General features: G+C 74.2%; 55 protein-coding genes and 1 pseudogene (1 of these 56 only partly in view). 18 read left to right on the top strand and 38 right to left on the bottom strand.

The genetic code is table 11. The features are described 5' to 3' along the window. Positions 1–853, bottom strand: partial view of an iron-containing redox enzyme family protein gene (locus tag ACP7CD_RS15355; protein WP_426120568.1) — the 5' portion only. 209 nt of this gene lie to the left of the window's left edge; 853 of the gene's 1,062 nt are visible here — the first part of the coding sequence; its start codon is at positions 851–853; the stop codon falls past the left edge of the window. A 182-nt stretch (positions 854–1,035) separates the two neighbouring features. Between ACP7CD_RS15355 and ACP7CD_RS15350 the strand changes: the two genes are divergently transcribed. The 5 genes from ACP7CD_RS15350 to ACP7CD_RS15330 all read left to right on the top strand — a co-directional run bounded on the left by ACP7CD_RS15350 (position 1,036) and on the right by ACP7CD_RS15330 (position 7,713). Further along, the gene (locus tag ACP7CD_RS15350; protein ID WP_017832075.1) at positions 1,036–2,394 is read left to right on the top strand and encodes a uracil-xanthine permease family protein; all 1,359 of its coding nucleotides are present in this window, start codon (positions 1,036–1,038) and stop codon (positions 2,392–2,394) included. Positions 2,395–2,543: 149 nt separating this feature from the next. After that, complete coding sequence (locus ACP7CD_RS15345; protein WP_017832076.1) at positions 2,544–2,945, top strand: hypothetical protein; 402 nt, start codon at positions 2,544–2,546, stop codon at positions 2,943–2,945. Between the two features lie 37 nt (positions 2,946–2,982). Continuing rightward, positions 2,983–3,408, top strand: a complete 426-nt coding sequence (locus ACP7CD_RS15340; RefSeq protein WP_109222240.1) for a four-helix bundle copper-binding protein — start codon at positions 2,983–2,985, stop codon at positions 3,406–3,408. Position 3,409: 1 nt separating this feature from the next. Beyond that, complete coding sequence (gene ppsA, locus ACP7CD_RS15335; protein ID WP_426120567.1) at positions 3,410–5,827, top strand: phosphoenolpyruvate synthase; 2,418 nt, start codon at positions 3,410–3,412, stop codon at positions 5,825–5,827. After that, the gene (locus tag ACP7CD_RS15330) at positions 5,824–7,713 is read left to right on the top strand and encodes a heavy metal translocating P-type ATPase (RefSeq protein WP_109222242.1); all 1,890 of its coding nucleotides are present in this window, start codon (positions 5,824–5,826) and stop codon (positions 7,711–7,713) included. Before ppsA ends, ACP7CD_RS15330 begins: the two co-directional genes overlap by 4 nt. 9 nt (positions 7,714–7,722) lie before the next feature. On the opposite strand, the gene ACP7CD_RS15325 is transcribed toward ACP7CD_RS15330, so the two are convergent. The 4 genes from ACP7CD_RS15325 to ACP7CD_RS15310 form a co-directional block, all read right to left on the bottom strand. After that, positions 7,723–8,151 carry a universal stress protein gene (locus ACP7CD_RS15325; RefSeq protein ID WP_017832080.1) on the bottom strand — a complete coding sequence of 143 codons (429 nt, stop codon included), beginning with the start codon at positions 8,149–8,151 and terminating at the stop codon, positions 7,723–7,725. Positions 8,152–8,236: 85 nt separating this feature from the next. Next, the gene (locus ACP7CD_RS15320; RefSeq protein WP_426120565.1) at positions 8,237–8,665 is read right to left on the bottom strand and encodes a universal stress protein; all 429 of its coding nucleotides are present in this window, start codon (positions 8,663–8,665) and stop codon (positions 8,237–8,239) included. 76 nt (positions 8,666–8,741) lie between these two features. Further along, the gene (locus tag ACP7CD_RS15315; RefSeq protein ID WP_035925940.1) at positions 8,742–9,173 is read right to left on the bottom strand and encodes a universal stress protein; all 432 of its coding nucleotides are present in this window, start codon (positions 9,171–9,173) and stop codon (positions 8,742–8,744) included. Between the two features lie 163 nt (positions 9,174–9,336). Beyond that, a complete protein-coding gene (locus ACP7CD_RS15310) occupies positions 9,337–9,753 on the bottom strand; it encodes an Hsp20/alpha crystallin family protein (protein WP_031282283.1) in 417 nt (138 codons plus the stop codon). Positions 9,754–10,037: 284 nt separating this feature from the next. Between ACP7CD_RS15310 and ACP7CD_RS15305 the strand changes: the two genes are divergently transcribed. Then, entirely contained in the window at positions 10,038–10,556 is a 519-nt protein-coding gene (locus ACP7CD_RS15305; protein ID WP_229587239.1) for a hypothetical protein, read from the top strand. 20 nt (positions 10,557–10,576) lie between these two features. Here ACP7CD_RS15305 and ACP7CD_RS15300 read toward each other — a convergent pair whose 3' ends face one another. Continuing rightward, positions 10,577–11,902: an erythromycin esterase family protein gene (locus ACP7CD_RS15300; protein WP_426120564.1), complete on the bottom strand. Its 1,326-nt coding sequence runs from the start codon at positions 11,900–11,902 to the stop codon at positions 10,577–10,579. Further along, positions 11,899–13,254 (bottom strand): phosphoribosyltransferase family protein, encoded by a 1,356-nt coding sequence (locus tag ACP7CD_RS15295; protein WP_426120562.1) that lies wholly within the window; start codon positions 13,252–13,254, stop codon positions 11,899–11,901. Before ACP7CD_RS15295 ends, ACP7CD_RS15300 begins: the two co-directional genes overlap by 4 nt. 271 nt (positions 13,255–13,525) lie before the next feature. Between ACP7CD_RS15295 and ACP7CD_RS15290 the strand changes: the two genes are divergently transcribed. Then, positions 13,526–14,104 carry a hypothetical protein gene (locus ACP7CD_RS15290; RefSeq protein WP_035925937.1) on the top strand — a complete coding sequence of 193 codons (579 nt, stop codon included), beginning with the start codon at positions 13,526–13,528 and terminating at the stop codon, positions 14,102–14,104. Positions 14,105–14,128: 24 nt separating this feature from the next. Here the strand turns inward: ACP7CD_RS15290 and ACP7CD_RS15285 are convergent, their stop codons facing one another. Genes ACP7CD_RS15285 through ACP7CD_RS15265 form a run of 5 tightly spaced genes read right to left on the bottom strand, consistent with a single transcriptional unit; the run spans position 14,129 to position 18,435 of the window. After that, positions 14,129–15,175, bottom strand: a complete 1,047-nt coding sequence (locus tag ACP7CD_RS15285) for an enoyl-CoA hydratase/isomerase family protein (RefSeq protein WP_017832088.1) — start codon at positions 15,173–15,175, stop codon at positions 14,129–14,131. A gap of 40 nt (positions 15,176–15,215) precedes the next feature. After that, positions 15,216–16,040 (bottom strand): glycerophosphodiester phosphodiesterase family protein, encoded by an 825-nt coding sequence (locus ACP7CD_RS15280; protein WP_017832089.1) that lies wholly within the window; start codon positions 16,038–16,040, stop codon positions 15,216–15,218. A 10-nt stretch (positions 16,041–16,050) separates the two neighbouring features. Continuing rightward, on the bottom strand, positions 16,051–16,929 hold the full coding sequence (locus ACP7CD_RS15275) for an HAD family hydrolase (RefSeq protein ID WP_229587237.1): 879 nt from the start codon (positions 16,927–16,929) through the stop codon (positions 16,051–16,053). A gap of 14 nt (positions 16,930–16,943) precedes the next feature. Then, positions 16,944–17,462 (bottom strand): YbhB/YbcL family Raf kinase inhibitor-like protein, encoded by a 519-nt coding sequence (locus ACP7CD_RS15270; RefSeq protein ID WP_017832091.1) that lies wholly within the window; start codon positions 17,460–17,462, stop codon positions 16,944–16,946. A gap of 43 nt (positions 17,463–17,505) precedes the next feature. Next, positions 17,506–18,435 carry a carbohydrate kinase family protein gene (locus tag ACP7CD_RS15265; RefSeq protein WP_035925929.1) on the bottom strand — a complete coding sequence of 310 codons (930 nt, stop codon included), beginning with the start codon at positions 18,433–18,435 and terminating at the stop codon, positions 17,506–17,508. Positions 18,436–18,645: 210 nt separating this feature from the next. Here ACP7CD_RS15265 and ACP7CD_RS15260 point away from each other — a divergent pair, with 210 nt between their 5' ends. Beyond that, complete coding sequence (locus ACP7CD_RS15260) at positions 18,646–20,103, top strand: glyceraldehyde-3-phosphate dehydrogenase (protein ID WP_017832093.1); 1,458 nt, start codon at positions 18,646–18,648, stop codon at positions 20,101–20,103. Between the two features lie 136 nt (positions 20,104–20,239). On the opposite strand, the gene ACP7CD_RS15255 is transcribed toward ACP7CD_RS15260, so the two are convergent. From ACP7CD_RS15255 to fdhD, 10 genes are all read right to left on the bottom strand, one after another. Beyond that, positions 20,240–21,559, bottom strand: coding sequence for a M18 family aminopeptidase (locus ACP7CD_RS15255; RefSeq protein WP_035925927.1), 1,320 nt, complete (start codon positions 21,557–21,559; stop codon positions 20,240–20,242). A 9-nt stretch (positions 21,560–21,568) separates the two neighbouring features. Next, the gene (locus ACP7CD_RS15250) at positions 21,569–22,672 is read right to left on the bottom strand and encodes a CPBP family intramembrane glutamic endopeptidase (RefSeq protein WP_017832095.1); all 1,104 of its coding nucleotides are present in this window, start codon (positions 22,670–22,672) and stop codon (positions 21,569–21,571) included. 76 nt (positions 22,673–22,748) lie between these two features. After that, the gene (locus tag ACP7CD_RS15245) at positions 22,749–23,810 is read right to left on the bottom strand and encodes a Gfo/Idh/MocA family protein (protein ID WP_043738391.1); all 1,062 of its coding nucleotides are present in this window, start codon (positions 23,808–23,810) and stop codon (positions 22,749–22,751) included. Between the two features lie 73 nt (positions 23,811–23,883). Beyond that, positions 23,884–24,903, bottom strand: a complete 1,020-nt coding sequence (locus ACP7CD_RS15240) for a LacI family DNA-binding transcriptional regulator (protein WP_017832097.1) — start codon at positions 24,901–24,903, stop codon at positions 23,884–23,886. A gap of 41 nt (positions 24,904–24,944) precedes the next feature. Then, the gene (locus ACP7CD_RS15235; protein WP_017832098.1) at positions 24,945–26,399 is read right to left on the bottom strand and encodes a GH1 family beta-glucosidase; all 1,455 of its coding nucleotides are present in this window, start codon (positions 26,397–26,399) and stop codon (positions 24,945–24,947) included. Beyond that, positions 26,399–27,295 carry a carbohydrate ABC transporter permease gene (locus ACP7CD_RS15230; RefSeq protein WP_017832099.1) on the bottom strand — a complete coding sequence of 299 codons (897 nt, stop codon included), beginning with the start codon at positions 27,293–27,295 and terminating at the stop codon, positions 26,399–26,401. The genes ACP7CD_RS15235 and ACP7CD_RS15230 overlap by 1 nt, the downstream gene beginning before the upstream one ends. Then, positions 27,292–28,413 (bottom strand): carbohydrate ABC transporter permease, encoded by a 1,122-nt coding sequence (locus ACP7CD_RS15225; protein WP_035925905.1) that lies wholly within the window; start codon positions 28,411–28,413, stop codon positions 27,292–27,294. Before ACP7CD_RS15225 ends, ACP7CD_RS15230 begins: the two co-directional genes overlap by 4 nt. A 64-nt stretch (positions 28,414–28,477) precedes the next feature. Further along, positions 28,478–29,794 (bottom strand): ABC transporter substrate-binding protein, encoded by a 1,317-nt coding sequence (locus ACP7CD_RS15220; protein WP_017832101.1) that lies wholly within the window; start codon positions 29,792–29,794, stop codon positions 28,478–28,480. Between the two features lie 173 nt (positions 29,795–29,967). Further along, positions 29,968–30,702: a glutamine amidotransferase gene (locus ACP7CD_RS15215; protein ID WP_426120559.1), complete on the bottom strand. Its 735-nt coding sequence runs from the start codon at positions 30,700–30,702 to the stop codon at positions 29,968–29,970. Positions 30,703–30,742: 40 nt separating this feature from the next. Next, the gene (gene fdhD, locus ACP7CD_RS15210; protein ID WP_284562741.1) at positions 30,743–31,600 is read right to left on the bottom strand and encodes a formate dehydrogenase accessory sulfurtransferase FdhD; all 858 of its coding nucleotides are present in this window, start codon (positions 31,598–31,600) and stop codon (positions 30,743–30,745) included. 397 nt (positions 31,601–31,997) lie between these two features. Between fdhD and ACP7CD_RS15205 the strand changes: the two genes are divergently transcribed. The 5 genes from ACP7CD_RS15205 to ACP7CD_RS15185 all read left to right on the top strand — a co-directional run bounded on the left by ACP7CD_RS15205 (position 31,998) and on the right by ACP7CD_RS15185 (position 35,838). After that, the gene (locus ACP7CD_RS15205) at positions 31,998–32,603 is read left to right on the top strand and encodes an alternate-type signal peptide domain-containing protein (RefSeq protein ID WP_426120557.1); all 606 of its coding nucleotides are present in this window, start codon (positions 31,998–32,000) and stop codon (positions 32,601–32,603) included. A 98-nt stretch (positions 32,604–32,701) separates the two neighbouring features. Then, positions 32,702–33,289: a hypothetical protein gene (locus ACP7CD_RS15200; RefSeq protein ID WP_109222250.1), complete on the top strand. Its 588-nt coding sequence runs from the start codon at positions 32,702–32,704 to the stop codon at positions 33,287–33,289. Between the two features lie 22 nt (positions 33,290–33,311). Then, on the top strand, positions 33,312–34,295 hold the full coding sequence (locus ACP7CD_RS15195; protein WP_109222251.1) for a hypothetical protein: 984 nt from the start codon (positions 33,312–33,314) through the stop codon (positions 34,293–34,295). Then, positions 34,292–34,984 carry a signal peptidase I gene (locus ACP7CD_RS15190; protein WP_426120555.1) on the top strand — a complete coding sequence of 231 codons (693 nt, stop codon included), beginning with the start codon at positions 34,292–34,294 and terminating at the stop codon, positions 34,982–34,984. The genes ACP7CD_RS15195 and ACP7CD_RS15190 overlap by 4 nt, the downstream gene beginning before the upstream one ends. A 101-nt stretch (positions 34,985–35,085) precedes the next feature. Then, positions 35,086–35,838, top strand: coding sequence for a PIG-L deacetylase family protein (locus ACP7CD_RS15185; protein ID WP_017832108.1), 753 nt, complete (start codon positions 35,086–35,088; stop codon positions 35,836–35,838). 25 nt (positions 35,839–35,863) lie between these two features. On the opposite strand, the gene ACP7CD_RS15180 is transcribed toward ACP7CD_RS15185, so the two are convergent. Beyond that, positions 35,864–37,078 (bottom strand): MFS transporter, encoded by a 1,215-nt coding sequence (locus ACP7CD_RS15180; protein WP_109222253.1) that lies wholly within the window; start codon positions 37,076–37,078, stop codon positions 35,864–35,866. Then, positions 37,071–38,354 (bottom strand): glycosyltransferase 87 family protein, encoded by a 1,284-nt coding sequence (locus ACP7CD_RS15175; protein ID WP_272027118.1) that lies wholly within the window; start codon positions 38,352–38,354, stop codon positions 37,071–37,073. Before ACP7CD_RS15175 ends, ACP7CD_RS15180 begins: the two co-directional genes overlap by 8 nt. A gap of 227 nt (positions 38,355–38,581) precedes the next feature. On the opposite strand from ACP7CD_RS15175, the gene ACP7CD_RS15170 reads away from it, so the two are divergent. Then, entirely contained in the window at positions 38,582–39,316 is a 735-nt protein-coding gene (locus ACP7CD_RS15170) for a GAF and ANTAR domain-containing protein (protein ID WP_017832111.1), read from the top strand. Between the two features lie 66 nt (positions 39,317–39,382). Here ACP7CD_RS15170 and ACP7CD_RS15165 read toward each other — a convergent pair whose 3' ends face one another. After that, positions 39,383–40,192: an SDR family oxidoreductase gene (locus tag ACP7CD_RS15165; protein WP_017832112.1), complete on the bottom strand. Its 810-nt coding sequence runs from the start codon at positions 40,190–40,192 to the stop codon at positions 39,383–39,385. A 172-nt stretch (positions 40,193–40,364) separates the two neighbouring features. Between ACP7CD_RS15165 and ACP7CD_RS15160 the strand changes: the two genes are divergently transcribed. Continuing rightward, complete coding sequence (locus tag ACP7CD_RS15160) at positions 40,365–41,036, top strand: hypothetical protein (protein WP_336649970.1); 672 nt, start codon at positions 40,365–40,367, stop codon at positions 41,034–41,036. A 24-nt stretch (positions 41,037–41,060) separates the two neighbouring features. Here ACP7CD_RS15160 and ACP7CD_RS15155 read toward each other — a convergent pair whose 3' ends face one another. Continuing rightward, positions 41,061–41,990: an NADP-dependent oxidoreductase gene (locus ACP7CD_RS15155; protein ID WP_336649971.1), complete on the bottom strand. Its 930-nt coding sequence runs from the start codon at positions 41,988–41,990 to the stop codon at positions 41,061–41,063. Between the two features lie 173 nt (positions 41,991–42,163). On the opposite strand from ACP7CD_RS15155, the gene ACP7CD_RS15150 reads away from it, so the two are divergent. Beyond that, on the top strand, positions 42,164–42,583 hold the full coding sequence (locus ACP7CD_RS15150; protein ID WP_426120553.1) for a VOC family protein: 420 nt from the start codon (positions 42,164–42,166) through the stop codon (positions 42,581–42,583). A gap of 68 nt (positions 42,584–42,651) precedes the next feature. Here ACP7CD_RS15150 and ACP7CD_RS15145 read toward each other — a convergent pair whose 3' ends face one another. From ACP7CD_RS15145 to moaC, 8 genes are all read right to left on the bottom strand, one after another. Further along, on the bottom strand, positions 42,652–43,110 hold the full coding sequence (locus ACP7CD_RS15145; RefSeq protein WP_017832116.1) for an SRPBCC family protein: 459 nt from the start codon (positions 43,108–43,110) through the stop codon (positions 42,652–42,654). A gap of 107 nt (positions 43,111–43,217) precedes the next feature. Then, positions 43,218–43,931: a glycosyltransferase gene (locus tag ACP7CD_RS15140; protein ID WP_426120551.1), complete on the bottom strand. Its 714-nt coding sequence runs from the start codon at positions 43,929–43,931 to the stop codon at positions 43,218–43,220. Beyond that, positions 43,925–45,286 (bottom strand): PIG-L family deacetylase, encoded by a 1,362-nt coding sequence (locus tag ACP7CD_RS15135; protein WP_426120550.1) that lies wholly within the window; start codon positions 45,284–45,286, stop codon positions 43,925–43,927. The genes ACP7CD_RS15140 and ACP7CD_RS15135 overlap by 7 nt, the downstream gene beginning before the upstream one ends. Continuing rightward, complete coding sequence (locus tag ACP7CD_RS15130) at positions 45,280–46,341, bottom strand: acyl-CoA dehydrogenase family protein (RefSeq protein ID WP_095651031.1); 1,062 nt, start codon at positions 46,339–46,341, stop codon at positions 45,280–45,282. Before ACP7CD_RS15130 ends, ACP7CD_RS15135 begins: the two co-directional genes overlap by 7 nt. Positions 46,342–46,464: 123 nt before the next feature. Beyond that, on the bottom strand, positions 46,465–47,637 hold the full coding sequence (moeB, locus tag ACP7CD_RS15125; RefSeq protein ID WP_126349823.1) for a molybdopterin-synthase adenylyltransferase MoeB: 1,173 nt from the start codon (positions 47,635–47,637) through the stop codon (positions 46,465–46,467). A gap of 5 nt (positions 47,638–47,642) precedes the next feature. Further along, the gene (locus ACP7CD_RS15120) at positions 47,643–48,095 is read right to left on the bottom strand and encodes a molybdenum cofactor biosynthesis protein MoaE (RefSeq protein WP_035925876.1); all 453 of its coding nucleotides are present in this window, start codon (positions 48,093–48,095) and stop codon (positions 47,643–47,645) included. Continuing rightward, positions 48,092–48,631, bottom strand: a complete 540-nt coding sequence (locus ACP7CD_RS15115) for a MogA/MoaB family molybdenum cofactor biosynthesis protein (protein WP_035925874.1) — start codon at positions 48,629–48,631, stop codon at positions 48,092–48,094. The genes ACP7CD_RS15120 and ACP7CD_RS15115 overlap by 4 nt, the downstream gene beginning before the upstream one ends. Next, on the bottom strand, positions 48,628–49,125 hold the full coding sequence (moaC, locus tag ACP7CD_RS15110; protein WP_426120549.1) for a cyclic pyranopterin monophosphate synthase MoaC: 498 nt from the start codon (positions 49,123–49,125) through the stop codon (positions 48,628–48,630). The genes ACP7CD_RS15115 and moaC overlap by 4 nt, the downstream gene beginning before the upstream one ends. 170 nt (positions 49,126–49,295) lie before the next feature. On the opposite strand from moaC, the gene ACP7CD_RS15105 reads away from it, so the two are divergent. Together ACP7CD_RS15105 and ACP7CD_RS15100 are read left to right on the top strand one after the other, a co-directional pair. Beyond that, positions 49,296–50,504 carry a globin domain-containing protein gene (locus ACP7CD_RS15105; protein ID WP_035925871.1) on the top strand — a complete coding sequence of 403 codons (1,209 nt, stop codon included), beginning with the start codon at positions 49,296–49,298 and terminating at the stop codon, positions 50,502–50,504. A gap of 82 nt (positions 50,505–50,586) precedes the next feature. After that, entirely contained in the window at positions 50,587–51,054 is a 468-nt protein-coding gene (locus ACP7CD_RS15100; protein ID WP_017832125.1) for a pyridoxamine 5'-phosphate oxidase family protein, read from the top strand. 95 nt (positions 51,055–51,149) lie between these two features. Here ACP7CD_RS15100 and ACP7CD_RS15095 read toward each other — a convergent pair whose 3' ends face one another. The 4 genes and pseudogenes from ACP7CD_RS15095 to narY form a co-directional block, all read right to left on the bottom strand. Further along, entirely contained in the window at positions 51,150–52,397 is a 1,248-nt protein-coding gene (locus tag ACP7CD_RS15095; protein WP_426120547.1) for an MFS transporter, read from the bottom strand. A 24-nt stretch (positions 52,398–52,421) separates the two neighbouring features. Further along, complete coding sequence (narI, locus tag ACP7CD_RS15090; protein ID WP_017832127.1) at positions 52,422–53,282, bottom strand: respiratory nitrate reductase subunit gamma; 861 nt, start codon at positions 53,280–53,282, stop codon at positions 52,422–52,424. Next, positions 53,279–53,971, bottom strand: coding sequence for a nitrate reductase molybdenum cofactor assembly chaperone (gene narJ / locus ACP7CD_RS15085; RefSeq protein WP_095651028.1), 693 nt, complete (start codon positions 53,969–53,971; stop codon positions 53,279–53,281). The genes narI and narJ overlap by 4 nt, the downstream gene beginning before the upstream one ends. Next, a pseudogene (gene narY / locus ACP7CD_RS15080) lies at positions 53,968–54,645 on the bottom strand (nitrate reductase subunit beta); the annotation flags it as partial. The gene narJ and the pseudogene narY, both read right to left, overlap by 4 nt.

Here is a 54,645-nt window from a genome sequence, read left to right as displayed (position 1 = left end):
CGTGGGCGGCGTCGGCCTCGACGTGCTCGTCGTAGAACGCCGCCGCGGCGGGCAGTCCCAGGCGGTGGAAGCCGCGCGCCAGGAACTTGGAGGGCACCGACGACGTCATCTCGTACATCGCCAGGTGCCCCACCACCGCGCCGCGCAGCCGGCGGTGCAGACCGAACATCGTGACGGTGTTGACCCCGGCGAGCCACTCGGCGGGCACCCGGTCCACGGCGCTGCCGTAGGAGTCGTCGAGGCCGGCCTCGCGCATCCCGGCCGCGAACAGGGCCGAGTGCATGCGCGCGGCGTCGCCGCCGCCGTACTCGTCGACCTGGATCTCGATCAGTCCGGCCTTCGCCCGGCCGCTCAGCCGGGGGATGCCCCAGGTGTGCGGGTCGCCCTCCATGAGCTGGTAGACGGACTTCAGCTGCAGGAACTCCCGGGCCTGCCCGGCGTCCGCCCGGCCGGAGAGGTGGCGCGCGAGGCTCGGCCCGTCGTCGTCGGCGGCGATGGCGAACAGGGCGTCGGCGACCGCCTGCGGCGTGCCGGGCACGGTGTCGGCGGGCAGCTCCGCGCGCAGCTCGGCCTCGAGCGCGCCGGAGAGGACCTCCCGCGCGCGCAGCAGCTCGGGGTCGCTCTCCCAGCGGTCGTCGACCCCGTCGACGCCCTGGTAGTGCAGGGCGTGCAGGACGAACAGGCTGAGCTGGACGTCGTCGTCGGCGAGCACGCCGTCCGCGCGGGACACGGCGGCGCGGGCGGCCGCCGGCAGCGCCCCGGCCCGGGCCTCGGCCCCGGGGGTGCCGGGCTCCTCCCGGAGCACCGCGAGGAGGTCCTCGCCGAGCGGCCCTCGTGGCTGTGGCTGACGCATGTGTCGACTCCTGTCCGGACGCGGGGGGTGATCGCCCACCATCATAGTTTCCATCACCGTGCTGATCATATGGACGGCCTCCGACAGCGCCGGGTCCGGCCCCCCGCTCCGCCCGGCGGAGCACCGAGTACAGTGGTGGAGGCCCGGATCCGGGCTCCCACCCCGCCGTCGAGGAGACCCGCATGAGTTCCCCCGTGCCCGGACGCACCATCGCCACCCGCCTCGGCCTGGGCTGGCGCCTCCACGGCGACGGCCGCACCGTCACTGCCGGGGAGGTCGTCAGGCCGCGCGAGCGGCTCACCTGGCCCCGGACGGTCACCATCGGCGCGCAGCACGTGGTCGCCATGTTCGGCGCCACGTTCCTGGTGCCGCTGATCACGGGCTTCCCGCCGTCCACCACGCTGTTCTTCTCCGGCGTGGGCACGATCCTGTTCCTGGTGGTCACCGCCGGCCGGGTCCCCTCCTACCTCGGCTCGTCCTTCGCCTTCATCGCCCCCATCACCGCCTCGATGAACCAGTACGGTCCCGGCGGCGCGCTGGGCGGGGTCCTCATGGCCGGCGCGGCGCTGTTCCTCATCGGCCTGGTGGTGCAGTTCGCGGGCACCGCCTGGCTCCAGAAGCTCATGCCGCCGCTGGTCACGGGCACCATCGTGGCGCTCATCGGGTTCAACCTGGCGCCGTCCGCGAAGGACAACTTCATGGAGGCCCCCGTCACCGCACTGGTGACGCTGTCCTCCATCATCCTCGTCTCGGTGCTCTTCCGCGGCCTGCCCGGGCGCCTGTCGATCCTGCTGGGCGTGGCCATCGGCTACGTCACCGCGGTGCTGCGCGACGAGGTGGACTTCAGCCGGATCGACACCGCCTGGCAGCAGCAGGGCCTCTTCGGGCTGCCCCCGTTCCAGACCCCCGAGTTCCACCTGCCCCTGATGGGCCTGTTCGTCCCCGTCATCCTCGTGCTGGTCGCCGAGAACATCGGGCACGTGAAGTCCGTGGCGCTCATGACCGGCGACGACCTCGACCCGTACATGGGGCGGGCGATCATGTCCGACGGGCTCGCCACCATGATCGCCGGCTCGGGCGGCGGCTCGGGCACCACGACCTACGCCGAGAACATCGGCGTCATGGCGGCCACGCGCGTCTACTCGACGGCGGCCTACTGGGTCGCAGCCGTGGTGGCGATCCTGCTGAGCGTCTTCCCGGTCTTCGGCGCCGCGGTGGCCACGGTCCCCGCAGGGGTCCTGGGCGGCGCCGCCACGGTGCTGTACGGGATGATCGGCATGCTCGGCGTGCGGATCTGGGTGCAGAACCGCGTGGACTTCTCGAACCCGGTCAACCTCACCACCGCCGCGGTGGCCATGATCATCGGGATCGCCGACTACACGTGGGAGGCCTCCGGGCTGCAGTTCGCGGGCATCGCCCTCGGCACGGCGGCCACGCTCGTGGTCTACCACCTCATGTCGTTCCTGGCCCGCGTGCGGGGGACGGTGGGCAGCGACCCGCTCGCCCCCGACACCACGCGGCTGCCCTCCCCCCTGGGCTGAGCTGCGCCGAACACCCCTCTACTCGTCGGTAGACGAAATGTGCCGGTGAGGGGCCACCTTTCTTGGTGACCCAGGTCTCCTTTCCCCTAGCGTGGAGTGCGGGAGGGCCGAGCAGCCGGCCGCGCACCACGAGCTGCAGGGGAGAGACCATGCACCACAAACCGTCCGTTCTCGTCCAGGTCGACCTCGACGGCCGGCACATCCGGCTCGTCGTCAGCGGGTGCGTCACCGAGCTCAACCACCGGGCTCTGTGCCCCCTCGTCCGCCGTGCCCGCACCCTCGCCCCGGACATCGCCGTGGTCGTGGACCTCACCACCGCCCACCACGTCGAACCGGTCGCCGTGGACCTGCTGCGCTGGGCCGCGGAGCACGAGGACGCGGTGCGCGGCACGCCCGCCGTCGACTTCGTCCTCCCCGCCGAGCTCCCCGGCCACGGCACCGTGACCCGGCTCGCCGGGTGGGCGAACGCCCGCCGCCGCCCCGGGGCCCCCGAGCCCGCGCGCCGGGGGGCACGGAGCGGAGCCGCCCCGCGGTCCCGCCTCGCGGGCTGAACCGGCCCGTACCGTCCCACCAGAGGGAGGACACCCCGTGAGCACGATCAGCCGCGCCCTGATGGCGCACCCCGCCGCCCCCGAGCTCGCGCGCGAGGAGCGGGCGGCGGAGGTCCGGTGCATCGAGGCGTGCCTCGAGGCCGCCCAGATCTGCCGGATCGGCGCCGACGCCTGCGTGGAGGAGGACGCCGTCGCGGACCTCCGCGACTGCCTGCGCGCCGAGCAGGACTGCGCGGTGATCGGCTCGGCCACCGCCCAGGTGCTGGCCCGCCTCGGCTTCCCGGAGCCCGGGGACGGCCGGGCCGTGCTGGTGCCGCTGCTCGAGGCGTGCGGGGCCGCGGCCCGGGCGTGCCGGGACGTGTGCCGGCGGCACGCCGAGGTCTACGAGCACTGCGCCCTCGTGGCCGAGGCGTGCGAGCGGTGCGACGAGGCCTGCGCGGACCTGCTGAGCCGGAGGAGCTGACGTGGCCGCCCCCGAGGTCCACTGGTTCGAGGAGCTCGGGATCGCGGACGTCCCCCGGGTGGGCGGCAAGAACGCCTCCCTCGGGGAGATGGTCCGGGAGCTGGCCTCGCGGGGGGTGCGCGTGCCGGGGGGCTTCGCGACCACCGCGGACGCGTACCGGTCCTACGTGGAGGCCAACGGGATCGGGCCCGCCCTCCGGGACCGGCTCGAGGACCACCGCGCGGGCCGTGCCACGCTGCGGGAGACCGGCGCCGCCGTGCGCGAGCTGTTCCTGCGCGGCGAGTTCCCCGCGGGGACGGCACGGCAGATCCGGCAGTTCTACCGGGAGCTCTCCGCGCGCACGGGCCGCGCCGGGCTGTCCGTGGCCGTGCGCAGCAGCGCGACCGCCGAGGACCTCCCGGACGCGAGCTTCGCCGGCCAGCAGGAGACGTTCCTCAACGTGGTCGGCGAGGACGAGCTGCTGGAGGCGTGCCGGCGGTGCTACGCGTCCCTGTTCACGGACCGGGCCATCACCTACCGGGAGCTCAAGGGGTTCGACCACCTCGCCGTCGCCCTGTCCGTCGGCGTGCAGGAGATGGTCCGGGCGGACCTCGGCTGCTCCGGGGTGATGTTCTCGATCGACACCGAGAGCGGCTTCCCGCGCGTGGCCGTGGTCAGCGCGACGTGGGGCCTGGGCGAGACGGTCGTGCAGGGCACCGTGGACCCGGACAAGTACCTCGTGTTCAAGCCCCTCCTCGACGTGGCGGAGGCCCCGATCGTGGAGCGGACCCGGGGGGCCAAGCTGCACAAGCTCGTCCACGACGACGACGCCCCTGCCGGGGCCGCCGCCACCCGGCTCGTGCAGACCTCCCCCGCGGAGCGGCAGGCGTGGGTGCTCGGCGACGACGACGTCCTGCGGCTCGGCCGCTGGGCCGTGCTCGTCGAGGACCACTACGGCCGCCCCATGGACCTGGAGTGGGCGAAGGACGGGCTGACGGGAGAGCTGTTCCTCCTGCAGGCCAGGCCGGAGACCGTCCAGGCCGGTCGCAGCGGGACCCGCTTCACGATCCACCACCTCCGGGGCGAGGGGCGCGTGCTCGCGGTGGGCGCCGCGGTCGGGGACGCCGTGGCCACCGGCCCGGCCTGCGTGGTCCGCACCGCGGCGGACATCGAGTCCTTCCGGGAGGGGTCGGTGCTCGTCACCGAGATGACGGACCCGGACTGGGTCCCGGTGATGAAGCGCGCCGCCGCGATCGTCACCGACCACGGCGGGACCACCAGCCACGCGGCGATCGTCAGCCGGGAGCTGGGCCTGCCCGCCGTCGTCGGCACCGGGGACGCCTCGCGGACCATCCCGGAGGGCCAGGAGCTGACGGTCTCCTGCGCGGCGGGCGACCGGGGCACGGTCTACGAGGGCACCCTCCCGTTCGACGTCGCGGAGGTCGACCTCGGGGAGCTGCCGGAGTCGCGCACCGCGATCATGGTCAACGTGGCGAGCCCCGCCGCGGCCTTCCGCTGGTGGCGGCTGCCGGCCGAGGGGGTGGGTCTGGCCCGGATGGAGTTCGTCGTCAACAACATCGTCGAGGTCCACCCCATGGCCCTCGTGCACCCGGAGCGGGTCCGGGACGAGGCGGACCGCCGGCGGATCGCGGAGCTGACGGCGGGCTTCCCGGACGGCCAGGAGTACTTCGTGCAGACGCTGGCGCTGGGCCTCGCCAAGCTCGCCGCCCCGTACCACCCCCGGCCGGTGATCGTGCGGCTCAGCGACTTCAAGTCCAACGAGTACGCCCACCTCGTGGGCGGGGCGGCCTTCGAGGAGCCCGAGGAGAACCCGATGCTCGGCTTCCGGGGAGCCTCCCGCTACTACGACCCCCGGTACCGGGAGGGCTTCGCCCTCGAGTGCCGGGCGCTGCGGCGGGTGCGCGAGCGCATCGGCTTCGACAACGTGGTGGTCATGGTTCCCTTCTGCCGCACCGTGGGCGAGGCGGACCGGGTCCTGGCCACGATGGCCGAGCACGGCCTCGAGCGCGGGCGGCACGGCCTGAAGGTGTACATGATGTGCGAGATCCCCTCCAACGTGGTCCTGGCCGAGCAGTTCGCCACGCGGTTCGACGGCTTCTCCATCGGCTCCAACGACCTCACGCAGCTCGTCCTGGGGGTGGACCGGGACGCGGAGGCCCTGCGGGCGCTGTTCGACGAGCGGGACGAGGCCGTGACCCGGATGATCAGCGAGGCGATCCGCAAGGCCCACGCCGCGGGCATCCCCATCGGCATCTGCGGCCAGGGGCCCAGCAACCACCCCGACTTCGCCGAGTTCCTGGTGCGGGAGGGGATCGACTCGATCTCCCTAAACCCGGACAGCTTCCTGCGCACCGCGCGGCGGATCGCCGAGACCGAGCGGCGCCTCGCGGCCGGGCCCGGGGGCACAATGGACGCATGAGCCTCTCGGTGGGCGCACGCCCCGACCTGGACGTCGAGCCCGGCCGCGCGGGACGGCTGCTCGAGTTCCCGCGGCGCTATCCGCTCGTGGCCGTGACCCTGGCCGTGGGCGCCGTGGTCGTGGGACTGCTGGTCGCCGGGCAGCCGGGGCCGGCGCAGTGGCTGGGCTCCGGGTGGGCCCTGGTCGTGGCCGCCCGGGTGGCGTGGGGCATGGTCGCGGACGTCGTCGCCGGGCACTGGGGCGTGGACCTGCTGGCCGTCACGGCGATCAGCTCGACCGTGGCGGTCGGCGAGTACCTGGCGTCCCTCGTGGTGGTCCTCATGCTCACCGGTGGCCAGGCCCTCGAGGACTACGCGGCGAACCGGGCCCGCAAAGAGCTCAACGCGCTGCTCGAGCGGGCTCCGGTGCTGGCCCACCGGCGGCACCCGGACGGGTCCGTCGAGGACGTCCCGGTCGAGGAGGTCCGCCCCGGGGACGAGCTGCTGGTCCGCCCCGCCGAGGTCGTCCCCGTGGACGGGTGCCTGGTCGGCGCGGAGGCCGACTTCGACGAGTCCTCCATCACCGGGGAGAGCCTGCCCGTGACCCGCCGCGCCGGGGAGCCGGTGCTCTCGGGCGTCCTCAACGAGCAGCAGGCCGTGGTGCTGCGGGCCACCGCCACCGCGGCGGACAGCCAGTACTCCCAGATCGTGGCGATGGTGCGGGAGGCCGCGGAGTCCCGAGCGCCGGTGGTGCGCCTGGCCGACCGCTACGCCGTGCCCTTCACCGCGTTCGCCCTCCTCGTGGCCGGGCTGGCGTGGTGGTACCACGGGGACCCGGTGGTCTTCGCGGAGGTGCTCGTGGTGGCCACCCCCTGCCCGCTGCTGATCGCCGCCCCCGTGGCGTTCCTGGGCGGGATGAGCCGGGCGGCGCGCAACGGCGTCATCATCAAGAACGCCGGGACCCTCGAGCGGCTCGCCGCGGTGCGCACCGTGGCCTTCGACAAGACCGGGACGATCACCTACGGCCGCCCCGAGCTGCTGGCCGTCCACGCCCGCCCCCCGTTCCCGGAGGAGGAGCTGCTGCGCCTGACGGCGTCCGCCGAGCAGTACTCCTCCCACGTGCTCTCCGCCTCGGTGCGGGACGCCGCGCTCGCCCGGGGGCTCGCGCCGGCCCCGGCCGAGGAGGCTCACGAGGAGGCCACCCACGGGGTCACCGCCACCGTGGAGGGACGCCGGGTGGTGGTCGGCAAGCGCGCCCACGTGGCCCGCTCCGCCCCGGACGTGGTCGAGCAGGCGCTCGGGCCGGGCGAGCTGGCCGTCTACGTGGCCGTGGACGGCCGCTTCGCCGGCACCCTGGTGATGAGCGACCAGGTGCGCGAGGACGCGGCGGCCACGATGGCCGAGCTGACCGCGCTCGGGATCCGGGAGATCCTCGTGCTCAGCGGTGACGCCCGCGCCACCGTGGAGCACGTCGCCGCGGCGCTGGGCATCACCCGGGTGCTGCCCGAGTGCCTGCCCGAGGACAAGGTCCGCACCGTCCGCAGCGCCCCGCACCGTCCGGTGCTCATGGTCGGCGACGGCGTCAACGACGCCCCCGTGCTCGCCGCCGCCGACGTCGGCGTCGCGATGGGCGCCCGGGGCGCGACCGCCGCCAGTGAGTCCGCCGACGTCGTGATCCTCACCGAGGACCTCGCCAGGACCGCGACGGCGGTGCGGATCGGCCGGCGCACCATGCAGGTGGCACTGCAGAGCATCTGGCTGGGCATCGCCCTGTCCGTGGTGCTCATGCTCGTGGCCGCCACCGGGGCGATCCCCGCGATCTTCGGCGCCCTCAGCCAGGAGGTCGTGGACCTCCTGGCCATCCTCAACGCCCTGCGCGCCCTCCGCGGGCCCCGCGGCGAACGGTGACCGGCCGGCTCAGTGCCGGACGACGAGCACCGGGCAGTGGGCGTAGGAGACGCACGCGTGGGAGACCGAGCCCAGGGAGGAGCCGAGCAGCCCGCCGCGGCCGCGCCGGCCGAGCACGAGCAGCTGCGCGGTCTCGCTCTCCGTGATGAGCCGGCCTGCCGGGCGGCCGTGCGTCACCGTGGTGGTCAGGCGGCCGGGGACGTCCTCCCCGAAGACGGCCGCGACCGTGCGCGCAAGGATCCGCTCGTGGTTGGCGCGCAGCGCCTCCTCGTCGACGAGGAGCTCGGCGTCCAGCACGGTGGGGTCCCCCGCGCACGCGATCGCCTCGAGCGGGGCGTCGAGGGCCTCCGCGAGCCTCGCGGCGAGTCGCAGGGCCTCCATCGAGGACTCCGAGCCGTCGATCCCCACGAGGATCCGCTGGTCCGTCGGTGCGTTCATGACCGAACCTCCTTGTCCGGGCCGGCTGCCGGGAGCCGGCCTGTCGGTGCCGCGTGGCCCGCGCCGGGTGGCCGGCGCCGGCCGGTCAGTGCCGGACGACCAGCACCAGGCAGTGGGCGTGGTCGATGCACGCGTTGGAGACGGAGCCCAGGGCCGAGCCCCGCAGGCCTCCGTGGCCGCGGCGCCCGAGCACCAGCATCAGGGCGTTCTCGCTCTCCTCGACCAGGCGGGCCGCGGCCCGTCCGTGGAGCAGCTCGGCGCGCACGTGCTCCGGGGGGTCCGCGCCGAACACGTCGGCGACCGTCGAGCGGAGCAGCTCCACGCTGCCGGCCGGCGGCCGGTCCGGGTCGACGGTCTCCCAGCCCTCGTAGAGGGGCGGCCCCTCCCAGAACATGAGGGCGGTCAGCGGGACGCCCAGGGCGCGGGCGATCCTGTCCCCCGCCCGGAGGGCCTCCTTCGAGGAGTCCGATCCGTCGATGCCGACGAGGATCCGCTGCTGTGACGGTGTCTCCATGGCCGAGCTCCTTCGTTCCGGCGCCCGCGGTCCGTGCCCGGGGCGCGCTCCGGCCGCCAGGAACCTGGCGGACCGCTCAGTGCCGCACCACGAGGACGGGGCACTTGGCGTGGGAGACGAGGGCCGAGGAGACGGAGCCGAGGATCATCCCCAGCACCCCGCCCGTTCCCCGCCGGCCCACCACGAGCATCCGGGCCTCCTCGCTCTCCTCGATGAGCCGGGCGGCGGGCTGGCCGCGCAGGAGCCGGGTGGTCAGGTTCGCCGGGCGCTGCTCCCCGAACACCTCCTCGAGGGTGCTCTCGAACAGCTGCTCGCTGCCGCGGCGGAACTCCTCGGGGTCCACCACGCGGTAGCTCTCGTAGAGCAGCGGGTCCTCCCAGCACATGACGGCCTCGAGCGGTGCGCCCAGGGCCTCGGCGAGCCGCACTCCCTCCCGGAGCGCGGCCTTGGACGACCCGGACCCGTCGACTCCCACGACGATCCGGCCTCCGGACGACGGCTCGCCCATGGTGTTCCCCCTTGTTCCCGGCGGGCCGGCCGGTCCGCCTGTCTCCACGATAGGACCCGGTGAGGTCCGTCACAACGGATCCCCGGTCCCGGGGCCCGCATGACGGCCGACGGGCGGCACCGCCCCGTCCCGCCTGCCGTCGCACGGGCGGCGCGCGGCGTCCTCAGCCGCGGGTGACCTGGATCTTCCGGGTCGCGGGCGGCTCGACGTGCCCGGCGACGGGCACGCGCACCTCCAGCACGCCGTCGCGGTACGCGGCGCTGATGTCCTCGTCCCGGCACCCGGCGGGCAGCGGCAGGGCGCGGGAGAACGAGCCGTAGCGGAACTCCGAGCGGTAACCGCCCTTGTCCTTGTGCTCGGTCCGCTCCCTGCGCTCGGCCCGCAGGTGGAGCACGTCGTCGGCCACCGTGAGCTCCACGTCCTGCTCGGGGTCGATGCCGGGCAGCTCCGCCCGGATCACCACGGTGTCGCCGTCCCGGTACTCCTCCACACGGGGCCAGGAGGCCTCGACGTCCCCCTCCAGGAGGCGTCGGAGGGGCTCGAGCATCTCCAGCCCCTCCCTGCGCATCAATCCGGCCATGACCTGACTCCTTCCCGTGGCACCGGTGCCGCGGCCGTCCGGGACGTCGTCCCGGACGGCCGGCGGGACCGGTGCGGTCCGCCTCGACCCTTCAAGCGTAGACACCGCCGACCGGGCGCGTAAGGGCCGCGGGGTCCGGGACGCATGATGACGGGGGCCCGCTCCACCGGCCCCCGGGGACACTGGATTCGCAGGTGCGACAGGGCGATAATCGGGGCATCCCCACGGGTTCTGTCGCCGTCCGGCGGCCACCCCGGGGACCGGGAGAGAGCGGGGTGTCCGCGGTGGACAACAACGTGATGAAGATCGTCTACACGTTCTTCCTGGGGGCCCTGCTGGCCCTGTTCGTGGGCCTGGGGATCCAGACGTTCTATCCGGGGCCGGAGATGCCGGAGCCGACCGCGGGGATGGAGTTCGTGCCCGAGGGGGGCGCTCCGACCGAGGAGCAGCGCGCGGAGTTGGAGGAGAACGACCGGCAGTGGCGGCAGTGGCAGGAGGAGCAGCAGAGCTACAGCCGCGACGTGGCGGTCGTGGCCCTGGGCGCCTCCGTGGTGCTGCTCGGTCTCAGCCTCGTGCTGGAGAAGCGCAACAGGGTGCTGACCAACGGGGTGATGCTGGGCGGGCTGTTCACCCTGATCTACGCCATCGGCCGCAGCTTCGCCTCCAGCGAGACCACCATGACGTTCGTCGCCGTGAGCGTGGGCCTGGCGGTGGTGCTGGTCCTCGGCCACCGGCGCTTCTTCCAGGACCGTCCCCCGGCGGGCGCGCCCGAGGAGGCGCACCGGGAGCAGAGCGGCGTCTGAGCCGCTCCGCCGGGACGCCTCTAGAAGCCCGTCGGCTCGGTCTCCAGCTCGGGCTCCTCGGGCGGGGCCTCGTGGTGCAGGGGCCGCAGGGCGGCGGTCGTCCCGAACCACAGCAGCGCGTCGTAGCGCTCCCCCATGCGGGTGGGGACGTAGTTGCCGGCCTCGCGCCACGGGTGGTACACCACCCCGACGGCCCGGTGGCCGAACCTCCCGGAGAGCCAGGGCCCGGAGCGGTCGCGGCCGAAGACGAGCACCGCGTCCTCCTCCAGCGCCCGGTGCAGGAGGTCCTCGTGGCTGCCGGCACGTGCCTGCGGGACGGCGAGCACCTCCTCGGCCGCGCCCCACGCCTCCGCCGCGACCACCGTGCCGGTCCAGGAGGCGAGGCCGACCAGCACCACCTCGTGCGCGGGGTGGCGCTCGCGCAGCAGCTGGCCCACGTTGACCAGCCCGGCGTCGAACATGTCGGTGGCCCGGGCGTCCCCCACGTGGGAGTTGTGCTCCCACACCAGGCCCTTGGCGCCGGGCCCGTGGTGGCGGGAGAGCAGGTCCGCGGTGTCCGCCATGTGCTCGTCCCGCACGTTCCAGGACTGCCGGTCGCCGCGCACCATGGTCCGGTAGTAGCGCTCGGCGTCGACCGTCACCATGGCGTTGAGGACGGGGTCGAACGCGGCGGGGTCCCCGGCCGTCCGGTCCATGGTGCGCCGGCGCACCTCGGCGAGGAGGGCGACGACGTCGGCCTCGCAGCTCTCGGGCACGATCCGCGTCCGCCACGCGTAGCGGTGCGGGTCCTCGTGGAAGGGGACGAAGCACTGCCACGCCTGCAGCGCGGCGGGCAGCGCCTCGGGGGCGCTCGTCCCGAGCCAGCCGATGATCTCCCGCAGCGAGTCCCACAGCGAGTAGACGTCCAGGCCGTAGAAGCCGACCTGCTCGTGGCCGGCCCGGCGGGCGTTCTCCTCCCGGAGCCAGTCGAGGAACTCGGCGACCTCCTCGTTCGCCCACATCCACGTGGGCCAGCGCTCGAAGCCCGCGAGGACGCCGTGGGCGTCGAGGTCCTGGTCCGCCTCGCCGCGCACCCACCGGTCGATCCGCCAGCAGTCCGGCCAGTCCCCCTCGACCCCGATCCAGGTGAAGCCGTGCTCCTCGATGAGCCGGCGGCTGAGCAGGGCCCGCCACCGGTAGTACTCGTGCGTGCCGTGGGACGCCTCCCCCACGCACACGAACCGGGCGCCGGCGCAGCGCTCCACGAGCGGGTCGAGGTCCTGCGCCGTCTCCAGCGGCTGGGCGAGGGAGCGGATCTCCGCGAGGACCCCGGCCTCCCGGGAGGGGCCGCGCCCGAGCGGGCTCACCGGGACGTCCCGTCGCCGTGCTCCCCGGCCGGGGAGAGGTGGCGCAGGAACCAGTCCCGGGCCAGCGCGGCGGCCTCGGCGAGCGTGCCGGGCTCCTCGAAGAGGTGCGTGGCGCCCTCCACCACGGCCAACCGGGTGGGGCAGCGCATCGACTCCTGCGCCCACCGGTTGAGGCCGAGCACCTCGGAGTCCTCGCTGCCGACGATCAGCAGGGTGGGTGCCTGCACCGAGCGCAGCCGCTCGTCCGCGAGGTCCGGCCGGCCGCCGCGGGAGACCACGGCCGCGATGGACGCGCCGGGCTCGGCCGCGGCCCACAGGGCGGCGCCGGCGCCGGTGCTCGCCCCGAAGTACCCGACCGGGGACGCCGCGGAACCGGGCTGCTCACGCAGCCACGCCGTGGCCAGGAGCAGCCGCTCGGCGAGCAGGCCGATGTCGAAGACGTTGCCGCGGTCCGTCTCCTCCCCGGGGGTGAGCAGGTCGAGCAGCAGGGTGCCGAGCCCCGCCTGCTGCAGGACGGAGGCCACGTACTGGTTCCGCGGGCTGCGCCGGCTGCTGCCGCTGCCGTGGGCGAAGACCACCACCCCGGCGCCGGGCGCCGGCAGGTGCAGGTGCGCCTCGAGCTGCTCCCTCCCGGCCGGGATGCGCACGTCGGCGTCGACCGGATAGCCGTGCGCGGCCGGCCCCGCCCGGGGCGGCGCGGGCAGCTCCGGCTGGTGGCGGCGCCGGGCGGCGCCCAGCAGGGCCACCACCTCGTCGTCCTCGGTGGCGGAGAAGTCCCGGTAGTGGTAGCCGACGGCCGTGAAGTACGGCGGGGTCGCGAGGCAGATCACCTCGTCCGCCTCCACCACCCGGCCCAGGGCCTCCTGCGGGGCCACCGGGACGGCCAGCACCACGCGCGCGGCGCCCAGCTGGCGGGCGATCCGGCAGGCCACGCGGGCCGTGGAGCCGGTGGCGATGCCGTCGTCGACGACCAGGGCGGTCCGCCCGGTGAGATCGACCCGCTCCCGGCCCTCCCGGAAGCGCGCCGTCCGCGCCTCGAGCACGGCCCGCTCCCGCGCCTCGATCTGCTCGAGCTGCGCGTCCGTCACCCCGAAGTACTGGAGGGTCCGCTCGTCGAGCACGCGGGCGCCCTCCTCCCCGATGGCGCCCATGGCCAGCTCGGGCTGGGAGGGGACCCCCAGTTTCCGCACCACGATGACGTCCAGCGGCGCGTCCAGGATGCGGGCCACCTCGTGGGCCACGGGCACCCCGCCGCGGGGCAGCCCCAGCACCACCACGTCCTGCCCGCGCAGGGACCTCAGCCGCTTCCCCAGCTGCCGCCCGGCCTCGACCCTGTTCTCGAAGACCACCATGGTCCCCACCGCCTCTCCGGCGGGCGCGCGGCCCACCGCCCTCCGGTGCTCGCCCGGCTCCGTTCGCGCCCCCGGGTCCCGTGGGCCGCCGCGGAGGACTCCAGCGTAGGCAGGCGGGGAACACGGTGGAAGGCCCGCGGGCCAGGTGACGGACGTGGACAACGGAGCAGGCCCGCCCCACAATGTGAGCACGCCCCGGCGGCCGGCCGGCCGCGGACCCGGGCGCCCTGGACGGACGTCCCGCACCGGCGGGGGAGACGGAGCACGCCGCATGAAGGACCGCACGCAGGACAGCGCCGAGGACCGCACGGACGGCAGGGTCATGCGGACGGTCTACACGTTCTTCCTGGGGCTGCTGCTGGCCCTGTTCGTGGGTCTCGGCGTCGCCACGGTCCACCCCGGCCCGGAGGAGCCCGCGCCGCCCCCGGCGGTCGCGATGGCGCGGGAGACCCGCGAGCTCGCCCCGGAGGAGCAGCAGCAGTGGGCGGCCTACGAGCGCGAACGGGGGGCGTGGGAGGTCGAGCACATGCGGTACAGCCGCGACGTCGGCGTGATCGCCCTGGTCGCGTCCGTCGTGCTGCTGGGGGCGAGCCTGGCGGTGGAGCGGCGCCGACCGGTGCTCGCCCACGGCGTGCTGCTCGGCGGTCTGTTCACGCTGCTGCACAGCGTGGTCCGCAGCCTGGTCTCGCAGGACACCGTCGCCTCGTTCGCCGTGGTCACCGTGGCGCTGGCCGTGGTGCTGTACCTCGGCTACCGCCGGTTCGTGGACCGCCCCACCCCGGCCGGTGACCGGTGGGGTCCTCCCCGGCCGGTGGTCAGCGACAACGGGAAGCACCCGTCCCGCCGCTGAGCGCGCCGGGCCGGTGCCGGCCGGTCAGCGGGGCAGCGGCAGCTTCTCGTCGAGCACGGCCCGGACGGCCGCGACGTCGACGTCCGTGACGGAGGCGTGCTCCCAGGCCGGCCGGTTGTCCTTGTCCACGAGGACCGCCCGCACGCCCTCGGCGAAGTCGGGGCGGGCGATCGTGTCCGCGGCGAGGCGCAGCTCCCGCTCGAGGCAGGAGCGCACGCTGTCGTCGGCCGCGCCGCGCTCCAGCAGCTCGAAGGTGCGCACCAGCGAGGAGGGGCTCATCCCCGCGAGGTCCTCCGGCGCGGCGGCGACGATCTGCTCGAGGGTCGGGGCGCCGTAGCGCTCCTCGATCTCCTCCCACCGCGCCACCACGGAGGACGGCTCGGGCTCGCGCGCGAAGCGGGAGAGGGCGTCCTCCGGGCCCTCCTCCACCACGGCCCCGGCGAGGGCCTCGAAGTCCTCGTCCGCCACGAGGACGTCGGCCAGCCCGAGGGCGACGGCGTCCGCGCCGCCGAGCCGCTGCCCGCCGAGGGCGAGCCAGCGGCCCACGGCCAGGCCCGGTTCGCCGCGGTGGTCCGGCCGGGAGACGCGCGGCAGGAACCAGGAGGCGCCGATGTCGGTGAAGAAGCCGATCTTCGTCTCGGGCATCGCCATGACCGTGGAGGGACCTACCACGCGGTGGGAACCGTGCACGGAGATGCCCATGCCGCCGCCCATGCAGATCCCGTTCATGAGCGCCACGTAGGGCTTGGGGTAGTCCGCGATCAGGCAGTCGAGGGCGTACTCGACGGCGAACACCCCCGTGGCCTCCTCCGTCCGCCCGGCGAGCACGGCGTCGCGGACCTCCCGGATGTCGCCGCCGGCGCACCACGCCCGCGGGGAGGCCGAGGTGACGAGCACGTGGCGCACGGCGTCGTCGTCCCGCCACGCGTCGAGCGCGGTCTTGAGGTCCCGGTACATCTGTGCGGTGAGGGCGTTGAGCTGACGGGGCCGGTTGAGCACGATGTGTCCGGTGCCGTTGCGGACCTCGGTCAGGACGTGCTGCGCGGTGCCGGTCGTGGCAGTGTCGGTCATGGCTCCCACCCTGCCACGGGCCGCGCCGCCGTGCCACGGCTCACACGCCGGAGGGCGGCCACTGTCCACGCTGCGCCAGGAGGGAGGCGAGCAGGTCGGCCCGGTCGGTGACGATCCCGTCGACCCCGAGCTCGAGCAGCTCCGCCATTTCGGCCGTCTCGTTGACGGTCCACACGTGCACGTCGATGCCGTGCCGGTGGGCGAAGTCCAGGAAGCGGGGGGTCACGAGCTGGACCTCGGCCCCGCCCCGCACCCGGTACCGGCGGGGGATCTGCACGGTGTCGAACGGCTCGATCCACCGGGCGGCCGCCCGCCGCGCGAGACGCCAGGTGGGCCCGCCCAGCCACGAGCACACGAGCAGCAGGCGCATCCCCTCCTTGCCGGAGGACGTGGGCACGGTCCGGCCGTCCAGCTCGCGGATCCGCCGCAGCGTGCGGCGCCGGCGGCTCTCGGAGAAGGAGGTCACCCGCACCCGGTCCACGGCGCCGAGCTCGTGGAGCAGCGCCGGCAGGGCCGCCACGGACGCCTCGTCCTTGACGTCCACGTTGAACTTCAGCTCGGGGAGCTCCGTCAGCAGGTCGGCGAAGCGGGGGATGCGCCCGGCACCGGCGACGCGCTCGGCCCTGATCTGCGCCCAGGTCAGGGCGGAGACCTTCCCGCTGCCGCCGGTGACGCGGTCGAGGGTCTCGTCGTGGAAGGACAGGACCACCCCGTCGGCCGTCGTGTTGACGTCCGTCTCGATCCACTCGTAGCCGAGGTCCCGGGCCGCCCGGAAGGCGTCGAGGGTGTTCTCGGCACCGTCCCGGCAGAAACCGCGGTGGGCCAGGGCTGCGGGGGCGTCGCGCCGGTGCGCTGGAGGGGTCACCCCCCTATTGTTACCCCGTGGTAGCGGATTGTCCCGCCCATGACGCGCCAGGTCGGCCGCCGCGCAGCAGGGCCTCGATCACCTGGGCCACCCCGTCCTCCTCGAACGGCGGGGCCGTGCGGCCCACGGCCCGCGCGACCGCGGGGTGCCCGCTCGCCATGGCGTAGCCGTGGGCGGCCCACGTGAGCATCTCGAGGTCGTTGGGCATGTCGCCGAAGGCCATCACCTCGTGCGGGCGGATGCCGCGCTCGGCCGCGTACTGCTCGAGGGTGCGCGCCTTGGTGAGCCCCTTCTGCCCCATCTCCACGAGCGGGGCCGCCGCCACGGAGTGCGTCACGGACAGCCGGCCGGCCACGAGCTCGGCGAGCGCCCGGAAGTACTCCTGCGGCTCGGCGGTGTCCAGCTTGGCCAGGAACTTCACCAGCCCCTGGTCCTCCGGCAGCCGGTCCCGCAGCGCCCCGACCAGGGGGGCGCCGACCTCCATCCGGTCGGTCCTGGCCCACCCGTGGTCCGTGAAGACCCCCTCGAGGGTCTCCGCCGCGAACAGCGTGCCGGGGTGCCGGGCCGCGACCTCGTCCATGACCGCGAAGGCGTCCCGGGCCGGGAACAGGCTCGACTCCACGACCAGGTCGGCGCTGAGGTCGTAGACCACCGCCCCGTTCGAGCAGATGACCACGCCCTCGTGGCCGAGCTGCTCGCGCAGCGGGTCGAGCCAGCGCATGGGCCGGCCCGTCACGAACACCACGTGGATGCCGCTGTCCTGGGCGGCGCGGATCGCGTCGACGGTGCGCGGGCGGAAGCGGAAGTCGTGCCCCAGGACGGTGCCGTCGAGGTCGCTGGCGATCATCCGGATCGGCGCCGTCCCGGGGACCTCCGGATCAGGGCTCACGGGTGTACTGCCACCTAGGCCTCGTGCGTCCCGGTGAGGCAGGCGCGGGCGATCCCGGAGCTGAAGAGCTGGAAGTTGACGACGGCGGGGCTGGCGCTCTCGTCGACCTCGATCTGCTCCTCGCCCACGGCGGTCACGCACACGATGTAGCGGTGCGGCCCGTGGCCGGGGGGCGGGGCGGCGCCCACGTACTCGTCGGTGCCACCGTCGTTGCGGTGCTTGACCGCCCCGGCCGGAGGGTCGGACGCCGCGCCGCGCGCGAGGGAGGTGACGTCGGCGGGGATGTTGGACAGGCACCAGTGCCAGAAGCCGCTGGGGGTGGGGGCGTCCGGGTCGAAGACCGTGACCACGTAGCTCTTCGTGCCCTCCGGGGCCCCGGACCAGCTCAGCTGCGGGGACACGTCCTGGCCGCCGGCGCCCATGATGCCCGAGAGCTGGGCCGGGGCGAGCGGGCCGCCGTCGGAGATGTCCTCGGAGGTGAGGGTGAAGCTCGGCAGGTCGGGCAGGTCGGCGTACGGGTCGCGCTCGGGCACGGGCTCTCCTTGGACGGGACGGGACGGGTGGGGTCGGGGCGGGTCAGGGCGCGGGCAGCTCGTCCTTGCGGGGCAGGTCCGCGCCGGCGCGGGAGACCGTGACGCCGGCCGCCGCGGCGGCGTAGCGCAGCAGCTCGCCGACCTGCTGCTCGTCCAGGTTGTCGATCCGCTCGCGGGCCGGCGCGCCCGTGTAGCCGTGGTCGGTGAGCCAGCCGAGCAGCGCGGCCATGAAGGAGTCCCCGGCCCCCACGGTGTCCACGACCGTGGTGCGGGCGGCGGGCACCTCCACCCCGCGCGGCCCGGTGGCGCGGGTGCGGGCCCAGGGCCCCAGGGGCCCGCGGGTGACGACGACGAGCTCCGCGCCGGCCTTGAGCCAGGCGCCCGCGCTCTCCTCGACGCTGCGGTGGGGGTACAGCCACAGGAGGTCCTCGTCCGAGGCCTTCACGACGTCGGCGAGGGCCACGAGCTGCTCGGCCCGGGCCCGGGCGTCCGAGGAGTCCGGGATGATGGACGGCCGGCAGTTGGGGTCGTAGGAGATCAGGGCCGAGCGGTGGGCCTGCTCCACGGCGTGCAGGACCTTCGAGGCGCCGGGCTCGAGCATCGCCCCGATCGACCCGACGTGCAGCAGGGAGGTGTCCCGGAGCAGCTCGGCCAGCTGCTCGTCCGAGAGGTCCAGGGACCAGTCGAGCTGGAAGTCGTAGGTCGCGGCGCCGTCCTCCCCGATGACGGCCTCGGCCACGGAGGTGGGCCGCGTGTCGGCGTCGAAGGGCAGGAGCACGCCGTTGTCCCGCAGGTGCGCCTCGACCTGCGTGCCGTACTCGTCCTCGCCGTAGCGGCCGAGGAACTGGACCTCGTGGCCGAGCCGGGCCAGGCCCACGGCCACGTTCATGGGGCTTCCCCCGGCGTGCGCGCGGGGCTCCTGGCCGCGCTTCGAGACCACGTCCACGAGCGCCTCACCGATGACCGTCAGCATGCTCTCACGGTAGCACCCGCCGGCCCCGCCGCCCCCGGCACCGGACCGGCCCGCCGGGCCCGTAACGGGAGCCCTTCCCGCCCCCGGTGCCCCTAGAATGGAGGGCGGCGTCCTGCGCGAACCGCAGCGGCGCGCACCCGACCGCGCAACGAGGCGCGGCACGTCACGGCCGGACACGATGACGTCCCCGGCCGAGGAAGAGAGTCATTCTTGAGCACTCCTGAAAGCTGGGCCGACCGCGAGTCGCTCGCCGAGGGCATCGTCCCCCTGGTCGGACGCCTGCACCGTGAGAACAAGGTCGTGCCGACGGTCTACGGCCGCTCCCTGGTGCACAAGTCCGTCACCCAGATCATCAAGGCGCACCGCTTCGCCCGCCGGATCGACGGCGAGGAGCTGCCCCTCGAGGACACGACCCGCCTGCTCGAGGCCATGTCCGGGCTGAACCTCGGCACCTGCGCGGTGGACCTCGGCAAGCTCAACCGGCTCGCCCAGGAGTCGGACCAGGACCTCGAGTCGTTCCTGCGCGAGGAGCTCGCCCCCGTGGTGGACCGCAGGGCCCAGAACTCCCCGGAGTCCCAGGACGTGGTGCTCTACGGGTTCGGCCGCATCGGCCGCCTGCTCGCCCGCATCCTCATCAACCGCAACGACGGCACCGGCCTGAACCTGCGCGCCGTCGTGGTGCGCAAGAAGCCGGGCAACGACCTGGTCAAGCGCGCCTCCCTCCTGCGCCGCGACTCGGTGCACGGGAAGTTCGACGGGACCATCCACGTCGACGAGGAGAACGACGTCATCACGGCCAACGGGGTGGCCATCAAGTTCATCTACGCGAACGACCCCACCGAGATCGACTACACCGCCTACGGGATCGACAACGCGATCGTCGTGGACAACACGGGCGTGTGGCGCGACGAGGCCGGGCTCTCGAAGCACCTGCAGGCCAAGGGCGTGGCCAAGGTGCTGCTCACCGCACCGGGCAAGGGCGACCTGAAGAACATCGTGTGCGGGGTCAACGACGACGTCATCACCCCGGAGGACACCATCCTGTCCGCCGCGTCCTGCACCACCAACGCGATCACCCCGGTCGTGAAGGTCCTGCACGACAAGTACGGCATCGCGCAGGGCCACGTGGAGACGGTCCACTCCTACACCAACGACCAGAACCTCATCGACAACTGGCACAAGGGCGACCGCCGGGGCCGCTCCGCCGCCCTCAACATGGTCATCACCGAGACCGGCGCCGCGAAGGCCGTGGCCAAGGCCCTGCCGGAGATGGCCGGCAAGCTGACGGGCAACGCGATCCGCGTCCCCACCCCGGACGTGTCCATGGCCATCCTCAACCTGCAGCTCGAGCAGGCCCCGGAGTCCGAGGACGCGGTCAACCAGTACCTGAAGGACATCTCGCTGAACTCGTCCCTGCGCAAGCAGATCGACTACACCGACTCCCCCGAGATCGTGTCTACCGACTTCGTGGGCTCCCGCCGCGCGGGCGTCGTCGACGGTCTCGCGACGATCGTCAACGGCAGCTCGCTGGTGCTCTACGTCTGGTACGACAACGAGTTCGGCTACTCCTGCCAGGTCGTGCGGGTGCTCGCCCGGATGGCCGACATCGCGATGCCGCAGTTCCCGGCCGAGCGGGTCGCGGTCGGCACGGCGTCGATCCCCGGCTGAGCCGCCCCTCGCCGGCCGCGAACCGTCCGCGCCGAGGGGTCGCCACCGAACGGAACGACCGACTCGCACCGTTCAGTGGCGACCCCCCGCGCAGCAGGTCGAGCAGACGGCGCCCCTCGAACGGCGTCGCGGCGGGTCAGGCGGTGTAGAAGGCCCCCGCGACCGCCCCGAGGGCGGCGACGTCGTCCACGTGGCACAGCTCCCGGGCCGAGTGCATCGACAGCAGGCCGATGCCGACGTCGATCGTGCGCACCCCCAGCCGGGCCGCGGTGATGGGCCCGATGGTGGACCCGCACGGCACCCGGTTGTTGGAGACGAACTCCTGGTAGCCCACACCGGCGCGCGCGCAGGCCTCGGCCCAGATCCCGGCGCCCACGGCGTCCGTGGCGTAGTGCTGGTCCGCATTGATCTTCAGCAGCGGCCCCGCCCCCGGCACCGGCTGGTTCACGGGGTCGTGGTGGCCCTGGTAGTTGGGGTGCACCAGGTGCCCGGCGTCGGCGGACAGGCACACGGACCCGGCCAGGGAGCGCCGGTGCTCGGCGGCGGAGCGGCCCAGGCCCTCACCGATGCGCACCAGCACGTCCTCGAGGAACGGTCCCGCGGCGCCGGAGCGGGTGCGGGAGCCGATCTCCTCGTGGTCGAACGCGGCGAGCACCGCGATGTGCCGGCCCTGCTCGACCGCCTCGGCCTCGCGGGCGAGCGCGCTCAGCCCGGCGTGCACGGAGGACAGGTTGTCCAGCCGCCCGGAGGCGAACAGCGTACCGCCCTGCCCGAACACGGCGGGGGGCTGGGCGTCCGCCAGCACCACGTCGTAGCCGACGATGCGGGCCGGGTCCACGGGCCCGCCGTCCGCGTGCTCGGCCAGCAGCGCGAGGACGTCCGCGTCCTCCGGCTGCCCCACTCCCCAGATCGGCTGCACGTGCTGCTGGCGGTCGAGCTGCAGGCCCTTGTTGGCCTCGCGGTCCAGGTGGATGGCGAGCTGCGGGATGCGGGCCACGGGGCCGGTGGCGGTCAGGTGCTCCACCGGGGCGCCGTCCGTCCCGCGGACCACGAGCCGGCCCGCCAGGCGCAGCTCGCGGTCCAGCCACGAGTTCAGCAGCGCCCCGCCGTAGGTCTCGACCCCGGCCTGGTGCCAGGTGTGGGCCGTGGTGGTGGGCCTCGGCTTGAGCTTGAAGCCCGGCGAGTCGGTGTGCGCACCGAGGATCCGGAACCCCGCCGCGGGGGGGACCTCCGCCGGGGTGGCCCACGCGATGACAGCCCCGTCGCGGAGCACGTAGCGCCGCCCGCGGACGCCGGTCCGGGCCCAGTCCTCCGTCTCGTCGAGGCGGACGAAGCCCGCCTCCTCCAGCCGGGCGGCGGCGGCGTGCGCGGCGTGGAAGGAGCTCGGCGACTCCATCACGTAGCGGCCGAGGTCCTCGACGGCGGACCGGGGGTCGACTGCGGTGCGGGGTTCCATGCCGTCAGTCTACGAAAGGTGCTGGGGCGCGCGTCCGGGCGCCTGTCCCGCCCAGTGACCGGGACAGGCGGGCGGGCCGGGGCACACCCAGGCTCCGGGCCCACGGCCCTCCCCACCGGGTCCGGGGCCGGCCGCGAGGAGGAGGGCCGGCCGCGGCGGGTGCACGGTCCGGGTCACCTCCACGCCGCGCCGGCGCGCGCCGCGGACCACGAGCCACGCGAAGAGCAGCTGCAGGCCCGCCGAGAGGGCGAGGGCCACCCAGGACGACTCCTCGGCGTCCGGGTCGGCCAGGCCGAGCGCGCCGAAGAGCGTGGCGATGACGTTGTTGACCACGTGCAGGGCGATCGCCGCCTCGAGCCCGCCGGTGCGCCAGGTCAGCCAGCCGGCGACGACCGCCATGACCGCGACCGCCAGCAGCCCCCAGGCGTCGTACAGGTGCCCGAACGTGAACAGGGGCACCGGCAGCAGGATCGCGAACACGGGCCGGCGCAGCCACCGTCCCACGGTCTGCAGCAGGTAGCCCCGGAAGACGAGCTCCTCCGCCGCGCACTGCAGCGGGACCACCAGCACGATCATGGCGATCAGCCACCAGAAGCCCTCCACCGGCTGCGGGGCGGTCAGCGAGCCGAGCAGCGCGTACTCCACGAGGAGGGCGGCCGCCTGGCCCACCGCGTAGACGGCAAGGGCCACGAGGAGGCACCGGCCGAGGAGGCCCCAGCGCAGCCGTCCCGTCACGGACAGCAGCAGCCCGAGGGGGCGGGGGCCCGTGATGGCCCGGGCCGCGAGGAGCGCCGGGATCATGAGGACCAGGGAGAAGAACAGCATGAAGAAGATCGCCGGGTCCATCATGTCCAGCTCCGTGCCCCCGAGGAAGACCTCGTCCAGGGCCTCCTCGCCGCGCACGGCCACGAGCCCCACGGCCCACACGATGCCGAACACGATGGCCAGCACCCCGTAGAAGGCGCCGAAGAGCAGCAGCTCCACGAGCGGCTTCCACCACCGGTGGTCGGGGTCGGCGTGGCCGAGCCGGTGGTACGGCAGGAGCCGGGGCCCGGGGCCCGAGGGGTCGTCGTCGAGGGATCCCTGCCTCCAGGGGGCGGCGCGCGTGGTCATGCCTCCCACGGTATCCGCAGCCGGTCCCTTCCGGACACGCGACAGTTCGGGGGCGCCCCGTCGTGGCGCCCGCCGGTCAGGGCAGGTCGCTGCGGTAGCGCAGGCCCATCTGCCGGCGCGCGTCGTCGAGCAGCTCCAGCACCAGCACGGTGTCCGCGAGCGGCATGCGCGGGCTCTCGGTCAGGCCGGCCTGGAGGCACCGGGTCACCTCCCGCAGCTCGTGGGCGAAGCCGTGCCCGGCGGCCCGGAAGCGCTCGGTCCGCGGCGCGGCTCCCCCGGACCGGACCACGAGCTCACCGGGGTGGTAGAGGGGCGCCCCGGTGCGCAGCCAGCCGTCCGTCCCGCTGATGGTCACCGTGCCCGGGCAGTCCGTCTCGATGGACGTGGTGAGGTGGGCGTGCGCGCCGTCCGCCCAGGTGAGGGTCAGGCCGTTGTGCAGGTCCACGCCGTCCTCGTGGAGGACGCCGTGGGCCGTGAGGCCGGCCGGTGCGCCGAGCGCCGCGAGCGCCCAGGTGAGCGGGTACACGGCGAGGTCCAGCAGGGCCCCTCCGCCCGCCGCGGGATCCCAGAGCCGGGACCCGGGGTCGTACGGCACCGGGGCGCCGAGGTCCGCCTGGAGCCAGCGGACCCGGCCGATCTCGCCGGAGCGGACGATGTCGAGGGCGCGCCCGAAGCTCGGCAGGAAGCGCGTCCACACCGCCTCCATGAGGAACAGCCCGCGCGCCCGGGCGAGCTCCCGCAGCTCCCCCGCCTCCCGGGCGTTCATGGTCAGCGGCTTCTCGCAGAGCACGTGCTTGCCGGCCTCGAGGGCCGCGCGGGCCACGGCGTGGTGCTGGGCGTGGGGCGTGGCGACGTAGACGACCTCCACGGCGGGGTCCGCGACGAGGCGCTCCCAGCCGGTGGTGCCGTCGTGGTCGTGGTGGCTCCGGGCCGCGCCGAAGCGCTCGGCGAACGCCTCGGCGGAGGACCGGGAGCGGGAGCTGACGGCCGAGAGCACGGCGTCGTCGAGCAGCGCCAGGTCCTCGACCACGCGGCCGGCGATCGACCCGGTGGCGACGACGCCCCAGTGCACGGGACGGCCGGTCGCCGTCGCGGGGTCGTCGCCCGTCACCGGGGCGGGGAGGGCTGGAGGGGGCATGGTGGCCTTTCGGGGAGGATCCGGGGACGCCGACGACGGCGCCGGGGCGTCGCCCGGCTCGGGGCGGGAAGGACTAGACGGAGTCCCGGAGCACGAGCGAGGTCGACATGATGGTCACCCGGTCCGTCGGCCGGCCCTCGATCATGTCGACGAGGGTCTCGGCCATCTTCCGGCCGAGCTCGACGATCGGGTGGTTCACCGTGGTCAGCGCGGGGGTCACCGACGTCGCGAAGGAGTCGTCGTCGAAGCCCACCACGGCGATGTCCTCCGGGATGCGCAGGCCGCGGCCCTGGATCACGGTGTACGCCCCGGCCGCCATCTGGTCGTTCGCGGCGAACACGGCGTCGACCGGCCGGCCGCGGTCCAGCAGCCGCTGCATGGCCCGGGCCCCCGAGGCGAGCGTGAAGTCGCCCACCTCCACCAGCTGCTCGTCCAGCCCGGCCTCCCGCACCGCGGTCCGCCAGCCCGCCAGCCGGTCGATGCCCGGGGGCATGTCCTGCGGCCCGGCGATGGTCGCGATGCTCCGCCGCCCGCTCGCGGTGAGCAGCCGGGTGGCGCTGCAGGCAGCGGCCTCGTTCTCGACCTCCACGTAGTAGGCGTCCTCGGCGCCGACGAGCGGGCGACCCGCGAACACCATGGGCAGCGACCCCGAGAGGTGGGTCCACGAGTGGTCGCCGCTGTGGTGCGAGACCACCAGGGCACCGTCCACGTTGCCGCCGAGCAGGAAGCTGCGGGTCTTCTCGGGCTTCGCCTCGGACGCGATGACCATGTTCAGGGTGAAGTCGGTGTCCGTCAGGTACATCGCGATGCCCTGGACCACGGTCGTGAAGAACGGGTCCGCGAACACCTTGGACGTGGACTCCGGGATGATCAGGGCGACCGAGTTGGCCCGTCGCTTCGCCAGCGAACGCGCCGCCCGGTTCGGGGTGTAGTCGAGGGCCTCGATGGCCTTCCGCACCGACTGCGCCAGCTCGGGGTCGACGCTGGGCGAGTCGTTCACCACCCGGGACACGGTCGCCCGCGAGACCCCGGCCAGCGCGGCCACCATCTCGAGCGTCGGCACGGGCCGGGGGCCGCCTGCGCGCTGCGTCATGATCATCTCCGGTGCTCTCGGCGGGTGGGCTGGCATCAATGCTAGGCGCCCGTGGACGGGGCCACCGGCGTGCGGTCCGCGGCGGCGGCGATGACCCCGGCGTAGGCGCGACCGCTGTCCTTGACCGTGCGCTCGAACGTCCCGTAGTCCACCCGGACCACGCCGAAGCGCTTGCCGTAGCCCCACGACCACTCGAAGTTGTCCAGCAGCGACCACACGAAGTAGCCGCGGACGTCCGCGCCCTGGTCGATGGCCTCCCCCACGGCCGCGATGTGGCCGAGGACGAACTCGGTGCGCTCCGTGTCGTGGACGGCGCCGTCGTCGCTGACGACGTCGTCGTAGGCGGCGCCGTTCTCGGTGACGTACAGGGGCGGGAGCGCGGGGTACTCCTCGCCCAGGCGCACCAGGAGCTTCCGCAGCCCGTCCGGGTTCACCTCCCAGTCCATCGCCGTGCGCGGCAGGCCGCGGCTCGGGAACGCGATGTCCTCGGAGCCGATCCAGCATGAGGACGTGGGGCGGCTGGCGCCGCCGGAGTGGCCGTCGCCGCCGGAGGACTCCGGGTGCCCGCTGATGAGGTCGTCGTGGTAGTGGTTCACGCCGAGGAAGTCGAGGGGCGCCCCGATGGTCGCGAGGTCACCGTCCCGGACGAGATCGCGGAGGCCGAACCGGTCCAGGTCCGCGAGGGTGTCCTCGGGGTACGCGCCGCGCAGGATGGGGTCCAGGAAGAGGCGGTTCTGCAGGGAGTCGAACCGCCGGGCGGCGTCGAGGTCCACCGGGTCCGAGGGGTCTCGGGGGATCGAGTTGCTGAGGTTGAGGGTGATGCCCAGGTGCTCGGCACCGCGGGACCGCAGGTGCTCGACCGCGAGGCCGTGGGCCAGGTGCTGGTGGTGCACGGCGGCGACGGCGGCCCGGGGGTCCTGCCGGCCGGGCGCGTGGACCCCGGCCGCGTAGCCGAGCAGCGACGAGCAGAAGGGCTCGTTGAACGTGGTCCAGTGCCGCACCCGGTCGCCGAGCACCGAGTGCACGTCGTCGGCGTACTCGAGGAAACGGTGCGCGGTGTCCCGGTGGGCCCACCCGCCCTTCTCCTCGAGCGCCTGCGGCAGGTCCCAGTGGTACAGGGTCAGCCAGGGCAGGATGCCGGCCTCGAGCAGCTCGTCGACCAGGCGGGAGTAGAAGTCCAGGCCCTCGGGGTTCGGGGCCCGGTCACCGGGACGCACCCGCGCCCAGCTCGTGGAGAAGCGGTAGGAGCCGAGCCCGAGCTCCTTCATGATCCGCACGTCCTCGGGCATCCGGTGGTAGTGCTGCACGGCGTCCTCCAGGGTGTCGCCGTTGGCCACGGCGCCCGGCAGACGGGCGAAGGCGTCCCAGACGGAGTCCTCCTTGCCGCCCTCGTGCCCGGCGCCCTCCACCTGGGCCGCGGCGGTGGCCGAGCCCCAGAGGAAGCCCTCGGGCCAGCTGCGGTGGTGCACGGCTGCGTCTTCTGCGTTGTTCGGCATTAGCCCTTCACTGCTCCTTGCATGATTCCGGAAATGAGTTGTCTGCCCGCGACGGCGAAGAGCGCCAGGAGGGGAAGCGTGGCCATGACGGCGCCGGCGAGGACGATCGAGTAGTCCACGTAGCGGGCCGACTGCAGCTGGCTCAGCGCCGTCTGCAGGGTGGGGTTGCTCGCGTCGAGGACGAGCAGCGGCCACAGGAAGTCGGTCCACGCCGTCATGAAGGTGAACAGGCCGAGGATGGCCATGGCCGGGCGGGCCGCGGGGAGCGCGACGTGCCAGAAGGTGGAGATCATCGACGCCCCGTCCATCCGGGCCGACTCGATGAGCTCGTCGGGGATGACGTCCACGAGGTACTGGCGCATGAAGAACACGCCGAACGCCGTGACGAGGGTGGGCACGACGACCGCCCCGATCTCGCCGGTCCAGCCGAGCTCGCGCATGAGCATGAACAGCGGGATGATGCCGAGCTGCGTGGGGATGGCCATGGTCGCGACGACCGCGACCATGAGGCCGTCGCGCCCCTTGAACCGCAGCTTGGCGAACGCGTACCCGGCGAGGGTGGAGAACGTGACCACCGAGACGGTGATGATCCCCGAGATGAGCACGCTGTTGCCGAGGGCCAGCCAGAAGGGGATGGTGTCGAAGACCTCGCCCACGTTCGTCCAGAAGTTGCCGCCCGGCAGCAGCGGCGGCCAGGTGCGCCCGAGGGCCTCGTTGGAGCGGCTGCCGATGATCACCGACCACCACAGCGGATAGGCGCTGGCCAGGAAGAACGCGGACAGCAGGCCGTAGGTGAGGAAGCCGGGGCGGTGCCCGTCCCCGAAGATCCGCCGGCGCACGGGCACCGCCCGCGGCCGCCGCGTCCTGGTCCTCGTGGGTGCGCCGGTGACGGTCATCGTGTCCTCCTCGTGGTCGTCGGTGCTGCGGCCGCCCGTGGCGCGCCGGTGCCGGTGTTCGCCGCCGCGTCGGGGACGACGGCGTCCACCGCACGCGGCCTCCGCCGCCGATCGGCCCCGCGCCCGGTCCTGCGCGGCGGCCTCCCCCCGTCGGACGCCGTCGCGATGCGGCGCGAGACCAGGTAGTTGACCAGGCCGAAGAGCAGGATGAGGAGGAAGAGCAGCCAGGCGATGGTCGCGGCCTTGCCGAAGTTCTGCCGCTGGAAGGCCATCTCCCAGAGGTAGAGGACCGTGGTCTGGAACTGGCGCTGCGTGCCGCCCGCGGCCACGGGGTCGAAGAGCCTCGGCTCCGTGAAGATCTGGAGGCCGCCGATGGTGGTCGTGATGACCACGAACACCATCGTGGGACGGATGCTCGGCAGGGTGATGCTGAAGAACCGGCGGAGAGGGCCCGCGCCGTCGATCGCGCCGGCGTCGTACAGGTCACGGGGCACCGCCTGCATCGCCGCGAGCAGGATCAGCGCGTTGTAGCCGGTCCAGCGCCAGTTGACCATGGCGGCGATGGCGATGTGGCTGGGCAGCGTCTCGTTCTTCCACAGGATCGGGTCGACCCCGAAGCTGCCGAGGATGTTGTTGATGAGCCCGTACTGCTCGCCGAACATGTTCGTGAAGATCATGGCCACGGCCACCGGGGTGACCACGTAGGGCAGCAGCACGCTCATCTGCCACAGCGTCCTGGCGCGCAGGTTCTGGTCCAGGACCGCCGCGATCAGCACCGCGGCCGCCAGCTGCGGGATGCTCGAGAGCAGGAAGATGCTCACCGTGTTGAACAGCGAGTTCCAGAAGAACCGGTCCCGCAGCACCTCGGTGAAGTTGCCCAGCCCCACGAACTCGCCCCGGCCGGTGAGCAGGTGCCAGTCGAAGAGCGAGACGAAGAACGTGTACCCGAGCGGGAAGAGCCCCACCACTCCGAAGAGGACGAAGAAGGGCGCGATGTACAGGTAGGGGGAGGCTTTCAGGTCCAGGACGATGAGCCGCTGTCTGCGGGTCGGCCTGGGCGGACTCGGCGCCGGCGCGGCGGGCGCTGCGGCGGCGGGGCGGTGGGCTGTCGTGGTCATGAGGGTCTCGCGCTTCCGTGAGGGGGCCTCCGGCGGATTCCGGAGGCCCCGTGGCCGGGTCCTGCTAGTTGTTGACGACCAGGTCGTCGAGAAGCGCGAGGGCCTCGTCCCAGGCCTCGTCGGCCGTGGCGGTCCCGGCGTCGAGGCGCTTCAGCGGCGGCAGGAAGACGTTCTCCTGGATCACGGAGTCGTGCGGGCCCTTGAACTGGGCGACGACCCCCTCGGCGCGGGACGCGAGGATCACCCCGGTGGGTGCGTCGTTGAACACGGGGTTCGGTTCGGCGTCCTCGACCAGCTTCTCCTGGGCCTCGATGGTGCTGGGGAAGTTGTTCGCCTTGGCCGACTGCTTGACCTGCTGCTCGGGCGCGGTGAGCCAGGCCGCGAGCTTCGCCGCCTCCTCCGGGTGCTCGGAGGTCTCCGGGACGGAGAGGAACGCGCCGCCCCAGTTGGAGGCGCCGCCCGGGAAGACGTCGGCGAAGTCCCACCCGCTGCCCTCGCCGCCGCCGGCGGACTCGAGCTGGCCCTCGATGGTGCCGAGCATCCAGCCGGGGCAGACGAAGGTCGCGAAGGAGCCGTCCACGAAGGCCTGGCCGTTGCCCCAGTCGAACTGGGTCTGGTTGGCGGAGAGGCCGTCCAGCGTGCCCGCGGCGAGCAGGTCGAAGCGCTCGCGCAGCTGCTCGTTGCCCTCCACGTTCAGCTCGCCGTCGGCGGTGTAGTAGCCCTCGTCGAGCTGGTTGACCATCGAGTTCCACACGAAGCCGGACTGGTCGTACCAGGCCTTGCCCGTGGTCTCCTGGTACTCGCGGCCGAGCTCGAAGTAGGTCTCCCAGGTGGCGTCGTCGCCGCCGAAGAGCTCCGCGACCTCCTCGCGGTCGCTGGGCAGACCGGCCTCCTCGAAGAGCTTTCCGTTGTAGCAGAGGCCCTGGGGACCGATGTCGGTGCCGTACCCGATGACGCGGCCCTCCGGGTCGGTCCCCTGCTCGAACTTCCACGGCACCCAGTTGTCCTTGATGTCGGCCGCGCCGTGCTCGTTGAGGTCCACGAACTGGTCGGAGACCTCCATGATCGAGCCGAGCCAGCCCTCCTCGATGGCGGTGACGTCGCTGAGCCCGGACCCGGCGGCGATCTTGGTGAAGGCGTCCGTGCGCGCGTTCGAGCCGCGGTCGATGTTCGTGGCCTTGATGGTCACGCCCGGGTTCAGCTCCTCGTACTCGCCGTAGAGGTCGTCGTAGCCGAAGGTCCCGAAGGTGGTGACGGTGAGTTCGACGGGGTTGTCGGCGCTGGCCGGCTCGCCTCCGCCCCCGCCGCACCCCGTGGCGACGGCTGCCAGTGCCGCCGCACCCGCCAGGGCTGTCGTTCGCTTGAGTCGCGTGTGTCCCACGGTCACTCCTTGTGTGAAGGGCTGGAGAGGAGCTGCTCTTGAGAGAGCGCTCTCTCTGCTGTGCCTCGACTGTATGTGCCGTGGCTCACACCGTCAAGAGAGCGCTCTCTCAGATCTCGGAGAAGTCGCTCCGCGTCGTGCGGCGAGGACGGGACGGGCCCGTCCGCGACGCGTCAGCGGGCGTAGCGGTCCACGAAGGCGGCGAGGATCTTCTCGGGCTCGGTCACGGGCGGCCCCGTGCGGATCCGGTCCTTGACGTCCTCGGCCTCGGCCGGCGGGAAGTACCCGTGCTCCTTGTACGCCTCGATCCGGCGGAGCAGGGCGGGGGCGTCGAGCTCGGGATGGAACTGGGTCGCGTAGAGGTTCTGCTTGATCCGGAACATCTGGACGGGGCAGTCCGCGCCGGTCGCGAGCAGGACGGCTGCGGGCGCCAGGGTGCGCGTGCCCTCCTTGTGCCCCACGAACCCGTGGAACGCCGGCGGGAACTCCCGGAGCAGCGGGTCCCGCAGCCCCTCCTCGGTCAGGGTGACCTCGATGACGCCGATCTCCTCGCCGCGGGTGCGGTCCACGATCCCGCCCTGGTGCGTACCGAGGGTGCCGACGCCGTAGCAGGCGCCGAGGAGCGGGAAGTCCCGGGCGACGACCTCGTCGAGCAGGTCCCGCATCTCGGACTCGGCCCGCCGCTGCACCTCCGACTTCTGCTGCGGCGGGTCGGAGGAGTTGAACGGGGACCCGCCGATGACGACCCCGGAGTAGCGCTCGAGGTCGATCGGCGGCATGGGCCCGGCCTCCAGCCGGACCCGGTGGAGGTGGCTCTCCTGCAGGCCGCTGAAGCGGCAGATGGTCTCGTACTCCTCGTCCGCGACGTCGTCCTCGGCGCGGGTGGCGAGCAGCAGGAAGGGCTTCATGACCCCATCGTAGCCAGCGGCGGGGGCTCCCCCCGCCCGCTCAGGGGACCAGGCGCTCCCGGTGCGCGTAGGCATTGAAGGAGGTGCCGCGGCTGAAGCCGAGCAGGGTGACCCCCGTCCGCTCCGCGAGGTCCACGGCGAGGGCCGAGGGCGCCGAGACGGCCGCGAGCGCCGGGACGCCGGCCATGTACGCCTTCTGCACCAGCTCGAACGAGGCGCGGCCCGAGACCTGGAGCACGGTGGAGCCCAGGGGCAGGAGGTTCTCGCGCAGGGCCCAGCCCACCACCTTGTCCACGGCGTTGTGCCGCCCCACGTCCTCCCGCACGCACAGCAGCTCGGGCTCGCCGGCACCGTCGCCGCCGGGGCCGTCCGGGAAGCGGAAGAGCCCCGCGGCGTGGACGCCGCCGGTCGTGGCGAACAGCTTCTGCCCGGTGCGCAGCCGGTCCGGCAGGGCGAGCAGCGCGGGCACGGGGAGCCCGGTCCGGTCCGCGGCGGGGTCGAACGAGGAGACCTTGGTGACGGCCTCGATGGACGCCGTGCCGCAGACCCCGCACGACGACGACGTGTAGACGTGCCGCTCCATGGAGGTGTCCGGCAGGGCGACCCCCGGCGCGAGCCGCACCTCCACCACGTTGTAGGTCCGCTGCCCGTCCGGGCCGATGCCGCTGCGGTAGTCCATCTGCACGATCTCGGCCGGCGCGCGCACCACGCCCTCGGAGACGAGGAACCCGGCCACGAGGTCGAAGTCGTGACCCGGGGTGCGCATCGTGACGGTGAACGGCCTGCCGTCGAGCCGGATCTCCAGGGGCTCCTCACCGGCCAGGGTGTCCGCGCGTCCGGTCCCGCCGCCGTCGGCGGTGTACCGGTGCACGCGGCGCCGCTGGGAAGCTCGGGTCATGGCGGTCCTCCGGTCCCGGCTCCACCGGGTGGGAGCCCTCCCCCGGCATCCTATGGGCGCGGCCCGCGGGGGCCGAAGCGGCGGCATTACCGAGCAGTAACGTCGGGCGAAGTGGGGACAGGCATGTTCTGTTCTTATTCATAGACTTTTGTCTAGAGTTGACGTGTCAAGGGAATTCGGCGGCAGGGCTGCCGGCGGATCCTCCGGGCGATCCACTGCGGTTCCACGGGCCGGCGCGCCGAGGCGCGGCCGTCGCAGCGGGCACCCCGTCCCCCGTGATCCGGGGGGACCGGGTGCACGCCGCCTCCGCCGACACCCCACCGGATGCCCGGCACCACACGCGCACCGATCCCGCGCGGCCTCTCCTCTCACCCCTCTCTCGCTCGAAGGCGGAACCATGAACACTGCAGCGCAGACCCCCCTGTCCGAGTCCACCGCGAAGGCCGGCCGGAACCGGCGCGCCGGCAAGGCCGTCCTGGCCGGCGCCGTGGCCGTCGGCCTCCTCGCCGCCGGCGGCGGCACCTTCTCCAAGTGGTCCGACGACAAGGACATCTTCGCCGCCGGCACCTCGGTGTCCACCGGCAAGCTCCAGCTCGGCAAGATCACCACGACCCAGTGGTCCGATCAGCACGGCGTGCTCGAGGACTTCGGTTCCTTCGAAATGGTCCCCGGCGACTCGCTGTCCTACACCGTCGGCAGCTCCGTGGTCGCCGAGGGCAAGAACGTCACCGGCACCCTCTCCGTGGACACCTCCGAGCTGCCGACCGGCATCCAGCAGATGCTGGCCCACGACGCCCTGGGCTACGACGTCACGATCACGGGTCTGGCCGACCAGGACACGGACGGCGACGGCAAGTACCGGGTCACGCCGGCGGACAACGGTCAGCCGATCACAGTGACGGCGAAGATCACCTGGCCGGAGCAGCTCACTAACGGGCAGACGATGCAGGACGAGAACTTCGCCCTGGACGCCATGAAGCTCACGCTCGTGCAGAACGTGTGACGCGGGGCCGACCGGCCCCACGGCACCCCGGTGTAGCGACGATGTCGCACCGGGGTGCCCCGTCCCCGTCTCGCTCCGTCTCACCCCCAGAGGCCCCCATGACGCGCACTTCCCGCTCCCGCCCCTCGACCGCCGGCCGCGCCCTCGCCGCCGCCGCGGCCGCGCTCCTGGCGCTGACCCTGCTGGGCAACAGCCTCGGAACGGCCGCCCGGTGGTCCGACACGGCACCGCTCGAGACGCAGGCCGTCAGCACCGGCGCCCTCGACGTGGCGCTGGAGCCCGCGCGGGCGACCCTCCACCGCACCGACGTCGATCCCACGACCGGTGCCCTCCGGCGCGGAACCACCGACCTCACCGGAGCGGCGGACGCCCTGTCCGCGCTGGCCCCCGGCGACACGGTCGTCGTCACGACCCGCGCGGTCCTCGACGTCGAGGGCGCGAACCTCGCCGCGACCCTCACGGTCGATCCCGGCGTGCCGGCCGGCGGCGCGGTCGTCCCCCGCGTCGAGCTCGTGCCGGTCTCCGGCGCGCCGCCGCAGCCCGGGCCGTCCTCCTGGACGGTGACCTCGGCCCACGACGGCGCGGTCTACGACGTCACCGTCTCCTACGAGGTGTCCCCGGACCCCGCCGCCCAGGGCACGACCGTCACGCCGGGCCCGCTCACGGTCGCCCTCACCCAGCACTGACCCCCCTCCCCCAGGAGCTCCCATGAGCCAGTACCGCACTCCCACGGCCTACGTGCTCGGCGTCCTCGTCCTGCTCGCCGTCATCGTGCTCACGACCCCGAACGGCGGGACCCACGCCCGCTGGTCCGCCACCGCCCTCGCCGAGGTGCCCACCATGACCACGGGCCGGATCGGCTTCGAGATCGCCGCGGTCGAGGGCGCCGGAGGCGCCGCGACCCTGACCAGCACGTCCGGCTTCGACGTCCGGTACCGGCCGGTGCAGGTCTCCCTGGTGGACTCCGCCGGGCGGTCCGTGGCCGCGCCGGCGGGCATGCGCTTCGCGTACCGCACCGGCGCGGCCTGCGACGACGGCGCGGCGCCGGCCGAGTGGACCGCCACCGCACCCGGAGGATCCGCCCCGGCCCGCGTCGACGGCGGGACGCGGGCGTCCCTGGAGCACGACCGGCCTGCCGGGCTGTGCCTGACCGTCTCGACCGACGCCGTCGCCGAGGACGCGCTCCGTGCGCTCGACGGGCAGGTGCTGCAGGTCGTCACCGTGGTGGAGGCCAGCACCCTCGGGGCCGGCACCTGGTCGACGACCCGCTCCTGGACGGCGCCGTTCACCGTGGAGGCGCCTCCCGTGGAGCAGCCCCCTGTGACCGCGCCCGACCGCCCGACGGCCCAGGACGCGGCGCGCTGCGGTGCGGACACCAGCGCCGCACAGCTCCGGTGGTCCTGGACCGGCGCTCCGGCCGTGGCGGAGTGGCACCTCCTGGTCCGCCCGAGGGGCAGCACCGTGGCGCCCACGCCGGTGAAGCGGCTGACCGACGGCTCCGCACGGGAGATCCGGCTGTCCACCGACGAGCTCCGGAGTGTCGCGGGCCACGAGAAGAATCAGGATTACGACGTCCTCGTCCGGGCCGTGCTCACGGGCGGAGCCATCCCCCACGTGGACAGCGCCTATGCGTGGACGGTCAGGACGGCCGGCGCAAGCCACAACATCAACTGTGAAGGACTCCCGTCATGACCACCGTGCTCCGCAAGACCCTCCACCCGCTGCTCGTGCTCGCCCTGACCGCGGTGGCCGCGCTGCTGCTCGCCGTCGTCGTCCTCCCGCTCGCGCTCGGCTGGGTGCCCCTGACGGTGCTCTCCGGCTCGATGGAGCCGACCGTCCCGACCGGCAGCCAGGTCGTGATCGCCCCGCTCGAGGGCGAGGACGACGCCGCGGGACTGAGCACCGGGGACGTCGTGACGTTCATGCCCCGTCCGGACGACCCGACCCTCGTGACCCACCGGATCGTGGGCGTCGCGGTGGACGGCGAGGGGCGGCGCAGCTTCACGACCCAGGGCGACGCCAACGCCGCCCCGGACGCGGAGCCGGTCACCGCCACCCAGCTGCGCGGCCTGGTGAAGTACCACGTGCCCTGGGCCGGCTACGCCGCCACCCTCCTGGACGCGGAGCAGAAGCGCAGCGGGATCGTGCTGGTCGCCGCGGCGCTGTTCGGCTACGCGCTGTGGCAGCTCGTGGGCGCCGTCCGGGACCGCGCCCGGCCCACGGACGAGAGCGCGGACGAGAGCACGGACGCGGACAGGGACGCGGAGCGGGACCACGGCGCCGGCGGCGTGGCGGAGCAGTTCCCGGCCGGGGAGCAGGCGTCCCCGGCGGAGGCCCCGACGGAGGCGCTGCCGCTGGTGCCCGCCGCCGCCGGCCGCTGAGCGGCGCAGCGCTCGCCCGGGGGCCGGGGCGGCCTGCCGGACCGTCGACGCCGGGCGAGCCGCCGTTGCCGGTCCCCGGCGGCGGGGCCATGATGGGGACCATGACCGAGACCCCGCTCACGCACGTCGACGAGAACTGGCAGCGCGCCCTGGTGGTGGTGGCGCACCCGGACGACATGGAGTTCGGCGCCGCCGCGGCCGTGGCCCGCTGGACCGGACAGGGCAAGGACGTGGTGTACTGCCTCGTCACCAGCGGCGAGGCCGGCATCGACGGCCTCGAGCCGCAGCAGTGCGGTCCGCTGCGGGAGGCGGAGCAGCGGGAGTCCTGCCGGGTCGTGGGCGTGGAGCAGGTGGAGTTCCTGCACCTGCCGGACGGGGTGCTCGAGTACGGGGTGGCGCTGCGGCGCCGGATCGCGGAGGTGGTCCGCCGGCACCGCCCGGACGTGGTCATCACCAACAACTTCCGCGACACCTGGGACGGCGCCACCAACCTGAACCAGGCCGACCACATCGCCACGGGCCGGGCCACCCTGGACGCCGTGCGGGACGCCGGCAACCGGTGGGTCTTCCCGGAGCAGGTCGAGGCGGGCCTGCAGCCGTGGCCCGACGTGCTGGCGGTATGGGCGGCGGCCTCGCCCGACTCCCGGCACGCGGCGGACGTCACGGAGACCTTCGACGCCGGCGTGGAGTCCCTGCGCGCGCACGGCGCCTACCTCGAGGGCCTGGGCTGGACCGACTTCGACCCGGACGCCTTCCTGCGGGGCAACGCCGCCGCCGTGGGCGAGCGGCTCGGGGTGCCGCTCGCGAGCTCCTTCGAGGTGCTCCCCCTGCGGTGGGGCGGCACGGAGGACTGAGCCCGGCTCCGCCGGCGCGGAGCGCTCAGGCCGGCTCGGGCTCCCGGAGGACCAGGAGCACCAGCAGCACGGCGAGGACCACGAGGGCCGCCACGAAACCGACGGTCCCGGCCCAGCCGGTGACCGTGTAGAAGACCCCGCCGGCCGTGCCCAGCACGGACGAGCCCGCGTAGTAGAAGAGCGTGTAGAGGGACGAGGCCTGCGCCTTGCCGGTGCGGGAGCGCACCGGGACCCACCCGGACGCCACGGCGTGCGCGGCGAAGAAGCCCGCGGTGAACAGCAGCAGCCCCACGACGATCACGGGGATCGACGGGACCAGCGTGGCCAGCAGCCCGGCGAGCATCACGGTCCCGCTGCTCGCGAGGACCACCCGGCGCCCGTGGGCCGCCGCGATCCGGCCGGCCGTCCCGGAGGACCAGGTGCCCGAGAGGTAGGCGAGGAACAGGAGGCTCACCACGGTCTGGGACACCCCGAACGGCTCCTCGCCGAGGTGGAAGCCCAGGTAGTTGTAGATCGCCACGAACCCGCCCATGAGCAGAAAGCCCTGCAGGTAGAGCACCAGCAGACCGCGGTCCGCCAGGTTCGCCCCCAGCCGCCCGAGCAGCCCGGCCGGCCCGGTGAGCCGGACGGTCTGGCGCACGAACCCGCGCTGGCGCGGGGCGATGAGGACGAAGACCACGGCGGCGAGCGCGGCGAGCACGCTCACGGTGATCGTGCCGGTCCGCCAGCCGAACGCGTCGCCCACGGGTGCGGCGATGATGCGCCCGGCGAGGCCGCCCAGGCTGGTGCCCGCCACGTAGGTGCCGGCGGCCACGGCGGCGTGCCGGCGGTCGAGCTCCTCCGCGAGGTAGGCCATGGCCACGGCGGGGATCCCGCCCAGGGCGATGCCCTCCGCGAAGCGCAGCGCCACCACGGCCTCGAAGCTCGGCGCCAGGGGCATGACGAGCCCCAGGACCGTGGCGGAGACGACGGCCATGACCATGGTCCGCAGCCGGCCCCACCGGTCGGAGACCACGGACCACGGCAGGACGCCCACGGCGAGGCCGAAGGTCGCGGCGGAGACGCCCAGGGAGGCCCGCGCGGCGTCGATCCCGAGGTCCGCGGCCAGAAGGGGCAGCACGCCCTGCACGGAGTAGAGCTGGGCGAACGTCGCCACGCCGGCGCACAGCAGCGCCAGCAGCACCCGGCGGTAGCCCCGGCTGCCGCGGTCGTAGCCGGTCCAGCCGCCGGGCTCAGCCACGACCGGCCCCGCGGTTCTCCCGGGCCCCGGCCCGCAGCCCGGTGACCACCCACAGGCCCAGGAGCAGGAACAGGGCGAGATAGGGCAGCGCGGCCACGGCGTCGATCGCCGGCCCGGGGACCCCCACCGGCCTCAGCCACGCGTCCCAGCGGATCGGCCCGACGTACAGGCCCACCAGCGCGACCCCGCCCAGCACCAGGGCGAGCCGGCGCGGACCGTCCCGGAGGAACGCCGGCCACGCCTCGACCCACAGCGCCGTGCACACGAGCCCCCACCACACGTGGTGGTGGGACCAGGTGACCGGGGACAGGTAGAGCATGAGGAGGGCGTTGACCGCCACCACGGAGAGGATCATCCCCCGGGCGGCGAGGACCCGGATCAGCAGGGCGACGCCCACGACCGCGGCGAGGAGCAGGACCCCGCGCAGCAGGGGCTCCGGCCCCCCGGGGACGCCGAGGTGGAGGAGCACCCCCTGCAGCGAGGTGTTGTCGACGTACGCGGTGTCGCCGACGCGCTCGTCGCTGAGCACGGCCTCGGTCCAGAACACGACCGCGTCCCGCGGCAGCGCCAGGAACCCGATCACCACGGTCGCGGCGAAGGTGAGGCCCATCGTGAGGATCGGCCGCAGCTGTCCGCGCACGAGGAACACCAGCCCGAACGCGAGGGGGGTCAGCTTGATGCCGGCGGCCAGGCCGATCCAGAACCCGCGCGGGATCCGGCCCAGCAGGGTGTCGTCGCGGGTGCGCAGCAGGTCGTAGAGCGCCAGGGCCATGAGCAGCGCGTTGATCTGCCCGAGACCCACGTTGCGCATCCACGGCCCCGACCACAGCAGCACGGCGGTGCCGGCGGCCACGGCGGTGGCGGGGCCCAGCAGGGCCTGCAGGGGCAGCGGCCGGCCGCGGGCGGCCGCCCGGCGCAGGAGCACGGCCGAGAGGACCGCGGCGACGCCCATCGAGGCGAGCCCCAGGGCGAGCTCGGTGAGCCGCTCGGGGAGGAAGGCGAGCGGCACGAACAGCAGCGCCGCGAACGGCGGGTAGGTGAACGGCAGCCCGCCGTCGCCGTCCGGGCTGAGCCCGGGGCCGTAGAGCTCGTCGTCGAAGCCGTGCCGGTCCACCACGGCCATCCCGCCGAGCCGGTAGACGTCCAGGTCGATGCTGCTGTCGAGGACCAGCCACACGGACCGCACCAGCACGCCCGCCAGCAGCAGCCACACCAGGCCGGTCAGCGCCGTCGAGCGTCCGGTGCGGGACGCGACGGCGGCGGACGGAACGCTCACCAGGGCCTCAGTTCTCGGGTCGGTGCGTGCCGGAGCGGACGCAGGCGGAGGTTGCGGCACCCACTCTAAGCCCGCCCGGTCCCGCCCCCCCGTCCCGGTCGGCCCGGGGCCGGGACCGACGGCCCGGGAACACGGCATGATGGACCCTCACACGTCGGAGACACCGCGACGGCACGGCCCCCGGGCAACCGGGACCGCGTGCCTGCCGCGAGCACCGGAGGAGAACCATGACGGAGCACCAGACGGGCGGCCCGGCGGGGGCGTCCCCGCACGAGCTGCTGCTCGAGAGCGAGGACATCGCGTCCTTCCTCGACGCCCTCTCGGGCCGCATCGCCCAGGCCCTGTCCACCGACGGGGACGAGGTGTGGTGCGCGGTCACCCTGCTCCGGCCGAAGCGGTCCTCCACCGTGGCCTCCTCGAGCCCCGCGGCCGAGGCCCTGGACGAGATCCAGTACCACTACGGCGACGGGCCGTGCCTCACGGCGTCCCGCGAGAACCGGCTGGTCCACGTCCCGGACACCCGTTCCGATCCCCGGTGGCCCGAGTACGGCCGGGCCGCCGCCGCCCACGGCATCCTCTCCGCCCTGGGGGTGCCCCTGGACCTCGCCGGCGAGGCCTCGGCGGCCCTGGACGTCTACGCCGACCGTCCGCACAAGTTCGACCGGGCGACGATCGAGGTCATCCAGCGCGAGGTGGCCTCCGCCTCCAGCGCGCTGCGCCTGGCCGTGCGGATGGAGAAGCACCGGGACGCCGAGGCGGACCTGAAGGCGGCCATGGCCTCGCGCACCACCATCGATCTCGCCGTGGGCATCGTCATGGGCCAGAACCGCTGCACCCAGGAGCAGGCCTTCGACATCCTCCGGTCCGCCTCCAGCCACCGCAACGTCAAGCTGCGCGACCTGGCCGCGGAGCTGGTCGCCACCGTCGGACAGGGCCCGGCCACCACCCACTTCGACCGCTGAGGGCCCCTCCGGCGGGCACTGCTCCGCTCCCGCGGAGGGACCGGGGCCGCGTGCGTGCGGGAGCGGCTACCCCTTCCGCCACTCGTCGCTCGTCAGGTGCGAGCCCGCCTGCGGTCCCATCTGCACCATGCCGCCGTCGACGACCCAGGACGCCCCGGTGACGTAGGCGGAGGCCGGGGACGCGAGGAACGCGATGACCGCGGCGACCTCGCGGGCGTCCCCGGGCCGGCCCAGCGGCACGCCGGGACGGTGGGCGGCCCGCGGGTTCTCGTCCTCCTGCCCCGTCATGGGGGTGGCGATCTCCCCCGGGGCCACCGAGTTCGCGGTGATCCCGTGCTCCCCCAGCTCGAGCGCGATGGTCTTCACGAGTCCGCCGAGGCCGTGCTTGGCGGCGTCGTAGGCGCTCGAGCCGACCCGGGGCACGTGCTCGTGGACGCTCGTGACGGCGATCAGCCGCCCGCCCCGCCCGGCGGCCACCAGATGCCGCGCCGCCGCCTGGAGGCACACGAACGCGCCGTCGAGATCGGTGGCGAGCACCTTGCGCCACGTGCCCAGGGACGTCTCCAGGAACGGGACGTTCGCCCCCGTGCCCGAGTTGTGCACGAACACGTCCAGGCCGCCCAGGCCCTCTACGAGGCCGTCGACGACGGCGCCGCAGCGCTCCAGCTCCGTGGTGTCCAGCCGCGCCACCACGGCCCGGCGGTCGTAGGACCGGACCTCCTCCGCCGTCCGCTCGGCACCCTCCTCGTCCCGGTGCCAGGTGATCCCCACGTCCATGCCGGCCGCCGCGAGCGCCACGGCGGTCGCACGCCCGATGCCGGAGTCGGAGCCGGTCACCACGGCCGTGCGGGGCTCGAAGTCGGGAGCGTGCTCCATGGTCGTCGCCTTCCCTCCGTGCAGAGCGCGGACCGCCGTGCGGGACGGCCCGGGGGCACCAGCCTATTCCCGGCGGTGACGCGGCGCACACCCCCGGCCGGAGCCGTTGCGGACCGCGACCGAGGAGAGGAAGCTCTTGAGCAAGCTGATGGTCGGAGACGAGGAGAGCGTCATGGCACACCAGGACCCGTCAGGATCGACCGTCCCGGAGGATCCCCGGGAGCCCGGGAAGGACCGGCCGGGCGCCTCCACCCCGCGGGGGCGGCGGCAGGAGGTGGTCGCCGCGGAGAAGCGGGAGTTCGGGGGCGTGAAGTTCGGCTCCGCGTTCTTCGGTTGGATGACCGCCACGGGCATCGCCGTGCTGCTCACCGCCCTGCTCGGCGCGATCGGCGCGGGCGTGGGGGTGGCGACCAGCACGGACCCGGGCGAGATCGCGGAGCAGGTGGCGCAGGACGCCGGCACCGTGGGCCTCGTCAGCGGCATCGCCCTGGCCCTGGTCCTCTTCGTCGCCTACTTCGCCGGGGGCTACGTGGCCGGGCGGATGGCCCGGTTCGACGGCGCGAAGCAGGGGGTGGCCGTGTGGGTGTGGGCGGTCCTCATCGCGATCGTCCTGGCGGTCCTGGGCGCGGTGGCGGGCGAACAGTTCAACGTGCTGCGCGAGCTCAACAGCTTCCCCCGCATCCCCATCGGCGAGGGCGCCCTGACCACGGGCGGCATCATCGCCCTGGTGGTCGCCGTCCTGATCCCGCTGCTCGCGGCGGTCCTCGGTGGCCTCGCCGGGATGCGCTTCCACCGGAAGGTGGACCAGGCCGGCATCGACCACCAGTACCGCTCGCACTTCTAGGACCGCTTCCGGGACCGGGGCGGGTCAGAACTCGAGGACGAGCCGCCCCCGCACGCCCCCGGCCTCGAGCCGGCGGTGCGCCTCGGCGGCGTCCGCGGCGGGCAGGACGGCTGCCACGCGCAGGGAGAGCACCCCCTCCTCCACGTACCGGCGCAGCCGGTCCAGCTTCGCGCCCGAGTGGTACTCCTGGGGCACGCTGATCCGGTGCACGGTGATCCCCCGGCCCGGGTCCCCCGTCCAGTGCCGCACGGCCGCGAACCCTCCGCCGTCCCGGACGGCAGGGGCCGCCTTCTCGTTCAGCACGGCGGCGTCCACGAGGGCGTCGACCCCGTCGGGGAAGAACTCCCGGATCCGCTCGGCGACGTCGTCCCCGCGCGCCACCACGTGGTCGGCGCCGAGGCTGTCGACGAGCTCCAGATCCTGCTCCGCGGCGTCCGCGATCACGGTGAGGCCCTCGTGCTTGGCGAGCTCCACCACGTAGTTGCCGAGGGTCCCGGCGGCCCCGGTGACGGCAAGGGTCTGCTCGGGCTGGAGGTCCAGCACCTCGAGGACCTGCAGGGCCGTGAGCCCGTTCATGGGCAGCGTGGCGGCCGTGGCGAAGTCCGTGTCCGCCGGGAGGCGGGCGATCGAGTCGTCGGGGGCGACCAGGAGTTCCGCGTAGGCGCCCCCGTGCTCCCCGCGCGGCAGGGCGATGGCCATGACCGCGTCCCCCACGCGCCAGGCGCTGCCCTCCCCCACCTCGTCGACGACCCCGGCCGCGTCCATCCCCGGCACGTACGGCGGCCGCAGGTGCTCCACGGGCTGACCGCCCGCGCGCAGCAGGGTGTCCGTGGGGCTGACGGCGGCCGCCCTGACCCGGATCCGCACCTCTCCGGGGCCGGGGTGGGGATCCGGCACCTCGTGGACGGCGAGGACCTCGGGCCCTCCGAACGTCTCGACTCCGATGACTCGCATGCCCGTTCCAACCCCGGGGCGCCCGCGCCCATTCCGGCCCCGCGCCGATGCCGTGACGATGCCGTTCCGATGCCGTCCTGACATGCGGGCGAGGATCCCGTCACACCGTTGCGGCCCCGCCGGTCCGGGGCCATGCTGAGGGCGGGTCCCGCCGCACCACGAAGGGGAGCACCATGGCACCGACAGACTTCATCACCCTTCCCGTCTCGGACCTGGAGCGATCGAAACGGTTCTACTCCTGTCTCGGCTGGCGGCTGCACCCCGCGTTCGAGGGCTCCGGCGCCGGGACCGTCGAGATCCGCGAGGACGAGCACGTCATGGTCCTGAGCGAGGACCGCCACCTGCGCCTGGTGGGGCCCGGGACCCCCGGCACCCCGGCCGACGCCTCCGTCGTCAACGCGCTCAGCGTCGACTCCCCGGACGAGATCGACGTCATCGTCGACCGCGCCGTCCGCGCCGGCGGGACGGAGGGCGACGCCCAGGACTACGGCTTCCTGCGCTCGCGCTGCTTCCGGGACCCCGACGGCCACCAGTGGGAGATCCTGTGGGTCGATCCCGCGGCGGCCTCCGTCCGCGCCGCCCGCCGGCGGTGACCGCGGGCACGGCGGAGCCCGGTCACCACGGGTGACCGGGCTCCGTCCCGTCTCGGCGGCTCAGATGCTCACTTCTCGGAGACGGCCGCCGCGAGCCGCTCGAGGGAGTGCTCCAGGGCGCCTTCCTCGAAGAGCGGGAAGGACACGGCCTTCTTGGCCTCCGGGGTCGCGTGCTCCCACGAGTAGGTCTCGGTGACCAGCGTGGCGCCGGGGCCCTGGGGCTCGAGCTCCCAGATCCACTCCCAGCCCTCCAGCTCGGCGCCCTGCGGCTTGGGCTTCCAGGCGAGGAGCTTGTTCTCGTCGTAGCCGGAGACGGTGTTCTCCATGACGTAGTCGCCGCCCATGTGCTCGCCGTTCATGTTCATCACGAACACCTGGCCGACCTTCTGGATGCGCTGGTCGTCGCCGGAGACGACCGTGCCGGAGCCGTCGATCTGCCGGTGGCGCGAGGGCAGGCTGAGGACGTCGAATATGGCGTCGGCGGGGGCGTCGATGACGCGGCTGGCGGACAGGCTGTTCTCGGACACGGGTGGTTCCTCTCGTCGGCAACGGTACGGCCCCACCGTAGGCAGACGGGACCGGTCCCTGGCCAGGGCTGTCCGCTCCCCGCGTAGCCGGGGCCCGGCCCGTGCGCTCAGCCCGGCTCCGCGCCGAGGCCCTGCGGCTCCCCCGCCAGTGCCCGCAGATAGCCCGCGAAGCCCCGGTCGACCCGGCCGGTGCTCCGGCCCGAGGTCAGCACCCGCACCCGGTCCGTGGCGAGCACCCGGTGACCGCGCGCCCGCGCCGCCTCCGCCAGTCCGACGTCCTCGCCGTGCGGCAGGGGCGGGAAGCCCCCGCACGCGGCGTACACGTCGGCGCGCACGCCCAGGTTCGCCGCGTGAACGTGGGGGTGCCCCTCCTCCAGCCGGTGCCGGGCGTGCCAGCGCGCCAGGAGACCCGCGGCCAGGTCCCCGGGGTCGGGTTCCACGGTGCCCAGGAGCAGCTCCGCCCCGCGCCCGGCGGCGTCCAGGTGGCCGGTGAGCCAGTGCGCGGGCACCGCACTGTCGGCGTCGGTCGACACGATCCAGGTGCGCGCCCCGGCGGCTCCCGCGGCGGCCACCGCGGCGGCCCGGGCCGCCCCCGCGGTGCCCCAGGACCCGGCGACGACGTCCGCCCCCGCCGCCGCGGCGATCCGGGCGCTGCCGTCGGTGCAGCGGTCCAGGGCCACGACGACGTCCACCCGCACCGGGGGCCGGGCCGCCCGCGCCCGGGCGGCGGCGTGCTGCACCGTGGCCAGGCACCGGCCGAGCAGCCGCTCCTCGTTCCGGACCGGCACCACCACGACCACCCGCTCCACCCCGGTCAGCACGTGCCCGCGCCGGCGGTCCGCGGCCCCACGGGCTCGAAGACCTCCAGCAGGAAGTCGCGCTCCGTGTGGCGCAGCAGGGGCCCGAAGCGGGCGTCCGCGTGCACGGCGGCGTGCACGTCGGCCCCGTCGAGGGGCCAGCCCTCGATCGGGTGGCGCCAGTGGCACAGCAGGAGGTGTCCGTCCGGCTTGAGGGACCCGGCCACGCGGTCGAGGAGCCCGCCCAGCTGCGCGGCGTCGAGGAAGTAGCCGGTCTCGGAGACCACCACGAGGTCGAACCGCCCGGGCGGCCACTGCCCGGGCAGCCGGCGCCGCTCCACCTGCACGCCGGGGAGCTCCGCCAGCCGCTGCCGGGCGCGATCGACCGCGACCCCGCTCGCGTCCACGGCCAGCACGGACTCCGCCCGGCCCGCGAGCTCGGCGGTGAGGGCACCGAGGGAGCACCCCGCCTCCAGGACCCGGCGGTACCGGGGGCGCGGCAGCGCGGCGAGGGTCACGGCGCGCTTGCGCCGCTCGTACCAGGATGAGTCGACGTCCCAAGGGTCCTCGGCGCCGCGGTGGACGTCGTCGAACACGGCGGCGGCGTCCCGGGCCTGCCCTGCGGGCGGGAGCACGAAGAAGTGCTCGGCCGGGCGGCGGAACCGGGCCAGCACTTGGGGGCCCAGGAGGGCTTCGTCGCCCGGGGCCGGGGACAGCGGCAGGACCTGCGAGGCGTGCGCGGCCAGGGCCTGCTCCTTGGCCGCGCACGCGGGGGCGTCCAGGGCGAGGACCCGGATCCCGTGCGGGGGCAGGTCCTCGGGCCCGCCCCAGTGCCACAGCCAGACGGGGTACTCGAGACACTCGACGCCGTGGACGGAGGCGGCCGCCCGGGCGGCCCGGCCCAGCACCTCGTGGTCGACGTGCCCGTCGTCGCCCCACGGGGCGGCCAGCACGCCACGCCGCCCCGCGGCGGCCCACGCCGCGGCCTCGGCCACGGGGGCGCGCAGCGCCTCCCCCGCCGACGCCAGGGCCCCGTCGGGCAGCCCCAGGAGCTCGGGGACCACGCCGTCGGCGAGCCGGTCCGTGGCGGCGGAGGCCTCGGTCCGGCGCACCCGGGCGAGGTCGGCGGGGGTCCGGGTCGGCGAGCGCGGGTGCGACTGCTCGCCCAGGGTCGCCACGACCACCCGCACCCGGGCGCCTGCCCGGGCCGCGAGGGAGATCAGGCCGCCCGCGCCGAGGCTCTCGTCGTCCGGGTGGGCGGCGAGGACCACGAGGCGGTCGATCCCGTCGAGCTCGAGCGGGCGCGCGGCGTGCAGGCGCGGCGCCCGCGCCCACACCGCCTCGGGGGTGCCGGGGTCCCGGTGGTCGAACGTCACCACGGGCGGTCCCCCGCCGCGCCCTCGAGCAGGGCCCGGCCCAGTGCCGCGGCGTCCCGCTGCGCGTGCTCCTGCCGGACGTACACCTGCAGGGCGCTCACCCGGCGGACGTGCTCGGGCGCGCCGGTGAGCGGGCCCGGCCCGGTGGCGGCCGAGACCTCCGCGGTCACGGCCTCCGCCGTCCGGGCGACGACGCGGCGGGTGCGCAGGGCCAGGACCGCGCCGCGCTCCCCGCCGGCCCGGCCGGCGTCGACCTGCTCCGCCGCCGAGCGCAGGGCCGTGCGGGCGGAGTGCAGGAGGGTGTCGACGACGCCGAGCGCCGCGTGGCCCACCTGGTCCAGCGGCCGCACGTCCGGGGCCCGGCGCCGCACGGCGTCTCCCCACAGGACGTCGGCCACCCCGGCCGCGCCGCCGTACCAGCACGCGGCCACGCCGATCCCGCCCCAGGCGAAGCCGGGGCGCTCCAGGTACCACCCGTCCTCGCCGACCGGCACGGCCGGCACCGCCGTGCACCGCACGGCGCCGGTCGGCACGTCCCGCAGCCCGGCCGGCCGCCAGTCCTCGGTGCTCCCGGGGACGACCCCGGGGTGGGCGAGGTCCACGGCGAAGGCCCGGCGGCGGCCTCCGCCGGTGCTCGCGGTGACCACGGCCCGGTCGAGGTGCGCGGCGAGCGAGCACCACGCCTTGGTGCCCGTGAGCTCCCACCCGCCGGCCCCGTGGCGGGCCACGAGCTCGTGACCGGGGGCCTCGGCGGCCCAGACGCCCCAGGCGGCGGGCGGGCCGGCGAGCTCCTCGAGTCCTGCCTGGTGCAGGATCGCGAGGGCGTCCAGGTGCGGCTCGACCACGCGGGCGAGGGACAGGTCGAGCCGGGCGAGCTCGGCGAGCCGCCGCCACAGCTGTCCGGTGCGGCCGGCGCCGGGCAGGGGGAGCTCCTCGCCGAGCGCCCGGGCCACGCCCAGGGCCTGGTCCAGGGCGCCCGGGGTGCCGGCGCGCAGGGCCGCCGCGGCCTCCTCGGCGCGTCCGGGGCCGGCGGCGGGTCGGGGGTGCGGCGGGGGCATGCGGTGTCCATCGGTCGGCGGCAGGGAGACGATCAGCCTACGTCCTGCCCGCCGGGCCCGCTCGCGCCCCCCCCCTCCGCAGCGCTCCGGCGAGGACCCGCGAGCGGGCCTCGGCGGACCGGGTCAGTAGGCCTGCTGGGACGGGTCCACCTGCTCGATCCACGCCAGCACCCCGCCCTCGAGGTGCGCGACGTCGGTGCGGCCCGCGGCGCGCAGGAGGTGCAGGGCCCGTTCGGAGCGCGCCCCGGCCTTGCAGTGCAGCAGCACCCGGCGGCCCGGGGCGATCCGGGCGAGGGCCTCCCCGGACTCGAACTGGTCCAGCGGGAGCAGCCGTGCCCCGGGGATCGCCGCGAGCCGGGCCTCGTAGGGCTCCCGGACGTCGACGAGCTCGAAGTCCGCGGCGCCGCGCTCCCGTGCCGCCAGCAGCTCCGCGAGCTCGGGGGCCGTCACGGTGGGGACGCCTCCCGGCTGCGGGCCGGGCGCCGGGCAGGCGGGGGCGCTGTCGCCGGCCGACGCCAGGGTGGTCACGGGCGCGCGGCCCGGCGTGGGCACCAGCGGGATCTCCCACCAGCGCGCCGAGAGGGCGTCGTAGGTGGCGACCCGGCCGAGCATCGTGGTGCCGATCCCGGTGACCAGCTTGACGGCCTCGACCGCCATGGCGGTGCCCAGCAGTCCCGGCAGCACGCCGAGCACCCCGGCCTCGGCGCAGCTGGGCACCGTGCCCGGCGCCGGGGGCACGGGGTAGAGGTCGCGGTAGGTGGGCCCGTGCGCGCCCCAGAACACCGAGTACTGGCCGTCGAAGCGCAGGATCGAGCCCCACACGTGCGGGACACCGGCCAGCTCGCACGCGTCGGAGACGAGGTAGCGGGTCTCGAAGTTGTCCGTGCCGTCCAGGACGAGGTCGTACCCGGCGAGGACCTCCTCCGCACTCTCCGCGGTGAGCCGCTCGCGGTGCTCCACGACGCGCACCAGCGGGTTGAGGTCGGCGATCCGCGCGGCGGCCGAGGCGGTCTTGGGCGCCCCGAGGGTCCCCTCGCCATGGATCACCTGGCGCTGCAGGTTGGAGGCGTCCACGTCGTCGTCGTCGACGACACCGAGGGTCCCGACGCCCGCGGCGGCGAGGTAGAGCAGGGCCGGGGAGCCGAGGCCGCCCGCGCCCACGCACAGCACCCGGGCGTTCTTGAGCCGCCGCTGGCCCTCCTCGCCGATCTCGGGGACGGTCAGGTGGCGGGCGTAGCGGCGCAGCTCGGCGTCGGTGAGCTCCGCGGCGGGCTCGACGAGCGGGGAGAGGTCCACGGCGCTCAGGCGTCCAGTCCGACCCACTCGGTGGAGCCGTCCGCGAACCGCTGCTCCTTCCAGATGGGCACCTCGGTCTTGATCCGGTCCACGAGCGCGTCGCAGGCGGCGAAGGCGAGCTTGCGGTGGGCGGCGGCCACGGCGGCCTCCAGGGCGGAGTCCCCCACGCGCAGGTGGCCGACCCGGTGGGCGGCCCAGATCCGCACCCCGGGGAACTCCTCGGCGACCCGGCGGGCCACGTCCTGGACGGCCCGGTCCGCGCCGGGGTGGCAGGTGTAGTCGAGGCTGGTGACGGGGCGGCCGCCGTCGTGGTCGCGGATGACACCGCTGAAGGAGACCACGGCGCCGGTGCGCTCGTCCTGCACGGCCTCGACGGCCCGGGCGTGGTCCAGGGGCTCCTCGGTGACGAAGGCGCCGACCACGGCGGTCTCCGCCTGGATCGGTCCGGGTGTGCTCATCGGTCGGTCTCCTCGTGCGGTCGGGGGTCGTGGCGGGGGCCGTCGTGCCCGCGGTCGCGGTGGCCCTCGAGCTGGTCGCAGACGTGGTCGAGGATCGGCTCGAGGACCTTCAGCCCGTCCCAGACCCCGCCGGTGGAGCCGGGGAGGTTGACCACGAAGGTGGCGCCGCTGACCCCGGCGTGCCCGCGGCTGAGCACCGCCAGGGGGGTGGTCCTCCGGCCCTCCGCCCACAGTGCCTCCATGATGCCGGGCAGCTCGCGGTCGAGGAAGGGCCGGGTCATCTCGGGGGTGAGGTCGTCCGGGCCGAGGCCGGTCCCGCCGCTGGTGACGACCACCCGGGGGCGGTCCGCGGGGGCCCGGGTCACGAGCAGCCGCTCCAGCTCGGCGCGCACGTCCTCGCCGTCGGCCACCACGAACGGACCTTCGACCTCGAAGCCGTGGGAGCCGAACCAGTCGGCGGCGATCCGCCCGCTCCGGTCCTGGTAGACCCCGGCGGCGGCGCGGGTGGAGGCGACGATGACGGCGGCGCTCCTCATGCGGCGTCCCCGTCGGTCCGCGCCCAGTCCCCGGACTTGCCGCCGGACTTCGCGAGCACCCTGACCCGGTCGATCTCGGCCAGCTTGTCCACGGCCTTGATCATGTCGTAGAGGCTCAGGGCGGCCACCGAGGCCGCGGTCAGCGCCTCCATCTCCACGCCGGTCACCCCGCGCGTGCGCACCGTCGCGGTGATCCGCACGCCGTCCGCCAGCCGCTCGAAGTCCACGGTCACCTTGCTGATCGGCAGCGGGTGGCACAGCGGGACGAGCTCCGGGGTCCGCTTGGCCGCCATGATGCCGGCCACCCGGGCCACCGGCAGGGCGTCCCCCTTGGGGAGGTCCGCGGCGAAGACCTGCTCGACGACGTCGGGGCGGGTGCGCAGCGTGGCCGTCGCGGTGGCCTCGCGGGTGGTCACGGCCTTGTCGGAGACGTCCACCATGTGCGCGGACCCGTCCGCCCGGACGTGCGTGAGGCTCTGCTGCTGCTCGGTCATGTCGGTTCGGTTCCCTTCGGCTCTCCCGGATGGTGCGTCCCTCCCATTCTGGCCCACCCCCGCGCCGCGCACCGCCGCGTCATGTCTGGTCCCGTGCCGGGACGCGGTGCTAGCTTGACGGAACGCGACCAGAGCGCCGTCGACGCCGCCGGCACTCGGAAGGAGCCACCGTGCTGTCAGACACCTCGTACCCCGTCGTCAAGGCCACGCTGCCCGTGGTCGGGGAGAACATCCAGGAGATCGCCCGGCGTTTCTACGCGCACATGTTCGGCGAGCACCCCGAGCTGCTGGACGGGCTGTTCAACCGCGGCAACCAGGCGGACGGCCGGCAGCAGCAGGCGCTGGCCGGGTCCGTGGCCGCCTTCGCCGGCTACCTGGTGAACAAGCCGACCGAGCTCCCGGACCACCTGCTGTCCCGCATCGCGCACAAGCACGTGTCCCTGGGGCTGCACCCGGACCAGTACCAGATCGTGCACGACAACCTCATGTGGGCCATCGTGGACGTCCTGGGCGACGCCGTGACCCCGGAGGTCGCCGCGGCCTGGGACGAGGTCTACTGGCTGATGGCCAACGTGCTCATCAACCAGGAGCGCGGCCTCTACGAGGCGGTCCGGCTCTCCCCCGAGACCGTCTGGCGGACCTGGCGGGTGGTCGAGAAGATCCCGGAGACCGAGGACGTCACGACCTTCGTGGTGGAGCGCGTCGACGAGCGGGAGGTGAAGCGGTCCCTGCCCGGCCAGTACGTGACCCTCAGGATGGAGATGCCCGACGGGGTGCTGCAGCCCCGGCAGTACAGCCTGACCCGCGCCGACGACGGACAGCACCGGCGCTTCGCGGTGAAGCGGGTGCGCGGCAACGGCACGCCGGCCGGCGAGATGTCCACCCTCCTGCACGAGACGGTGCAGGTGGGGGACGAGGTGGTGCTCTCGGTGCCCTCCGGCGACGTGGTCCTGGAGTACTCGGACCGGCCGCTGGTGCTGGCCAGCGCGGGCATCGGCGTCACGCCGATGGCGGGCATGCTCTCGCACCTGGTGAAGGACGGCTCCCAGCGCACCGTGCAGTTCCTGCACGCGGACGCCTCCCCGGAGACGTTCGCGCTGCGCGGGCAGATCGAGGAGGACCTCGCCGCCCTGGAGGACGGCTCCCTGAAGGCCTGGTTCGAGCAGCCGCGGGCGGCCGGCGAGCGCGCCGAGAACGAGTACGAGGGGTTCATGGACCTGCGCGCCGTGGAGCTGCCGCACGACGCGCAGTACTACCTGTGCGGGCCGCTCCCCTTCATGCAGGCCGTGCGCAGCGCGCTCGTCGCCCGCGGAGTCCCGCCCCGGGACATCCAGTACGAGGTGTTCGGCCCGGACCTCTGGCTCGCCGACTTCGAGTGACCGGCCGTGCAGGCCCCGGGAGAACGACCGGGGCAGGACCAGGACACGGCCCGAGGGCCGGACGACGACGACGGAGGACACGATGACGGACACGCACGGCAACCACGTGGAGGAGCTGGCGGTCAACAGCTGCTGGGACCTGCTCCGGGATGCGGGCGTCGGCCGCCTCGCCGTGTGGGTGGAGGACCACCCGGACATCTTCCCGATCAACTTCGTGGTGGACCACGGGACCCTCGTCTTCCGCTCGGCCGAGGGGACGAAGGTCGCCGGGGCCCTCACCGACGTCCCCGTGGCGGTGGAGATCGACGGGTACGACGAGCCCGCCGGGAAGGCGTGGAGCGTGGTGGTCAAGGGCCGCGCCGAGCGCATCCAGCAGGTCCAGGAGCTCACGGACACCCTCGACCTCCCGCTGTTCCCGTGGCAGGCGGGGCGCAAGGGCATCTTCGTCCGGGTCGTGCCGTCCCTCGTGACCGGCCGCCGGTTCCCGGTCGCGGACCCGGAGGTGTGGCGCACCCCGCTGTCGGGGGTGCGGCGCTCCCCCGACGAGTGAGCCTGCGCCGGGACGTGCTCCTCTGCCGGGCCGCCCCGCTCCCGAGCTGACCGCCGGCTGCGGTCCGGGCCGCGCGTCCGGCGCCCGGACGGCGGTCAGGTCCGGGCCCGCTCGTCGTCCTTGCCCCCGTTGCGCACGGTGAAGGTGAGCACCAGGGCGGCCACCGCGAACACGGCCAGCAGGGTCAGCCCCACGAAGTAGCTGTTGTTCTCGGCGTCGTAGGTGGCGCCCATCACGAGCGGCGGGAAGTAGCCGCCCAGGCCGCCGGCGGCCGCGATGATTCCGCCGATCGTGCCCACGTCCTTCGCCGGGGCGGCGCGTCCCACCCACCCGAACACGCCGCCGGTGCCCAGGCCGAGGAACACCGCCATGGCCAGGAACGTGGCGCCGTAGGCCACCTCCTGGATCGGCTGCAGCGCCACGACCATCGCGAGGACCGCCGTGCCGACGAGCGAGGTGATCGTGACGATCTTCGGGCCGAGGCGGTCGGCGAGGATCCCGCCGACCGGGCGGGCGACCACCGCGGCGAGGGCGAAGCCGGCGGTGCGGGTCCCGGCCGCGGTGGCGTCGAAGCCGTAGACGGTGTTCAGGTAGGTGGGCAGGTAGTTGGAGAACGCCACGAACGCGCCGAAGACCACGCCGTAGAGGAAGCACAGCTGCCAGGTCACCCGCAGGGTGAAGGCGTGCCTGATCCGGGGCAGCACCGGCTGCGGCACGGCGCCGGCGCGGACCGGGGACTCGCGCAGCCCGAGCCAGCAGACCACGGCCATGGCCGCGACGATCGCGGCGATGACCGCGTGGGCGCCCAGGTACCCGATGCCCGCGACCAGGCGCGGGGTGACGAACGCGGAGACCGCGGTGCCGGCCATGCCCGCGCCGAACACGCCGGTGGCGAAGCCCTTGCGGTGGGACTCGTACCACGCGGAGCAGAACGGGATGCCGATGGCGAAGACCGTGCCGGCGATGCCGAGGAAGAACGCGACGACCAGCAGGAGCCCGAAGTTGCCCAGCTGACCCACGAGGGCGGTGAGCAGCACCAGCGGGGTGGTCAGGGCGAGGATCGCCGTGAACATCACCCGCCCGCCGAAGCGGTCCGTCAGGGCGCCGACGGGCACCCGGGCGATGGAGCCGACGAAGATCGGCATCGCCACGAGCAGCGCGGTCTGCGAGGAGCTGAGTTCCATCTGCTCCGCGTAGCGCCTGGACAGCGGGCCCACGATGGTCCAGGCCCAGAAGCCCGCGGTGGACGCCAGCGTGGCGAGGAGCAGGTTCCGCAGCTGGCCGGAGCGCAGGTCCGGGGCCGCGGTGCCCGGGGAGGCGGCGGACGACGACGAAGATGACATGGCGGTCCTCGCAGATGGGGCTGGTCAGCGGCGGGTGCCGGCGCGGTTGCGGTGGGCGCTCCTGTCCCGGTCCTGGGTCCCGACGGGGTCCCAGCCGCGGCGCACCGGCACGGACCCTGTGGACCGGTGGTCCCGGGAGCGGTAGACGATGTACGGCCGGAACAGGTAGTGCACGGGGGCGGTGAACGCGTGCACCAGGCGGGTGAACGGCCAGACGGCGAAGAGCCCCATGGCCCACAGGGCGTGCACCTTGAAGGAGATCCCGGCGGCCGTCATCGCGGCGACGTCCGGCTGCAGGATCCAGATCGAGCGGAACCACGGGGAGACCGTCTGGCGGTAGTCGGGCACGGAGTGGTCGAACACCGAGATGAGGGTGGTGCCCAGCCCCGTGAGCAGCGCGGCCACGAGCATGACGTACATGAACTTGTCGTTCTTGGTGGTCGCCATGAACACGGGTCCGGTGGTGCGCCGGCGCCAGATGAGCATGATGATCCCGAGCAGCGTGCCCACGCCGGCCACGAGCCCGATGCTCAGGGCCAGGAAGTGGTACATCCCCTCGGTGACCCCCACGGCCTCGGTCCAGGTCTTCGGGATGATCAGACCCATGACGTGGCCCGCGAGCACGGCGAGGATGCCGAAGTGGAACAGCGGGGAGGCGATGCGCAGGATGCGGGACTCGTAGAGCTGCGAGGACCGGGTGGTCCACCCGAACTGGTCGTACCGGTACCGCCAGACGGTGCCGCCGATCACGACCGCCAGCACGACGTAGGGCAGCACGCCCCAGAGCAGGATGTCGCCGACCCCCACGGAGGCGGCGGCCGGGGCCGCCGCCTCGAGGGGGAGGGAGGTCCCGGGCGCGAGCAGGCTCGCGGCGGTGGCGGTCATGCGCTGTTCCTTTCGGTGACGGGCAGCAGCCGGGGGTCGTACGGGTCGAGGCCCACGGACTCCGTGGGCGGACCGTAGCCGGCCATCCGCAGGGCGGCGTCCCGGTCCTCCGGGGAGACCCCGGGCAGGGTGGAGCACACGAGGGCGACGACGCCGTGGTACGGCAGGCCGTCGTCGCGCAGCGCCAGCCGCAGCAGCTCGAGGGACGGCCGGTAGCGCTGGAGCAGCTCGTAGCCGTCCTCAGGGGAGACCTTCGCGGCGAACTCGAGCACGAGCGGCAGGTAGTCCGGCAGCTCGGCCCCGTCCAGCTGCGCGCCGTGGGAGCGGTAGACCTCCTTGAAGGCGGCGAGCGCCTCGCCCCGCCGCCGGGTGTCCCCGTCGGTCCAGTAGGTCAGGTGCAGGCTGTGCCGCCGGGAGAGGTCGAACTCCTGGACGTAGTCGGCCTGCACCTGGTCGAGCGGGCGGGCGCGCAGCCAGTCGAGGAGGTCCTCGGGCACGGGCGCGCCCACCTCCTCGAGGGCTTCCCGCAGGACGGGCAGCATGACCAGGAGCTCGTGGTCGGGATAGCCGAGCAGCACGGCGGCGGCCTGCCGGGCCACCGCGCTGCGCCGCGGGTGCCGGTCCGTGCAGCGCCCGGGGTCGAGAGTTCCCCTGCCGGCCTTGCCCAGCAGCCTCTCCAGCAGGCTCACGGCCGGTCCCCGTCCTCGGAGCGCGGCGGGAACAGCCCCGCGGGCGCCCCTCGGCCGTCCCAGTTGAGCAGGTTCACGCGCCCGGCCATCTGCTGCTCCGAGGTGGCGGACTCGCCGGTCTGTCGCGCCCGCAGGGCGTTGAAGTTCTCCACGGCCACGGGCGTGGGGCGCCCGGAGGCCTCGCCGAAGACGCCGGTCTGGCCCATCCCGGGCCCTCCGTCCACGTCGAGGGAGCAGCCGATCTCCTCGAGGTTGTGGGCGTCCTCCAGATGGGCGGAGGGGATGACGTAGCGCTCGTCGTACTTGGCGATGGCCATGAGCCGGTACATCTTCTGGATCTCGGAGCCGGTCATCCCGACGCCCTCGGCGATCGACTCGTCCGGGGCGTCCCCGAGGGCGATGTCCCGCATGTAGGAGCGCATGGCCGCGAGCTTGCGCAGCACGTCCGTGACGATCTGCGTGTCCCCGGCCGTGAACAGCTCGGCGAGGTACTCCACCGGGATGCGCAGCGAGTCGATGGCGCCGAACAGGTTGCCCGCGTCCTCGCCGTCGTGCCCCTGGTCCTTGAGCAGGTCCACGACCGGCGACAGTGGCGGGACGTACCAGACCATGGGCATCGTGCGGTACTCGGGGTGCAGGGGCAGGGCCACCCGCAGCTCTTTGGCCAGGGTGTA

It is taken from the genome of Kocuria sp. LHG3120, from assembly GCF_049897445.1.
GTDB lineage: Bacteria > Actinomycetota > Actinomycetes > Actinomycetales > Micrococcaceae > Kocuria > Kocuria rosea.
This window is presented reverse-complemented; position numbering and strand designations above follow the sequence as displayed.

Bases quoted from the DNA above. Each gene is read 5' to 3' on its own strand.
- ACP7CD_RS15350 (WP_017832075.1), top strand. From the start codon at position 1,036: ATGAGTTCCCCCGTGCCCGGACGCACCATCGCCACCCGCCTCGGCCTG.
- ACP7CD_RS15345 (WP_017832076.1), top strand. From the start codon at position 2,544: ATGCACCACAAACCGTCCGTTCTCGTCCAGGTCGACCTCGACGGCCGG.
- ACP7CD_RS15330 (WP_109222242.1), top strand. From the start codon at position 5,824: ATGAGCCTCTCGGTGGGCGCACGCCCCGACCTGGACGTCGAGCCCGGC.
- ACP7CD_RS15325 (WP_017832080.1), bottom strand. From the start codon at position 8,151: ATGAACGCACCGACGGACCAGCGGATCCTCGTGGGGATCGACGGCTCG.
- ACP7CD_RS15320 (WP_426120565.1), bottom strand. From the start codon at position 8,665: ATGGAGACACCGTCACAGCAGCGGATCCTCGTCGGCATCGACGGATCG.
- ACP7CD_RS15315 (WP_035925940.1), bottom strand. From the start codon at position 9,173: ATGGGCGAGCCGTCGTCCGGAGGCCGGATCGTCGTGGGAGTCGACGGG.
- ACP7CD_RS15310 (WP_031282283.1), bottom strand. From the start codon at position 9,753: ATGGCCGGATTGATGCGCAGGGAGGGGCTGGAGATGCTCGAGCCCCTC.
- ACP7CD_RS15295 (WP_426120562.1), bottom strand. From the start codon at position 13,254: ATGGTGGTCTTCGAGAACAGGGTCGAGGCCGGGCGGCAGCTGGGGAAG.
- ACP7CD_RS15290 (WP_035925937.1), top strand. From the start codon at position 13,526: ATGAAGGACCGCACGCAGGACAGCGCCGAGGACCGCACGGACGGCAGG.
- ACP7CD_RS15285 (WP_017832088.1), bottom strand. From the start codon at position 15,175: ATGACCGACACTGCCACGACCGGCACCGCGCAGCACGTCCTGACCGAG.
- ACP7CD_RS15265 (WP_035925929.1), bottom strand. From the start codon at position 18,435: ATGCTGACGGTCATCGGTGAGGCGCTCGTGGACGTGGTCTCGAAGCGC.
- ACP7CD_RS15255 (WP_035925927.1), bottom strand. From the start codon at position 21,559: ATGGAACCCCGCACCGCAGTCGACCCCCGGTCCGCCGTCGAGGACCTC.
- ACP7CD_RS15250 (WP_017832095.1), bottom strand. From the start codon at position 22,672: ATGACCACGCGCGCCGCCCCCTGGAGGCAGGGATCCCTCGACGACGAC.
- ACP7CD_RS15245 (WP_043738391.1), bottom strand. From the start codon at position 23,810: ATGCCCCCTCCAGCCCTCCCCGCCCCGGTGACGGGCGACGACCCCGCG.
- ACP7CD_RS15240 (WP_017832097.1), bottom strand. From the start codon at position 24,903: ATGACGCAGCGCGCAGGCGGCCCCCGGCCCGTGCCGACGCTCGAGATG.
- ACP7CD_RS15235 (WP_017832098.1), bottom strand. From the start codon at position 26,399: ATGCCGAACAACGCAGAAGACGCAGCCGTGCACCACCGCAGCTGGCCC.
- ACP7CD_RS15230 (WP_017832099.1), bottom strand. From the start codon at position 27,295: ATGACCGTCACCGGCGCACCCACGAGGACCAGGACGCGGCGGCCGCGG.
- ACP7CD_RS15225 (WP_035925905.1), bottom strand. From the start codon at position 28,413: ATGACCACGACAGCCCACCGCCCCGCCGCCGCAGCGCCCGCCGCGCCG.
- ACP7CD_RS15215 (WP_426120559.1), bottom strand. From the start codon at position 30,702: ATGAAGCCCTTCCTGCTGCTCGCCACCCGCGCCGAGGACGACGTCGCG.
- fdhD (WP_284562741.1), bottom strand. From the start codon at position 31,600: ATGACCCGAGCTTCCCAGCGGCGCCGCGTGCACCGGTACACCGCCGAC.
- ACP7CD_RS15205 (WP_426120557.1), top strand. From the start codon at position 31,998: ATGAACACTGCAGCGCAGACCCCCCTGTCCGAGTCCACCGCGAAGGCC.
- ACP7CD_RS15200 (WP_109222250.1), top strand. From the start codon at position 32,702: ATGACGCGCACTTCCCGCTCCCGCCCCTCGACCGCCGGCCGCGCCCTC.
- ACP7CD_RS15195 (WP_109222251.1), top strand. From the start codon at position 33,312: ATGAGCCAGTACCGCACTCCCACGGCCTACGTGCTCGGCGTCCTCGTC.
- ACP7CD_RS15190 (WP_426120555.1), top strand. From the start codon at position 34,292: ATGACCACCGTGCTCCGCAAGACCCTCCACCCGCTGCTCGTGCTCGCC.
- ACP7CD_RS15185 (WP_017832108.1), top strand. From the start codon at position 35,086: ATGACCGAGACCCCGCTCACGCACGTCGACGAGAACTGGCAGCGCGCC.
- ACP7CD_RS15170 (WP_017832111.1), top strand. From the start codon at position 38,582: ATGACGGAGCACCAGACGGGCGGCCCGGCGGGGGCGTCCCCGCACGAG.
- ACP7CD_RS15165 (WP_017832112.1), bottom strand. From the start codon at position 40,192: ATGGAGCACGCTCCCGACTTCGAGCCCCGCACGGCCGTGGTGACCGGC.
- ACP7CD_RS15160 (WP_336649970.1), top strand. From the start codon at position 40,365: ATGGCACACCAGGACCCGTCAGGATCGACCGTCCCGGAGGATCCCCGG.
- ACP7CD_RS15155 (WP_336649971.1), bottom strand. From the start codon at position 41,990: ATGCGAGTCATCGGAGTCGAGACGTTCGGAGGGCCCGAGGTCCTCGCC.
- ACP7CD_RS15150 (WP_426120553.1), top strand. From the start codon at position 42,164: ATGGCACCGACAGACTTCATCACCCTTCCCGTCTCGGACCTGGAGCGA.
- ACP7CD_RS15130 (WP_095651031.1), bottom strand. From the start codon at position 46,341: ATGCCCCCGCCGCACCCCCGACCCGCCGCCGGCCCCGGACGCGCCGAG.
- ACP7CD_RS15120 (WP_035925876.1), bottom strand. From the start codon at position 48,095: ATGAGCACACCCGGACCGATCCAGGCGGAGACCGCCGTGGTCGGCGCC.
- ACP7CD_RS15115 (WP_035925874.1), bottom strand. From the start codon at position 48,631: ATGAGGAGCGCCGCCGTCATCGTCGCCTCCACCCGCGCCGCCGCCGGG.
- moaC (WP_426120549.1), bottom strand. From the start codon at position 49,125: ATGACCGAGCAGCAGCAGAGCCTCACGCACGTCCGGGCGGACGGGTCC.
- ACP7CD_RS15100 (WP_017832125.1), top strand. From the start codon at position 50,587: ATGACGGACACGCACGGCAACCACGTGGAGGAGCTGGCGGTCAACAGC.
- ACP7CD_RS15095 (WP_426120547.1), bottom strand. From the start codon at position 52,397: ATGTCATCTTCGTCGTCGTCCGCCGCCTCCCCGGGCACCGCGGCCCCG.
- narI (WP_017832127.1), bottom strand. From the start codon at position 53,282: ATGACCGCCACCGCCGCGAGCCTGCTCGCGCCCGGGACCTCCCTCCCC.